Origin of the sequence: Nocardioides sp., assembly GCF_030019515.1 — a bacterium.
In the GTDB taxonomy this organism is placed as follows: Bacteria; Actinomycetota; Actinomycetes; order Propionibacteriales; family Nocardioidaceae; genus Nocardioides.
The window spans coordinates 1-46,082 of the sequence record NZ_JASEEQ010000021.1 but is presented as its reverse complement, the minus strand read 5'-3'; the positions used below and the strand labels follow the sequence as shown (position 1 = coordinate 46,082).

44 protein-coding genes and 2 pseudogenes are annotated in these 46,082 nt (G+C 69.1%); 11 read left to right on the top strand and 35 right to left on the bottom strand.

The annotated features are described in order from the left end of the window. Positions 1-56 precede the first annotated feature (56 nt). From QMC84_RS21195 to QMC84_RS21180, 4 genes are all read right to left on the bottom strand, one after another. Entirely contained in the window at positions 57-1,517 is a 1,461-nt protein-coding gene (locus QMC84_RS21195) for a fatty acid desaturase (RefSeq protein ID WP_300378431.1), read from the bottom strand. A gap of 217 nt (positions 1,518-1,734) precedes the next feature. Next, complete coding sequence (locus tag QMC84_RS21190; protein ID WP_300378429.1) at positions 1,735-2,496, bottom strand: ABC transporter permease; 762 nt, start codon at positions 2,494-2,496, stop codon at positions 1,735-1,737. Continuing rightward, a complete protein-coding gene (locus QMC84_RS21185) occupies positions 2,493-3,509 on the bottom strand; it encodes an ATP-binding cassette domain-containing protein (RefSeq protein WP_300378427.1) in 1,017 nt (338 codons plus the stop codon). The genes QMC84_RS21190 and QMC84_RS21185 overlap by 4 nt, the downstream gene beginning before the upstream one ends. A gap of 152 nt (positions 3,510-3,661) precedes the next feature. After that, positions 3,662-4,420 carry a maleylpyruvate isomerase family mycothiol-dependent enzyme gene (locus tag QMC84_RS21180; RefSeq protein WP_300378425.1) on the bottom strand — a complete coding sequence of 253 codons (759 nt, stop codon included), beginning with the start codon at positions 4,418-4,420 and terminating at the stop codon, positions 3,662-3,664. A 65-nt stretch (positions 4,421-4,485) separates the two neighbouring features. Between QMC84_RS21180 and QMC84_RS21175 the strand changes: the two genes are divergently transcribed. Beyond that, complete coding sequence (locus QMC84_RS21175) at positions 4,486-5,397, top strand: NYN domain-containing protein (RefSeq protein WP_300378423.1); 912 nt, start codon at positions 4,486-4,488, stop codon at positions 5,395-5,397. Here QMC84_RS21175 and QMC84_RS21170 read toward each other — a convergent pair. Then, the gene (locus QMC84_RS21170; protein ID WP_300378421.1) at positions 5,383-6,018 is read right to left on the bottom strand and encodes a PadR family transcriptional regulator; all 636 of its coding nucleotides are present in this window, start codon (positions 6,016-6,018) and stop codon (positions 5,383-5,385) included. The two genes, QMC84_RS21175 and QMC84_RS21170, sit on opposite strands and share 15 nt — an antisense overlap. 23 nt (positions 6,019-6,041) lie before the next feature. On the opposite strand from QMC84_RS21170, the gene ppgK reads away from it, so the two are divergent. Next, positions 6,042-6,800 (top strand): polyphosphate--glucose phosphotransferase, encoded by a 759-nt coding sequence (gene ppgK / locus QMC84_RS21165; protein WP_300378419.1) that lies wholly within the window; start codon positions 6,042-6,044, stop codon positions 6,798-6,800. Here the strand turns inward: ppgK and QMC84_RS21160 are convergent. Further along, entirely contained in the window at positions 6,776-7,285 is a 510-nt protein-coding gene (locus QMC84_RS21160; protein ID WP_300378417.1) for a MarR family transcriptional regulator, read from the bottom strand. The two genes, ppgK and QMC84_RS21160, sit on opposite strands and share 25 nt — an antisense overlap. A 70-nt stretch (positions 7,286-7,355) precedes the next feature. Here QMC84_RS21160 and QMC84_RS21155 point away from each other — a divergent pair, with 70 nt between their 5' ends. Continuing rightward, entirely contained in the window at positions 7,356-9,350 is a 1,995-nt protein-coding gene (locus QMC84_RS21155) for an MMPL family transporter (protein ID WP_300378416.1), read from the top strand. Positions 9,351-9,384: 34 nt separating this feature from the next. Here QMC84_RS21155 and QMC84_RS21150 read toward each other — a convergent pair whose 3' ends face one another. Then, positions 9,385-10,758, bottom strand: coding sequence for an NAD-dependent malic enzyme (locus QMC84_RS21150; RefSeq protein ID WP_300378415.1), 1,374 nt, complete (start codon positions 10,756-10,758; stop codon positions 9,385-9,387). Between the two features lie 223 nt (positions 10,759-10,981). Further along, positions 10,982-11,458: an SRPBCC family protein gene (locus QMC84_RS21145; protein ID WP_300378413.1), complete on the bottom strand. Its 477-nt coding sequence runs from the start codon at positions 11,456-11,458 to the stop codon at positions 10,982-10,984. Positions 11,459-11,602: 144 nt separating this feature from the next. Between QMC84_RS21145 and QMC84_RS21140 the strand changes: the two genes are divergently transcribed. Further along, on the top strand, positions 11,603-11,842 hold the full coding sequence (locus QMC84_RS21140) for a hypothetical protein (protein ID WP_300378411.1): 240 nt from the start codon (positions 11,603-11,605) through the stop codon (positions 11,840-11,842). Positions 11,843-11,852: 10 nt separating this feature from the next. Here the strand turns inward: QMC84_RS21140 and QMC84_RS21135 are convergent, their stop codons facing one another. Both QMC84_RS21135 and QMC84_RS21130 read right to left on the bottom strand, forming a co-directional pair. After that, the gene (locus tag QMC84_RS21135; protein WP_300378409.1) at positions 11,853-12,488 is read right to left on the bottom strand and encodes a hypothetical protein; all 636 of its coding nucleotides are present in this window, start codon (positions 12,486-12,488) and stop codon (positions 11,853-11,855) included. Positions 12,489-12,555: 67 nt separating this feature from the next. After that, a complete protein-coding gene (locus tag QMC84_RS21130) occupies positions 12,556-14,787 on the bottom strand; it encodes a DUF4185 domain-containing protein (RefSeq protein ID WP_300378407.1) in 2,232 nt (743 codons plus the stop codon). A 42-nt stretch (positions 14,788-14,829) separates the two neighbouring features. Here QMC84_RS21130 and QMC84_RS21125 point away from each other — a divergent pair, with 42 nt between their 5' ends. Beyond that, positions 14,830-15,840, top strand: a complete 1,011-nt coding sequence (locus QMC84_RS21125) for a zinc-binding dehydrogenase (protein WP_300378405.1) — start codon at positions 14,830-14,832, stop codon at positions 15,838-15,840. Positions 15,841-15,905: 65 nt separating this feature from the next. Here QMC84_RS21125 and QMC84_RS21120 read toward each other — a convergent pair whose 3' ends face one another. Further along, the gene (locus tag QMC84_RS21120; protein ID WP_300378403.1) at positions 15,906-16,790 is read right to left on the bottom strand and encodes an aldo/keto reductase; all 885 of its coding nucleotides are present in this window, start codon (positions 16,788-16,790) and stop codon (positions 15,906-15,908) included. A 101-nt stretch (positions 16,791-16,891) separates the two neighbouring features. Between QMC84_RS21120 and QMC84_RS21115 the strand changes: the two genes are divergently transcribed. The 4 genes from QMC84_RS21115 (at position 16,892) to QMC84_RS21100 (ending at position 20,455) form a co-directional block, all read left to right on the top strand. Then, positions 16,892-17,899, top strand: a complete 1,008-nt coding sequence (locus tag QMC84_RS21115) for an ABC transporter ATP-binding protein (RefSeq protein WP_300378401.1) — start codon at positions 16,892-16,894, stop codon at positions 17,897-17,899. Further along, on the top strand, positions 17,896-18,771 hold the full coding sequence (locus tag QMC84_RS21110; protein WP_300378399.1) for an ABC transporter permease: 876 nt from the start codon (positions 17,896-17,898) through the stop codon (positions 18,769-18,771). The genes QMC84_RS21115 and QMC84_RS21110 overlap by 4 nt, the downstream gene beginning before the upstream one ends. Positions 18,772-18,776: 5 nt before the next feature. Beyond that, on the top strand, positions 18,777-19,571 hold the full coding sequence (locus QMC84_RS21105; protein WP_300378397.1) for a hypothetical protein: 795 nt from the start codon (positions 18,777-18,779) through the stop codon (positions 19,569-19,571). A gap of 122 nt (positions 19,572-19,693) precedes the next feature. Further along, on the top strand, positions 19,694-20,455 hold the full coding sequence (locus tag QMC84_RS21100) for a lipoate--protein ligase family protein (RefSeq protein WP_300378395.1): 762 nt from the start codon (positions 19,694-19,696) through the stop codon (positions 20,453-20,455). A 635-nt stretch (positions 20,456-21,090) separates the two neighbouring features. On the opposite strand, the pseudogene QMC84_RS21095 reads toward QMC84_RS21100, so the two are convergent. The 14 genes and pseudogenes from QMC84_RS21095 to QMC84_RS21035 form a co-directional block, all read right to left on the bottom strand. Next, positions 21,091-22,079: pseudogene (locus tag QMC84_RS21095) on the bottom strand (CaiB/BaiF CoA-transferase family protein). Continuing rightward, positions 22,070-22,240 (bottom strand): CoA transferase, encoded by a 171-nt coding sequence (locus QMC84_RS22450; RefSeq protein ID WP_366145768.1) that lies wholly within the window; start codon positions 22,238-22,240, stop codon positions 22,070-22,072. Before QMC84_RS22450 ends, QMC84_RS21095 begins: the two are co-directional and overlap by 10 nt. Positions 22,241-22,255: 15 nt before the next feature. Then, positions 22,256-23,019: pseudogene (locus QMC84_RS21090) on the bottom strand (enoyl-CoA hydratase-related protein). A gap of 441 nt (positions 23,020-23,460) precedes the next feature. Beyond that, on the bottom strand, positions 23,461-23,718 hold the full coding sequence (locus QMC84_RS21085) for a TetR family transcriptional regulator (protein ID WP_300378393.1): 258 nt from the start codon (positions 23,716-23,718) through the stop codon (positions 23,461-23,463). A 319-nt stretch (positions 23,719-24,037) separates the two neighbouring features. Beyond that, positions 24,038-24,943, bottom strand: coding sequence for an SDR family oxidoreductase (locus QMC84_RS21080; RefSeq protein ID WP_300378435.1), 906 nt, complete (start codon positions 24,941-24,943; stop codon positions 24,038-24,040). Next, complete coding sequence (locus tag QMC84_RS21075) at positions 24,943-26,190, bottom strand: beta-ketoacyl-[acyl-carrier-protein] synthase family protein (protein ID WP_300378391.1); 1,248 nt, start codon at positions 26,188-26,190, stop codon at positions 24,943-24,945. Before QMC84_RS21075 ends, QMC84_RS21080 begins: the two co-directional genes overlap by 1 nt. Then, complete coding sequence (locus tag QMC84_RS21070; protein WP_300378389.1) at positions 26,187-27,662, bottom strand: carboxyl transferase domain-containing protein; 1,476 nt, start codon at positions 27,660-27,662, stop codon at positions 26,187-26,189. The genes QMC84_RS21075 and QMC84_RS21070 overlap by 4 nt, the downstream gene beginning before the upstream one ends. A 9-nt stretch (positions 27,663-27,671) precedes the next feature. Next, positions 27,672-29,273 (bottom strand): class I adenylate-forming enzyme family protein, encoded by a 1,602-nt coding sequence (locus QMC84_RS21065; RefSeq protein WP_300378387.1) that lies wholly within the window; start codon positions 29,271-29,273, stop codon positions 27,672-27,674. Continuing rightward, positions 29,273-29,737 (bottom strand): MaoC/PaaZ C-terminal domain-containing protein, encoded by a 465-nt coding sequence (locus QMC84_RS21060; protein ID WP_300378384.1) that lies wholly within the window; start codon positions 29,735-29,737, stop codon positions 29,273-29,275. Before QMC84_RS21060 ends, QMC84_RS21065 begins: the two co-directional genes overlap by 1 nt. A gap of 30 nt (positions 29,738-29,767) precedes the next feature. Next, the gene (locus QMC84_RS21055; RefSeq protein WP_300378382.1) at positions 29,768-30,571 is read right to left on the bottom strand and encodes an enoyl-CoA hydratase/isomerase family protein; all 804 of its coding nucleotides are present in this window, start codon (positions 30,569-30,571) and stop codon (positions 29,768-29,770) included. Positions 30,572-30,664: 93 nt separating this feature from the next. Further along, positions 30,665-31,456, bottom strand: a complete 792-nt coding sequence (locus QMC84_RS21050) for an enoyl-CoA hydratase-related protein (protein ID WP_300378380.1) — start codon at positions 31,454-31,456, stop codon at positions 30,665-30,667. Then, positions 31,453-32,454 (bottom strand): phosphotransferase family protein, encoded by a 1,002-nt coding sequence (locus tag QMC84_RS21045; protein ID WP_300378433.1) that lies wholly within the window; start codon positions 32,452-32,454, stop codon positions 31,453-31,455. The genes QMC84_RS21050 and QMC84_RS21045 overlap by 4 nt, the downstream gene beginning before the upstream one ends. After that, a complete protein-coding gene (locus tag QMC84_RS21040; RefSeq protein WP_300378378.1) occupies positions 32,454-33,221 on the bottom strand; it encodes an SDR family oxidoreductase in 768 nt (255 codons plus the stop codon). Before QMC84_RS21040 ends, QMC84_RS21045 begins: the two co-directional genes overlap by 1 nt. Continuing rightward, positions 33,218-34,441, bottom strand: a complete 1,224-nt coding sequence (locus QMC84_RS21035) for an acyl-CoA dehydrogenase family protein (protein WP_300378376.1) — start codon at positions 34,439-34,441, stop codon at positions 33,218-33,220. The genes QMC84_RS21040 and QMC84_RS21035 overlap by 4 nt, the downstream gene beginning before the upstream one ends. Positions 34,442-34,534: 93 nt before the next feature. Between QMC84_RS21035 and QMC84_RS21030 the strand changes: the two genes are divergently transcribed. Further along, on the top strand, positions 34,535-35,149 hold the full coding sequence (locus QMC84_RS21030) for a TetR/AcrR family transcriptional regulator (RefSeq protein ID WP_300378374.1): 615 nt from the start codon (positions 34,535-34,537) through the stop codon (positions 35,147-35,149). 135 nt (positions 35,150-35,284) lie between these two features. Here QMC84_RS21030 and QMC84_RS21025 read toward each other — a convergent pair whose 3' ends face one another. The 10 genes from QMC84_RS21025 to QMC84_RS20980 all read right to left on the bottom strand — a co-directional run bounded on the left by QMC84_RS21025 (position 35,285) and on the right by QMC84_RS20980 (position 45,445). Then, positions 35,285-36,397, bottom strand: coding sequence for an ABC transporter substrate-binding protein (locus QMC84_RS21025; RefSeq protein ID WP_300378372.1), 1,113 nt, complete (start codon positions 36,395-36,397; stop codon positions 35,285-35,287). A gap of 73 nt (positions 36,398-36,470) precedes the next feature. Next, the gene (locus QMC84_RS21020) at positions 36,471-37,187 is read right to left on the bottom strand and encodes an ABC transporter ATP-binding protein (protein ID WP_300378370.1); all 717 of its coding nucleotides are present in this window, start codon (positions 37,185-37,187) and stop codon (positions 36,471-36,473) included. After that, positions 37,184-37,885 carry an ATP-binding cassette domain-containing protein gene (locus QMC84_RS21015; protein ID WP_300378368.1) on the bottom strand — a complete coding sequence of 234 codons (702 nt, stop codon included), beginning with the start codon at positions 37,883-37,885 and terminating at the stop codon, positions 37,184-37,186. Before QMC84_RS21015 ends, QMC84_RS21020 begins: the two co-directional genes overlap by 4 nt. A gap of 46 nt (positions 37,886-37,931) precedes the next feature. Continuing rightward, positions 37,932-38,936, bottom strand: a complete 1,005-nt coding sequence (locus QMC84_RS21010; RefSeq protein WP_300378366.1) for a branched-chain amino acid ABC transporter permease — start codon at positions 38,934-38,936, stop codon at positions 37,932-37,934. Next, positions 38,933-39,790 (bottom strand): branched-chain amino acid ABC transporter permease, encoded by an 858-nt coding sequence (locus QMC84_RS21005; protein WP_300378364.1) that lies wholly within the window; start codon positions 39,788-39,790, stop codon positions 38,933-38,935. Before QMC84_RS21005 ends, QMC84_RS21010 begins: the two co-directional genes overlap by 4 nt. Positions 39,791-39,947: 157 nt before the next feature. Next, a complete protein-coding gene (locus tag QMC84_RS21000; protein WP_300378362.1) occupies positions 39,948-40,400 on the bottom strand; it encodes a MaoC family dehydratase in 453 nt (150 codons plus the stop codon). A 31-nt stretch (positions 40,401-40,431) separates the two neighbouring features. Next, positions 40,432-42,375 carry a dehydrogenase E1 component subunit alpha/beta gene (locus QMC84_RS20995; protein WP_300378360.1) on the bottom strand — a complete coding sequence of 648 codons (1,944 nt, stop codon included), beginning with the start codon at positions 42,373-42,375 and terminating at the stop codon, positions 40,432-40,434. Positions 42,376-42,512: 137 nt separating this feature from the next. After that, the gene (locus QMC84_RS20990) at positions 42,513-43,346 is read right to left on the bottom strand and encodes an SDR family NAD(P)-dependent oxidoreductase (protein WP_300378358.1); all 834 of its coding nucleotides are present in this window, start codon (positions 43,344-43,346) and stop codon (positions 42,513-42,515) included. Next, the gene (locus tag QMC84_RS20985) at positions 43,339-44,343 is read right to left on the bottom strand and encodes an alcohol dehydrogenase catalytic domain-containing protein (protein WP_300378356.1); all 1,005 of its coding nucleotides are present in this window, start codon (positions 44,341-44,343) and stop codon (positions 43,339-43,341) included. Before QMC84_RS20985 ends, QMC84_RS20990 begins: the two co-directional genes overlap by 8 nt. Before the next feature lie 118 nt (positions 44,344-44,461). Next, complete coding sequence (locus tag QMC84_RS20980; RefSeq protein WP_300378354.1) at positions 44,462-45,445, bottom strand: acryloyl-CoA reductase; 984 nt, start codon at positions 45,443-45,445, stop codon at positions 44,462-44,464. A gap of 156 nt (positions 45,446-45,601) precedes the next feature. On the opposite strand from QMC84_RS20980, the gene QMC84_RS20975 reads away from it, so the two are divergent. After that, on the top strand, positions 45,602-45,814 hold the full coding sequence (locus QMC84_RS20975) for an acetyl-CoA carboxylase biotin carboxyl carrier protein subunit (RefSeq protein ID WP_300378352.1): 213 nt from the start codon (positions 45,602-45,604) through the stop codon (positions 45,812-45,814). The last annotated feature ends 268 nt before the right edge of the window (positions 45,815-46,082 follow it).

Sequence of the window (46,082 nt, the reverse complement as noted above, 5' to 3'; positions counted from 1 at the left end):
GAGGTTCTCGTTCGTTCAACCAGGCTCGCCGCTACCAACGTCCTGGCCGGGTACAGCTAGGAGGCCGCGGCCTCGGTGAGCGGCACGAAGTCGACCTTCTCGCGTACGCCGCAGTCCGGGCAGCACCAGTCGTCGGGTACGTCGGCCCAGGCGGTGCCGGCCGCGAAGCCCTCGAGCTCGTTGCCCTCCTCGACCCGGTAGGTGTAGCCGCAGCCGGGGCAGCGAGCGGCCAGGGTCTCCTCGGCGCCGGTGGTCGAGGTGCGCGCGGAGCGAGCCTCGAGGCCACCGTCGGCGGGGGCGACCGCGGGCGGCGGGTACTGGGCGAGGATCTTGTCCCGCTTGCGGGGGGACAGGTTGGCCCGCGACAGGTCACCGTCGAAGTGCGCGCGCACCCGCGGGTCCATCACCCGGCGCCAGATCGCGGGGACGATGGCGAGCACGATCATCCCGGCGTACCCCGTCGGCAGCACCGGCGACTCCTCGAAGTCGCGCAGCGCCTGGTAGCGCCGGGTCGGGTTCGCGTGGTGGTCGCTGTGCCGCTGCAGGTGGTAGAGCAGCACGTTCGTGGCGATGTTGTTGGAGTTCCACGAGTGCGTGGGGTCGACGCGCTCGTAGCGCTGCCGCTCGCCGACGCCGACGCGCTGGCGCAGCATCCCGTAGTGCTCCATGTAGTTCACGACCTCGAGCAGCGAGAAGCCGACGACCGCCTGGATCAACAGGTACGGCAGCAGCCCGACGCCGAGCCAGGCGACCAGCGCGCCCCACAGGACCGCCGACATCAGCCACGCGTTCAAGACGTCGTTGCCGATCCGGAACGGGTGCTGCTTCTTGCGGGCGTAGCGGCGCTTCTCCAGGCGCCACGCGGACCTCAGCGAGCCCCAGACCGTGCGCGGCCAGAACTGGTAGAAGTTCTCGCCGACCCGGCTGCTGGCCGGGTCCTCCGGGGTGGCGACCCGCACGTGGTGGCCGCGGTTGTGCTCGATGTAGAAGTGCCCGTAGAAGCTCTGCGCCAGGGCGATCTTCGAGAGCCAGCGCTCGTTGGCCTCCCGCTTGTGGCCCAGCTCGTGTGCGGTGTTGATGCCGATGCCGCCGATGCAGCCGATGGAGACGGCCAGCCCGATCTTGTCGATGGTCGCGAGGTCCGCGCCACCTCCGATGAACTCCCCCGAGATCAACCACATCGCGCCGACGAAGCCGGCGTACTGGATCGGCAGGAACAGATAGGTGATCCACCGGTAGTAGCGATCCTGCTCCAGCGCCTCGATCACGTCGTCGGGCGGGTTGGAGCGGTCCAGGCCCGCGACCAGGTCGATGGCGGGGACCACCACCAGGATCACGAACGGCCCGATCCAGAACCACACCCCCCAGCCGGTGAGCGCCCACAGCCCGTAGCCGATGAACGCGAGCGAGGGCACCACCAGCCCGATCAGCCACAGGTAGCGCTTCTTGTCCCTCCAGGTCGCGGTAGACCCGGCCGGCACGGTGCTGTGCGGGACGGCGGGGGGGATCGCGGTCATGGGCTCGGCCTCCTGTGAATGACGGTGGTCACGTCCAGGCCTTTACAAAACCACAGGAAATGTCAACTGTCTAGACCTGCAGTGCACAAACGTCCACCGCGTGGCGCGCAAGGGACCCGCCGACCGCAACCACACCGTCTGGCGATCGACCGCAGGACCGATCCGCGGCCGCGCGCGGCGCCGAAGGCGACGCGCGAGCCGCGGGCTCGAGACGCGGTCAGGAGTTCTCGCGACGGAAGGTCGCGGTGCCCCACCAGCCGCCGAGGGCGGCCAGCGCGACCGACCAGACCAGGCCCCACAGCACCGCCGAGCTCGCGACGTCGCCGGCGAACCCGTCCCGGACGGCGTCGACGACGTACCGGAACGGCATCAGGTCGCTGGCCCGCTCCAGCCAGGCCGGGCCGAGGGTCATCGGCAGCAGGATGCCGCTGAGCAGGAGCACCGGCATCATCACGATGTTGATCACCGGCGCCATCACGTCCTCGCTCTTCGTGGTGAGCGCCAGCGCGTTGGAGGCGGCCGCGCAGGCGCCGCCGATCAGGAGGGTGATCAGGATGCCGAGCCCGATCCCGACGGCCGAGCCGCGCAACCCCATCGCCAGGCCGAGCCCGACCAGGATCAGCGCCTGCACGAGCAGCTGCAGCACGTCGCGCATCAGGCGCCCGACCAGCAGCGCGGACCGGTTGGCCGGGGTCACCCGCTCGGCCTCGATCACGCCCTCGCGCCACTCGCCGATCAGCGCGAAGCCCGCGAAGAACGCGCCGAACATGCCCAGCTGCACGAGCAGCCCGGGCACCAGGAACGTGTAGGCGTTGGCGGTCCCGGTGTCGAAGGAGCCCACCAGCGGCTTGAGCAGCGGACCGAACAGCAGCAGGTAGAGGACCGGCTGCATGATCCCGATCAGCACCCAGGCGGGGTTGCGCAGGTTCATCCGGATCTGGCGGCGGAAGACGATCGAGCTCTCGCGGAGGAACGTCACGCGAGCACCTCCTCGGGCTGGGTGGGGACGGCGCCGGGGTCGGTGGCGTCGGCGTCGCGCAGCGACCGGCCGGTGAGGGACAAGAACACGTCGTCGAGCGTGGGGCGGAGCACCTCGATGGAGTCCAGGGCCACCCCGGCGCCGTCGAGGTCACGCAGCAGCGCCGGTACGACGCGCCCGGCGCGCTGCACGCGGGCACGGACGTGGCGGTGGTCGGTCTCGACGCCGCCGGCGCCGTGGGCCAGCGCGCCCAGGCGGGCGGCGGCCACGGCGACCTGGCCGGGGTCGGCCACCTCGAGGTCGACGAGGTCGCCGGCGACCTGAGCCTTGAGGTTGTCGGCGGTGTCGGAGGCGACGATCCGGCCTTGGTCGATGATCACGATCCGGTCGGCGAGCGCGTCGGCCTCGTCGAGGTAGTGGGTGGTGAGGAAGACGGTGGCACCGAGCCGGGTGCGCAGCCCGCGGATGTGCTCCCACAGGTTCGCCCGAGCCTGCGGGTCGAGGCCGGTGGTCGGCTCGTCGAGGAACACCAGGCGGGGGTCGTGGATCAGGCCCATCGCCACGTCGAGGCGGCGCTTCTGCCCGCCGGACATGTTCTTCGGCATCCGCCTCCACAGCCCGTCCAGCTGGAGCCGGGCGAACAGCTCCTGCCCACGGCGTACGGCGTCGGCCCGCGACATCCCGTACAGCATCCCGTGGTCGACGACCTCGTCGCCGGCGAAGGCGCCGGAGAACGTCGAGCCCACCTGCGAGACGTAGCCGATGCTGCGCCGCACCTGAACCGACTCGGTGACCACGTCGTAGCCGGCCACCGTGGCGGATCCGGCCGTGGGCCTCAGCAGCGTGGTGAGCATCCGGAGCGTGGTGGTCTTGCCGGCGCCGTTCGGGCCGAGGAAGCCGACCACCTCGCCCTCGTGGACGTCGAGGTCCACGCCGTCGACGGCCCGGACCTCCTTGGCGGTCTTTCCCCGTCCGGTGTGGAACGTCTGCACGAGTCCTCGTGCCTGGATCATGGATTCCCCCTGTGGTCAAGTTTGAACACCAGTGTTCAACGTTGAACAGTCATCGGTCAAGTCCCGGCCGCGGGATGCAGACCGGTGCGGGCGTCGCGACTCATCGGCCCCGTTCACCGCCCCCGTTCACCGCCCCCGTTCACCGCCCAGGGTCAGCCCCAGGTCACGGCCGCGCGATCGCGCCAGCCGGCGTCCAGGCCGGGCCGCCGCGCCCGGTTCCACAGCGCCAGGTACAGCGAGGCCGCCGAGCCGTCGAGCCGCCAGTCCGCGTCGGCGAACACGGGACCGACCCGCCGCTCGGTGACGGCCGGCCCGGGGCCGAGGTGGACCAGCCAGCAGTCGGGGGCGTCGTCGGGCGCGACCACGAGGAGGGCCTCCTCCTCGCAGCGCAGCCGGGAGCGCGGCCGGGTCAGGAACCCGCCCAGCAGCTCGTCGATCCCGTCGACGGCCAGGTCCGGCTCGATCCAGGTCTCCTCCGCCGTCGGCCAGCGGCCGAGCGCCGCCGCGAGCGCGTCGACGGCGTGCACGGTGGTCTCGTGGCACTGCCGGCGCGCCCAGAACTCCCGCGGCGCGGGGGCGTCGTGGAGGAACACCAGCGCGCGCAGGTCCGCCGGCGCCCGGGTGAGCTCGTCGGCGAGCGCGACCGCTCCGTCGCGGAGCCACTCCAGCGGGTCCGGCTCGGCCCGGCCGACGGCCTCGAACGCGTCCGGGTCGATGTCGCGCTCGCCGCGCACCAGGGCCGCCGCCCAGCGGTGCACCATGCCCTGGTGGGCGACCAGGTCCCGGACGGTCCAGTCGGGGCAGGTCGGCACGGCGGCCGCGAGCCCGGCGCGGTCGGCGTACCGGACGAAGGCCACCATCGCGGAGCGGATCGCGTCGAGGTGACGCGCCATCGGCAGCTGGGTGGGCACGCCCCGAGCGTGACACCTGGCGCGCCGGTCGGCACCTCGTTTACGGGGGGTGGTAGGAGTGGGTGGTGACCGAACCCTCCGACGTACGCCTCGCGGTCCTGATCGACGCCGACAACGTCTCGGCCTCCCACGCCGCGGCGCTGCTCGCCGAGCTGGCGCGGTACGGCGTCCCCACCGTCAAGCGTGCCTACGGCGACTGGACGACCCAGCAGCTGACCGGCTGGAAGGGCGAGCTGGCGCGGCACGCCATCCGACCGATCCAGCAGTTCGCCAACACGATCGGCAAGAACTCCACGGACTCCGCGTTGATCATCGACGCGATGGACCTGCTCTACTCCGGCAATCTCGACGCGTTCGCGATCGTGTCGAGCGACAGCGACTTCACCCGGCTCGCGACCCGGGTGCGCGAATCCGGCAAGACCGTCTACGGCTTGGGGCGGCGGCGGACACCGGCCTCGCTCCAGGCGGCCTGCGACAAGTTCATCTTCCTCGAGGTGCTGCGCGACGAGGCCGACCAGGCGCAGGGGAAGGACGCCGGGGCCGACCGCCGAGCCGACCACGCGGCCGACCACGAGGACGATGCCGAGGCGGAGGCCGACTCGCTGCCGGACCTGCGCACGATCCTGGAGGCCGCGGTCCGCAGCACCGCACAGGACGACGGCTGGTCCGCGCTCGGGTCGGTCGGCAGCTACCTGGGCAAGACGCACGCCGCGTTCGACCCGCGCCACTACGGCTTCCCGCGGCTCAGCGCTCTCGCCGGCGCGCAGTCCTACCTGGATCTCGACCATCCCGACGGCGGCCAGCCGCGGGTCCGCCTGCGCTCGCAGCGACCGCCGCGCAAGCGGGCGGCCGCCAGCAAGGGCGCCCCGAAGCAGGCACCCGAGGAGGAGCCGGCCGAGAACGTGGCGAAGAAGACCGCGAAGAAGACCGCGCGGACGAGGAAGGGCGCGGCGGCGCCGGGCTCAGCGGCCGAGTAGCGAGCGGTACTTCTCCCGGTCGGTGGTCATCTGCCAGCCCGGGTCGCCGGCGGGCGGGGTCCAGCCCCAGTCGTCACCGATCTCGAAGGCGAGCGTGCCCGCGCGGATCTCCGCGATGGTCTCGCGCAGCCAGGCGAGCTCGGCGACCGCGAGGTCGAGCCAGAGCAGCATGCTCCGGGTCGCGTGCGGGGGTGCGACGCCCGGCTCGGTGGCCGCGAGCTCGGCCACCGTCCGCTCGAGCCCCACGCGCCGCCGGGTCAGGCTGCGCAGCACCCGGTCGCGGTCGAGGAGCGGCAGCATCGAGAACGCCACCGTGAACGCGCTGCGCTCGTAGGGGTTGACGGCCTCCAGCGCCTCCACCAGCAGCCGCTCCAGCTCGGTGCGACCGCTCTCGGTCAGCTCGTAGACCGCGACCTCGCGGCCGCCGTCGACCAGGTCGTGCCGGACCAGGTGGCCGAGCCCGGTCAGCGAGGTCAGGCCGTGATAGATCGAGCCCGGGTTGGTGTGCGCCCACCGGTCCACCTGCCAGGACAGCAGCTCGCGGCGGATCTGGTAGCCGTTGACCGGCTCGAAGAGCGCCACGGCACCCAGCAGCAGCATCCGGGTCTCGTGCGCCGACATACCCCGCAGTTTAGGGTTGGCGGATGGCCCAGACGGCACCGCAGTCCTTCGGCATCGACTTCGGGGGCACCGGCATCAAGGGCGCACCGGTCGACCTCGAGGCGGGCGACTTCGCCGCCGAGCGGGTCCGCATCCGGACCCCCGCCCCGTCCACGCCCGAGCGGGTGGCAGCGGTCTTCGTCGAGCTGCTGCACCAGTTCCCGGACTGCACCGGCGCCGTCGGCGTGACCGTCCCCGGGGTGGTCCGCCACGGCGTGGTCCGCTCGGCGGCCAACATCGACAAGGCCTGGATCGGGACCGACACCGACCGGCTCTTCACCCGCGCGACCGGGCGCGAGGTGCACGTGGTCAACGACGCGGACGGTGCCGGGCTGGCCGAGGTGAGGTACGGCGCGGCGAAGGGCCGCTCCGGACTGGTGATCGTGACCACGCTCGGCACCGGGATCGGCTCGGCGATGGTCTACGACGGCGTCCTGGTGCCGAACTCCGAGCTCGGCCACCTCGAGGTCGAGGGCCAGGATGCCGAGTCGCGGGCGGCCAACAGCGCCCGCGAGCGCGAGGAGCTGTCCTGGGCGGACTGGGCGGCCCGGCTGACGACGTACTACCGCACCCTGGAGCGGCTCTTCTCCCCCGAGCTGTTCGTGGTCGGCGGCGGGGTCAGCAAGTCCGCCGCGGAGTTCCTCCCGCTGGTCGACATCGACACCGAGATCATCCCCGCCGCGCTGCTCAACAAGGCCGGCGTGGTGGGTGCGGCGCTCTACGCCTCCGAGGGAGGCGGCTGAGCGGGCGCCGCCGGGCCGGCGACCCGCTCGAAGGCCTCCCGCACACCGCGCAGGTAGCGCTCGACGAGGGCGCGCTCAGCGTCGGTGAACGAGCGATCCCAGGTGTCCAGCGCCGTGAACATCGGCAGCAGGTGGGCGAGCACCTCCTCGCGCCCGGACGCGGTCACTCGCACGTCCGTGCGGCGGCGGTCCTCCGCGTGCGGGTGCCGCTCGACGTGCCCGCGCTCGGCGAGCCGGTCGACGACCCCGGTCGAGGCGGCGGTGCTGATGTCGAGGATCCGGGCCAGCTCGGCGGGGCCCAGCGCGGTGCGGACCAGGTGCTGGAGCGCGATCAGCTCGGAGTCGCTCAGCCCCGCGCGCCGGGCCACGACGTGGCGCACCCGGGCACCGGCCTCGATCGCCTCCCGCAGCGCCACCAGGCTGCCGGTCTGCCGCCAGGCGTCGGCGAACTCGCTCGCCGGTCCGGCCGGTCCGGGTCCCGCCATTTCTATTTCACCTACTTGATGTCTAATCTGATTAGCGATCATAGCCCGCTCGTTCGAACCGGAGGCCCGGATGACCTCGCTGATCATCGGTCGGCGCACCGCCTGGCTGCTCGCACTGGTGCCATTCTTGCTGGCCCTGGTGCTGATCGGTGCCGTCGGCGAGGGTGACCGCGAGTCGCGCAGCACCGATGCCCTGCCGGCCGGGCTGGACAGTACCGAGGGGACCGCGCTCCTCGACCGGCTCCCCGAGGACGCGTCGACGGCCGCGATCGTGCTGTTCACCGCCGACCGCGGGCGGCTCTCCCCCGACCAGCTGACCGCGCTCCGGGATGCGGGACCGGACCTGGCCGGCGGCGGCAGCCCGGTGGTGCCCGCCGAGGACGGCACCGCGGCCCTGCTGGCGGTGCCGATCCCGTCCGGGCCGGCCGGCGAGGTGGCCGACCGGGTGAGCGCGCTGCGCGCCGCCGCCGACGACGCCGCACCCGAGGGCGTGCAGGCGCAGGTGACCGGGTCGGCGGCCGTCCAGGCGGACCTCTCGGCCGTGTTCGACGGCGCCAACACCCGCCTTCTCGTCGTGACCGCGCTCGTCGTCGCCGTGCTGCTCGTCATCACCTACCGCAGCCCGGTGCTGTGGCTGGTCCCGCTGGCCGTGGTCGGCGTCGCGGACCGACTCGCGGGCGTCCTGGCGACCCGGCTGATGGCCGAGGTGGGCGTGGCCTGGGACGAGTCGACGGTCGGCATCCTCTCGGTGCTGGTCTTCGGCGCCGGCACCGACTACGCGCTGCTGCTGATCTCCCGCTACCGCGACGAGCTGCGCACCGAGCCGTCCCGGCACCGCGCGATGGCGCACGCGCTGCGGCGTACGGCGGAGGCGGTGCTGGCCAGCGCGACCACGGTGGTGCTCGGCCTGCTCACGCTGCTGCTCTCCCTGACGCCGACCACGCGCGGCCTCGGCCTCGCGTGCGCGGTCGGCGTCGTGGTCGCCGCGGCCTTCGCGCTGGTCGTGCTACCGGCGGTGCTGGTGCTGTTCGGGCGCTGGGTCTTCTGGCCCCGGGTCCCGCACGTCGGCGAGGCCGTGACCGTCGAGTCGGACACCGTGTGGCACCGGATCGGCGCGCGGGTCGCCCGGCGCCCGGCCGCGGTCGTCGGCGGGTCGGTCGTGCTGCTCGCGGTGATGGCCGTCGGTCTGCTGCGCGTCGACCTCGGCCTGGACCAGGCCGAGCAGTTCCTCGACGAGCCCGAGGCGATCAGCGCCGCCGCCCGGCTCGCCGACTCGTTCCCCGCCGGCACCGCCGACCCGACCCAGGTCGTCACCGAGGGATCCGGGGAAGCCGTGCTCGAGGCGGTGCGCTCGGTGGACGGCGTCAGCTCGGCGCGGGTCTCGGCCACCGGCGGCGGCGTGGTCGTGGTCGACGCGGTCCTGACCGGCCGCTCCGGGGAGAACGCACAGGTCGTGACAGCGCTGCGGGAGGCGGTCGCGCCGTACGACGCGCACGTGACCGGCGCCGAGGCGAAGGCCCTGGACGAGCGCGAGGGGTCCGACCGCGACCTGCGGCTGATCGTGCCGCTGATCCTGGCGCTGGTGCTCGGCGGCCTGGTGGCGCTGCTGCGCTCCGTCGTCGCGCCCGCGCTGCTCGTGGTGACCGTCGTGGCGACGTACGCGGCGGCGATGGGGGCGTCGTGGTGGCTGTTCACGGGGCTGCTCGGGTTCGGCGCCATGGACAGCGGCGTGCCGCTGTTCGCGTTCCTGTTCCTGGTCGCGCTCGGCGTGGACTACAACATCTTCCTCGTCACCCGGGCCCGGGAGGAGGCCGCCGGCCACGGGGCGCGCGCCGGCATGCTGCGGGCGCTGTCGGCGACCGGCGGAGTGATCACCAGCGCGGGCGTCCTGCTCGCGGCGGTGTTCGCGGTGCTGGGGGTGCTGCCGCTGGTGGTGCTCGCGCAGCTCGGCACGATCATCTGTCTGGGCGTGCTGCTCGACACCCTCCTGGTCCGCACGCTGCTGGTGCCGGCGCTCGCGCTGGTGCTCGGCGACCGGTTCTGGTGGCCGCGGCGGGTCGCCTGACCGGTCGGCCGCCGGGGTCGGCCGCCAGGGAGGTTCAGACGCCGCGGACCGCGGCGGCCACCTTGCGCTGGACGTCGGGGTGGAAGACGCTCGGGATGATGAACGCCGGGTTGAGCTCCTCGTCCTTGACGACGAGCGCGATCGCCTCGGCCGCACGCAGCAGCATGTCGATGGTGATCTCCCTGGCCCGGGCGTCGAGCAGCCCGCGGAACACCCCCGGGAAGGCGAGCACGTTGTTGATCTGGTTCGGGTAGTCGGACCGGCCGCTGGCCACGACCGCGGCGTACTTCTCCGCCTCCGCCGGGTCGACCTCGGGGTCGGGGTTGGCGAGCGCGAACACCACCGGGTCCGGGGCCATGTCCTTGATCCACTCCGCGTCGAGCAGGCCGGGGCCGCTGACCCCGATGAAGACATCGGCACCGTCGAGGCCCGCACGCAGGTCGCCGCGCACGAGGCGCGGGTTGGTGAACTCGGCGAGCTGGCGCTTGGCCGGCGGCAGGGTGTCGTCGTCGCGCGACAGGCACCCCTCGCGGTCCCACACCACGATGTCCGGCGCGCCCGCGGCGATCAGGAGGGTCACGATCGCGGTGCCCGCGGCGCCACCACCCGACACGACGATCCGCGCCGCCGCGAGGTCCTTCTTGACCACCCGCAGCGCGTTGGTCAGCGCGGCCAGCACCACGATCGCAGTCCCGTGCTGGTCGTCGTGGAAGACCGGGATGTCGAGGCTCGCGCGCAGCCGCCGCTCGATCTCGAAGCAGCGGGGCGCGGCGATGTCCTCCAGGTTGATGCCGCCGAAGCCGGGCGCGATCATCTCGACCGCGCGCACGATCTCGTCGGTGTCCTGGGAGGCCAGGCAGATCGGCCAGGCGTCGATGTCCGCGAACCGCTTGAACAGCGCGGCCTTGCCCTCCATCACCGGGAGGGCGGCGCCCGGGCCGATGTTCCCGAGGCCGAGCACGGCGGACCCGTCGGTGACGACCGCGACGGAGTTGCCCTTGACGGTCAGCCGGGACACGTCGCCCGGGTTCTCCGCCAGCGCCATGCTGACCCGTCCGACACCGGGCGTGTACGCCATCGAGAGGTCGTCGCGGTTGCGCAGCGGCACCTTCGAGGCGACCTCGATCTTGCCGCCGATGTGCAGCAGGAAGGTCCGATCGCTGACCCGGTGCACCGCCACGCCCTCGACCGACTCGGCGGCCGCCTCGAGCTGCTCGGCGTGCTCGGCGTCGCTGGCCGAGCAGGTCACGTCCACGACCAGCCGGACGTGGCTGGAGTCCGCGACGTCGATCGCGGTGACGATGCCGCCGGCAGCCGAGATCGCGGTGGCGACTGCGCCGATCACCCCGTGGTCGGGCGCCGTGTGCAGGCGCATGGTGATCGAGTACGACGAGGCGGTGGCGGCCATGCCCCGCACCCTTCTCCAGTCGCGGGGTTACCGGCAAGTCGGGCGCACCCGGGTGCAGCCGCGGCCATCAGGGGTCCGCCTCGGGGTCCGGCGGCTCGGGCCGGGGCCGAGCCGTGGTTTCCCCGGGTACCCGGGGAAACCTGCACTGTTCGGCCGAAACTTCGGCCCAGAAGTGCAGGCATTGCCCGACAAGTCCGCAGACGTACGCCGCGGCCTGGCCGGCTCAGGCCACCTGCCGGGCGTCCAGGTGGGCGAGCAGGTTCCGCGAGAACCGGTCGCCCATCTGGTCGATGACGCGGGTCATCGCGGCCCGCACCGCGGGCCCGGAGACCCGAGGCAGCGGCAGGTCCAGGGTGATCTCGAGTGCGGTCCCGAGGCGGGTGCCCGCCGGGTGCTCGGTCAGGGAGTACCACCCCTCGACCGACGAGCGCTCGGTCCTGCCGGGCGGCGGGTCGTGGCGGAACTCGATCCGCTCCGGCTCGTCGTACGTCATCCGCTCGGTGAAGGCCGGCGCGACTCCGACGGCGAGCACCTTCAGGCCGCTCAGCTCCCAGCACCAGTGCGGGCCGTCCTCACGGATGGACCGGACGAACGGCGTCAGCTCGGCGACCAGTCCGGGATCGGTGAGGGCCGACCAGATCCGGTCGCGTGGCGCGTCCACGACCGCCTCGGCACGGGTGTCGGCGGAGAACGAGGTCATGGGTGCCCACTACCCCGAATCGCAGCCTCCGATGTGCTCGCGGACGCCAGCCGGGGTGCGATGTCGGCCAGGCCACACGCCCCCGACGTTTCGGCAGCGGCCCGGCGGGAAACGAGACCTGCAGACCCGACCCCCGGAGGACCCATGACGATCACCGCGCTGCTGATGGCAGGCCTGCTGGCCTTCGTCCTGTTGGTGCCCACCTTGATGGTCGCGGTCCTCGTGTCCGGCATCGCCCGCCGCCCGCAGCTCGCGGAGGCCGACCCGGCCGCCGAGCCGGCGGTCGTCCCGGCTCCGCTGGCCGTCGCCCTGCCGGCCGTCGAGCGCCCGGCCATCGAGCGCCCGGCCGTCACGCGGCCGGCAATCGAGCTCCGGGCCTCCTGAGCGCGGCTCGTCAGCCGATCATCCGGGCCCGCACCTGGGCGGCCTGCTGGTGGCCGACCGGGTTCTGGTGCCCGTCGAGCAGCACCTCGATGGTCCGATTGCCGAGATCGAGCACGACCCGGTCCGGCCCCACCTCGAGCACCTCGCCACGGACCAGGTAGTCCTCGGCGTGCAGCCGCTCCAGCAGGATCTCCGGCTTGCACCGCTCCACGTCGCCCAGCGCGACCGCGCGCAGGCTGCTGCGCAGCCGACCCCCGAAGCGCCACATCAGCAGCACGAGCAGGAGCAGCAGTACGTCGGCCACCGCCGTCACCACCAGCGGCACCCGGCTCTCGACGGCGCCGTCGACCCGGTAGGCGGACGGGTCGGCGTCGAGCACCCGGACCTCGAGCCGCCCGGTGGCGACGGCCTCGTCGTACGTCGGGTCGTCGACCTCGACCGACCAGGTGCGCTGGTCGGGGTCGACGTCGGCCGGGAACCGGAACGACAGCCAGTCGGAGTCCCCGTGCTCCACGACGGTCGCGCTGACGTCCTCACCCGACCGCTCGACCTTCGCGTCCGTCCAGGTGCTGTGCGCGAGGGGGAGGTTGATCACGACGGCCAGCAGCAGGAGCACGAACGCCGACCGACGCCGTCCGCTGCTCACCTCGGATCACCCATGCGGGCCAGTATGGCTGGCTCGGCCGTCGCCGGGGACCCTGCCCAGCGGGATGCTACGGGAGGTCCACCCGCAGGAACCCCGGCCGGTAGCGGGTCGGGTCCTCGACCACCTCGTCGACGTCGGTGCGGTTGCGGCTGAAGGACACGACGACGGTGCCGGGCTCGGGCAGCAGCCCGGGGTGGGCGAGCGGCAGGTACCGCAGCCGGCCCTGCGCTGCATCGGAGGGCAGCGCGGTGACGGCGCGCCCGCCGTCGAACGGTCCCCACGGGTCGGGCGCGGTCCACACCACGACGTCGGTGCCGAGGAACTCGTCGCGCTTGCTGAGCGCGTACCACTGCTCGCCGTCGCGGAACACGGAGAGCGTCTGCGAGGTCCCGCCCTCGGCCGGGATCAGCTCCGCGCTCCGCGCGGGGTCCGCGACCCAGTCCGTGCCCGACCAGTACTCCCACGCCGCCGGCCGCAGCACGTCGTCCGGGTGCACCCGGGCGACCCGCAGGGAGAAGCCGAAGACGTAGGGCCGGTCGGGGTTCGCGGTGCCGTAGAGGTAGAGCCAGTCGCCCTCGACCACCGCCGCCGCGCCCCACTCGGGGCGGGTGATGTCGGCGGCGTCGGGTCCGACGTCGCGTACGGCGACCAGCTGCGGGGTCTCGCCCCGCGGGACCACGAAGACCGCGACCGCGGGTCCGAGGTTCTCGAAGCCGAACGCGTCGCCGGTACCGGTGCTCCACACCCGCTGCGCGGTCACCACGACCAGGTCGTAGCCGGGGTGGGTGACGGTGACGACGGACATCGGCCAATACCCGACCCGGCCGGTGGACCGGGCGCTCGGCCGGTCCGGGATCAGCGCCCCGTGGTCCTCGGGCAGGACGGCCTGGATGCAGTCGCCGCCGATGACCAGCATCGAGTTGCGCACGAACCGCTGGCCGTCGAACGCCGGGCTGCGCAGCGTGTCACCGAAGACCATCAGCCGGCGACCGTCCTGCAGTTCGGTGTCGGCGCCGACGTCGCCACCCTGGAACTCCGGTCCGCCGCGGACCGTGCGCACCACCCGGTTGAGGTCGGCGACGCTGCGGACCGTGCCGGTCGAGACGCACTGGGTCTCGCTGGCCCGGCTGGCGACCGGCGCGGCGTCCGCGACGTCGTCGCGCGGGACGAACGACACCAGGACGAACGCCGCGGCCGCGGCGGGCAGCACCACCACCCCGACCCGCCAGCGCCAGCGCACCAGCCGCCCGTGCCGCACCACGGGCGTCAGCGGCGGGTGCCGCAGCAGTGGCGCGTCCAGGCCCGCGTCGGGCGCGGTCTGCTCCCGGACCCGTTCCCGGCGCGAGACCAGCAGCCCGAGCACGGCGGCCAGCAGCCACACGCCGAGCACCAGCAGCGGCAGCCGGATCCCGGTACCGCCGTACAGCGCGATCGCGGCGAGTGCCGCGTCGCTCGCACCCGGCGGCAGCCAGTCCGAGAGGGCCGGCCACGGTGCCGGGAGCAGGTGCGGGTCGGTGCCGAGCAGCTGCGGGGTGGCGACGACCAGGTAGAAGGCGCCGCTGAGGCCCAGGCCGCCGAAGCCGGCCACCCCCTCCAGTGCGAGTGTGACCGTCGCGGCCACCGCCGCGGTCAGGGCCAGGACGCCGGCGAGGCGCAGCTGGGCGCCGGTGTCCAGCGAGCCCACCCCGGGCATCAGCACGGCTGCGGCGTACCCGCTCACCAGCGAGATCGCCGCGACCGCCAGGACCCGCCGGGTGCCGAGCCGGAGCGTGCTCGCGGTCGGCCCGAAGCGCAGCGAGAGCGCCAACGCCACCAGGAAGCCCAAGGCGCCGAAGCCCACCGCCAGGCGGCGCACGACGTCGCCCTCGACCTCGGACATCGTGACCCGGCGGACCGAGAGCGTCCGCCCGTGCGAGCGCTCGATCGCCTCGGCCTGCTGCCGCACGGCGCGGGCCAGCCGCTCGTCGGTCGAGCCGTTGAGCACCAGCTGGTCCCGGGTCCCGGTGAGGTCGATCAGCGCCGCGCCGACGGTGACGCCGTGCCGCACGTCGTCGACCGCCCGCTCGCGATCGGCGCCCGCGGTGACGTCGAGCGGCCGGCCCTCGAGCGCGTTGACCTGCTCGGCCAGGCCCTGGGCGACGACGGCCGGTCCGACCACGGCGACCGGCGCCTGGTGCGGGCGCGGCTCGCGGACGTCGCGGACCAGCAGCGCGAGCCCGACCCCCTGGACGACCAGCACCGCCGCGCACACGATCGCGACCCGGCGCGGGAACAGCCGGTGAAGGGTCGGACGGTCCACGCCCCACAGTGTGGCGGCCCGAGCGCCGAGTAGGTTGGCGGCGTGCCCGTCGCCGCCCGACTCCACGCCGTCGGCGACCTGCGCGTCGAGCAGATCGCCCCGCTACCCCCGCCCACCGAGGGCTGGTCGACCGTCGAGGTCACCTCGGTCGGGCTGTGCGGGTCCGACCTGCACTGGTTCACCGACGGGGGCACCGGCGAGGTGACCCTGGACCGGCCGGTGGTCCCCGGACACGAGCTCGCCGGGTGCGCGTTGGACGGGCCGTACGCCGGGCGCCGAGTCGCCGTCGACCCCGCGATCCCGTGCGGGGTCTGCGAGCAGTGCCGCGCCGGGCACGGCAACCTGTGCCCCGACGTCCGCTTCGCCGGACACGCCGGCCTGGACGGCGGCCTCCAGGAGCGGCTGCTGTGGCCCGACCACCTGCTGGTCCCGCTCCCGGACGGCCTCAGCGACGACGCCGGCGCGCTGCTCGAGCCGCTCGGCGTCGCGATCCACGCGGTGGGCGTGGCGCACCTGCGTCCGGGCGACGACGTGCTGGTGGTGGGCGGCGGACCGATCGGGGTGCTCGCTGCCGCGGTGGCTCGCCGTACCGGCGCCGCGCGCGTGCTCGTGAGCGAGCCGCTGCCGCACCGGCGCGACACGGCACGACGCTTCGGCGCCGACGCGGCCTGGGCTCCGGAGGACACGCCGTCGGCGGTCCACGCTCTGACCGACGGGCGCGGGGTCGACGTGGTCATCGAGATGGCGGGGGCGGACGACGGCATCGGCACGGCCGTCTCGTGCGCGCGGCCGGGCGCGCGGATCGCGCTCGGTGGCATCCCGTCCGTGCCGCTCTCGTCGTTCCCCGCCGCCCCCGCCCGGCGCAAGGCCCTGACGTTCGCGATGGTGCGCCGGATGCACGGCACCTACCCCCGCGCGATCGAGCTGGCCACCGGCGGGATCGACCTCGACGCGCTGGTCAGCCACCGGTTCCCGCTCGCCGACGCGCCGCAGGCCTTCGCCCACGCCGTCGCCCGCACCGGCGACAAGACCGTCATCACCGTCTCCGGCTAGCAGCCCCCGGTGGTTGAGGTGCGCAGGCGCCCTGACGTCTGAGCCGCGCAACCACCCGAGCCCGGTCAGTCGGCGTCGAGCGCCTGCAGCTCCTCGTCGGTGAGGTCGAGCTCGGCCGCGGCGGCGGAGTCCTGGATCGACTGGGGCCGCTTGGCGCCGGGGATCGCGATCACGACCGGCGACTGCGCCAGCTCCCACGCCAGCGCGACCTGCTGGGCGCTCACGCCGCGCTCCTCGGCGACCCGCGCGAACGCCGGGTGCTTGACGGCCAGCTCCTTGGCGTCGCCGAGACCGCCGAGCGGACTCCACGGCAGGAACGCCAGGCCGAGCTCGGCGCACACGTCGATCTCCGGACGGCTGCTGCGGAAGGCCGGTGAGAACTGGTTCTGCACGCTCACCAGCGAGTCGCCCAGGGCGGCGTGCGCGGCCCGGATCTGCTCGGGGTTGGCGTTGGAGATGCCGAGCATCCGGACCTTCCCGGACGCGGCGATCTCCTTCATCGTGCCGACGACCTCCTCGTAGGGGACCTTGCTGCTGGGCCGGTGGTGCTGCCACAGCGCGATCTGCTCGACCCCGAGGCGGCGCAGGCTGTCGTCGACGGCCTGCTTGAGGTGGGCGTCGGTGCTGTCGGTGCCCCAGGCGCCGCCCTCGGTGCGCACGTGGCCGCCCTTGGTGGCCAGCAGCACCCGGTCCCGTACGCCGAGCTCGTCGAGCAGCGAGGCGATCAGCAGCTCGTTCTCGCCCTGGGCGTCGGCGCCCTTCTCCTCGCCGGGCCCGTAGGCGTCGGCCGTGTCGAACAGCGTCACCCCCGCGTCGAGCGCCGCCCGCACGGTGGCCAGCAGCTGCTCGCGGGGCTGGGTGCCGGTCTGGTCGAAGGTCATCAGGCCGAGCCCGATGGCGCCGACCTCGGTGCGGCCGACGGTGTCGTTGCCGATGCTGCGAATCCTCATGCCCCTGTCCTACCAGCAGGCCGGTCGGCACCTGCGATCGGCCACGAGGCGGGCCGCCGACTTCATCCACCCTTCACGATCGGGTCCCTACGTTGCCGGCCATGCACCCAGACAGCAGCACCGAGCTGGCGGTCGACGCGGTCGACGTCACCAAGAGATACGGGCCCCTGGTGGCCGTCGACAACCTGAACCTCCAGGTCGCGCCCGGCGAGGTCTACGGGATCCTGGGCCCGAACGGCGCCGGGAAGACCACCTTCCTGCGGATGCTGTTCGGCCTGATCCGGCCCGACTCGGGAACCGTCCGGGTCTTCGGCCGGGCCTGGGCCGACGCGGGCGTCCAGGTGCTCGACGGCGTGGCGGGGTTCATCGAGAGTCCGCGGTTCTACCCCTACCTCACCGGCCGGCAGAACCTCGAGGGCCTCGCGCTCCTCGACGGCACCGACCCGACCCGGAGCGGCAGCCGGATCGACGAGGTGCTGGACGTCGTCGACCTCGCCGGCCGGGAGAACGACAAGGTGGCCGGCTACTCCTACGGCATGCGGCAGCGCCTGGGCGTCGCGGCGAGCCTCCTGCGCGACCCCCGGCTGCTCGTCCTCGACGAGCCGGCCAACGGCCTCGATCCCGGTGGCATCCGCGACATGCGGGCCCTGGTGAAGCGGCTGACCGAGGGCGGCCTCACCGTCCTGCTCTCCTCGCACCACATGGACGAGGTCGAGGAGATCTGCGACAACGTCACGATCATGTCCCGCGGCCGGGTCGCCTTCCACGGCTCGATCGGCGACCTGCGGGCGATGGCTCCCGACCCGGGCCACCTGCTCAGCACGAGCGACGACGCCCGCGCCGTGGTCCTCGCCCGCGAGCTCCACCCGGCCGTCGCGGTCGAGCCGGACGGCGGCGGCGGCCTGGTCGCCAGTGGGGCCAGCCACCTGCTCTCGGCGTACGTCGCCGACCTTGTGCGCGCCGACATCGAGCTTCGTGCGTTCACCCCGACCCGGACCCCCCTGGAGGCGCTGTTCTTCATGCTCACCGACACCGAGGCCGAGCCGGACGAGCCGAGCGAGCCGGGCGAACGCTTCGCGCACCGGCAGCAGGCCGGGGCAGCCCGATGACCACGACCGTCGCGCAGCCGCGCACCCCGACCAGCGAGCAGGTGACCGACCCGGGCCGGCCCCGGTTCGGTGCCGCGCTCCGCTGGGAGACCCGCAAGCTCCGCGCCCAGCTGCGCGCCAGGGCCCTGGTGATCGGGGCGATCCTGGCCCCGATCGCCGTCGTGCTGGTCGTGCACAGCCAGCCCCGACCGCCCAAGGACACCCTGTTCGGCCGGTTCGCGACCGAGAACGGCTTCGCGATGGCGCTGCTCGTCCTCGGTGTCGCCTCCCAGTGGGTGCTGCCGCTGCTCACCGCGATCGTTGCCGGCGACATCTTCGCCAGCGAGGACCAGCACGGCACCTGGAAGACCGTGCTCACGCGATCGATCAGTCGCTCGAGGCTGTTCTGGGCGAAGGCCGTGGTGGCCGTCGTGTTCGCACTCCTCACGCTGGTGCTCCTGGCCGCGTCCACGATCGCCTTCTCCGTGCTGATCGTCGGCGCGCACCCCCTCACCGGGCTGTCCGGTCAGACCATCCCGGCCTCCTCGGCCGTCGCGCTCGTCTCGACCGCCTGGGCCTCGATGGCGCTGCCGATGGTGGGGTTCACCTGCCTGGCCCTGCTGTTCTCGGTGTGGTCGCGCAACGCGGCGGTCGGCATCGCCGCACCGGTCGTCCTGGGCCTGGTCATGCAGCTCGTGGGCGCTCTCGGCGGCATCGAGACGCTGCGCCCGTTCCTGCTGACCACCCCCTTCGAGGCCTGGCACGGCCTCCTGGCGGCACCCCGGTTCACCGGGCCGCTCCTCGAGTCCGTCGTGACGAGCGCGGGATGGAGCGTAGCCTGCTTGACCGCCGCCTTCCTGATCCTGCGCCGCCGCGACATCACCGGAGGTTGATCATCGTGCGTCGTTTCATCATCTCGGTCGCGGCCGCCATGCTGGTCGTCCTCGCGGTCGGCGGCGCGGTCGTCGCCGGCGACGGGGGCGGCAGCTCGGTGACCCGGGCCCGCCTCGAACGGTCGCTGCCGGTCGCGTTCGCCAACCTGTACGCCGACCAGGCGAAGCTCCTCGGCCACCACGGCGTGACCCCGGCGTCGCTGCACGCCGAGGCCATGTGCGACAAGGGCGGCGCGGTCGAGGACGACATCGGCCCGGGCAGCAACTGGAACTGCCTGGTCAGCTGGACCGACCCCGCCAACCCGATGCCTCCGGAGGGCTACGGCAAGTTCGAGCTCGACGTCCACAGCAACGGCTGCTACACGGCCGGCGGCTCGAGCAAGCTCGTCGGGTACCAGACGATCACCGACACCAAGGGAGACGTCGTCACCAACCCGGTCTCGGAGTTCGACGGCTGCTTCGACCCGAACGGCGACAACACGCCGACCGGCAACCTGTTCCCCTCCCTCACCTCGGTGACGACGACCGCGCTGCTGCCCGATGCCGACCACCGGATCTCGCTGCAGCTCAGCTGCGGCACCGGCGCCACCGGGTGCCAAGGCATGCTCTCGGCGGTGGCCGGGAGCACGAAGCTGGGCTCGGTCTCGTTCGACATCCCCGAGGAGCAGACCGCGAAGCTGCGGATCCCCACCCCGGTGCCGGCTGGCACCGACGCGGTCGACTTCACCCTCACCGTGACGAGGGGGACCGGGCCGAAGGGGCCGGTCTCGGAGACGTCGCTGGACATGCCGGCGGGCTGAGGGCGCACCGGGTCCTGGGAGGGGCGCGTCGGCGGGAGCTGACGCGCCCCGCTCCGCCGCCACCGGGCATGATCGGGGGCCCGCCGCGGGCTCGGGCGCCACCGGCCGGGCATGATCGTCTCGTGCAGTTCCTCGATCCCGACGCCGTCGTCCACGTCGGGCCTGCCGGGACCGAGGAGGCCATGGAGCTCGCGGTGGCCCCGGCGATGCTGCGCCGCGCCGCGGACGGGGAGCTGCCCGAGGCGATCCACGTCTACAGCCCGACCACCCCGGCCGTGGTCTTCGGTCGGCGCGACACCCGCCTACCCGGCTTCCGCACGGCAGTCGCAGCCGCCCGGACGGCGGGCTTCGACGTCGCCGTACGCGCCTCCGGAGGGCGGGCCGTCGCCTACACCCAGAACACGCTCGTCATCGACCACGTCCGCCACGACCCGGACTCCGTGGGCCGGTTGCAGGAGCGCTTCCTGACCTACGGTCAGGCGCTGGCGGATGCGTTCGCCGCGCTCGGCATCGACGCACGCATGGGTGAGGTCCCGGGCGAGTACTGCCCGGGCGCCCACAGCGTCAACGCCCGCGGTGTGGTCAAGCTGGTCGGCACCGCGCAGCGCATCGTCAAGAACGCCTGGCTCTTCTCCTCCGTGGTCGTCGTCGACGACCGGCTGATGCTGCAGGACGTGCTCGGCAGGGTCTACGCCGCAATGGACCTCCCCTTCGACGCCGCCTCGGTCGGCGCAGTGCGCGAGGAGAACCCCCAGCTCACCAGGGCCGAGGTGCGCAGTGCCGTTGCCGGGGTCTGGGGGCTCGACGAGATCGCGCCCACTCCGGTCGCCGGCGAGACGCTGGATCTGGCACACCGGCTGGTCGCCGACCACCGCGTCGACTGAGGACGGCCCAGCGGCGGCCCGGGGCCACCCCTCAGGCCCGGTGACCGGAGCCCGGCCCGTCCGCTCGAGGCTCGGCCGTCCGCGCCTTCGCAACTCGGTACCCCAGGGACTGTGGACGACTCGCGACCGCCGCTGACGGCGAGAGGTCGCAGTCCACGAATGGACTCCGGAATGGATCAGGCCCCGGATCCGAGGACCCGGGGCCTGTCACGCGTGCGCGAGGGGGGAGTTGAACCGGAGGAACACCACGCATTGTCACCAGGAACCACAGTCCAGAGTGTGAATCGGGCGCCCCGTTGCCTCCGCTTATCTCCCGTTTCCTCGGGTCTGTGCACCCCAGGGGTGCACCAGCCAGTATTCAGTTGACCCAGCTCGCGAGCCGGGGCTGCCACCCTAGTCAAGGCAACCGCGAGCGAGAGCATCCGGCATGACCTCGGCACCGACCGACGCCCCGCCGTCGCCCGGCCACGATCGGGTCGCTGACACGCTCGCGTGCAGCACGCATCGAGCACCGACCAGTTGCCGGAACACGCTCTCGACGCGCTTACCGGCGCCCCGTCACTTCGTCCGAAGTGACTCAGGAGCCTGAGATGACTCGGCCTGAAGCTCGGGTCAGTCGTATGCGAGCGAGTCGACTACTCGTACTGCACTGCTGCGCCGATGGCGATGAACGTGTCGGCGTCGGCGATGCCCCATGCGGTCAGCGCTGTCCGTGTGTCCTGGCCGGGCGCGGCGGGAGGGGTGGTCAGAGTCGGCCGCGTTCGGGAGAAGCGGGGCGCGGGTGCGGGTTGGAGCAGGTCGTCCTTGGTTACGAGAATGCCGCGCGCCGTGATGTGCGGGTGCTCGGCGGCCTCGCTGACCGGGATGATGCCGGCCACGCAAGCATCGGTGCCCTCGAACACGTCGACCCACTCGGCCTGGGTGCGCTGGGCGAAGGTGGCGACGAAGAGCGCGCGCATTTCTTCCCAGCACTCCATCTCGAACTGGGACGGGCAGCGGTCCTCGACGCCGAGCAGCGAAACGAGCCGGGCGAAGAACTGCGGCTCCAGCGAGCCGACCGACATGTGGCGCCCGTCGGAGGTCTCGTAGACGTCGTAGAACGGCGCGCCGCCGTCGAGCAGGTTGACCGCTCGGTCCTCCTTGAACTGCCCGCCTGCGAGGAACGCCGCGGTCATCGCGTTGAGGCTGGACGTTCCGTCAACGATCGCGGCGTCGACGGTCTGCCCCTGGCCGCTGACCTTCATCTCCAGCAGTGCGGCGAGGATGCCGATGACGAGGTACGTCGACCCGCCGCCGAAGTCGCCGACCAGGTTGCTCGGGAAGTGCGGCTTGTCCCTGTCTTGACCCAGACCGAAGAGCGTGCCAGCAATCGCGATGTAGTTTATGTCGTGGCCCGCCGCCTGCGCCAGCGGACCGTCCTGGCCCCACCCGGTCATCCGGCCGTAGACCAGCCGCTCATTGACCGCCGCACAGTCCTCCGGCCCAGGCCGAGCCGTTCCATCACGCCGGGGCGCATGCCCTCGACCAGGACGTCGGCGCGCTTGACAAGCTCGAGCACGGTCTGCACGGCTTCAGGGCGCTTGAGATCGAGCGCCACGCTCGGCCGCCCACGGTTCAGCAGCATGGCAGGGCCCGTACCAAGCTGCTGTCCGCCTGGCCGCCCACCCGGATCACGTCGGCCCGCAGGTCGGCCAGCAGCATGCACGCGTGCGGTCCCGGCCCGATTCCGGCGATCTCCACAACCTTCACCCCACGCAGGGGGCCGCTTCCCTGTCCGAGTTTCATACCCCGGTCAACTCCTCATGAAGGTTGGCTGGAGGCGGTTCGTGCTCGTCGAGCGAGCCGCGCTTCCTCGCCCTGCACCACCTCGCGGATGACGCGCGCCTCTGCAGCGCCAACGGCCACGCGATCAACGTCCCAGTTGGCGCGCAGTAGCCTGCGTGTTCGGCCCAGCGCTTTCGCGGGTCCTGCAGCGATTACTCCGGCCAGCTTGCGCGACCGCACCATCACGTCATCAGCGATCTCCGTGACCAAGCCTGATGCCAGCGCCTCCTCAGCAGACAGTGCGCGGCCACCGAGGGCGAACGAGAGCGCCCGCTGTTGGCCCATTGCGCGCGGCAGTAGCCAGGACACGCCGCAGTCGGGTGTAGGCCCGATGTTGGGTACGCGAACGAGAACTTCGTGCCGGGCTCGGCAACGATCAGGTCGCAACTGAGCATGATCGCGAGACCCGCAACGGCCACCGCGCCGTGGACGCCGGCGACCACTGGCTTGGGGAGACCGGCCAACGCTCGGATTCCGGCGTTTGCCTCGGTCGCGAGCAAGTGGATGTACGCAGCGGGATCTGGTGCCGCGTCGAAGTAGCGGACGTCACCTCCCGCACAGAACCGCTCGCCCGCACCGGTGACGAGGACCACGCGGGCGCCCTCGTCGGCGGCTACCCGCCCCGCGGAGGCGCGCAGCGCCTGAGCCAGCTCGCGATCGAGGGCATTCGCCACGTCCGGACGGTTGAGGTCGATGTGCGCGACGCCGTCGGCGACGGCATAGTTCACCAACTGCGTCATGCCAGACCGTCTGAAGACCCGGCGAGCACTCGACCGCCACCCATGTCCATGGTGTGGAAGCCCGCCTCGAGGCGTCGTTCGGCCTCACGTTCGTCACGGTGCCGCGTCGACGAGTTTGCTGTAGGGGAATGCGAACACGCAACGCCACATCACCGTGCGCAACTCAGGCACTCGAGGATTGTCACGTTCGCCATGCCGCCGCCCTCGCACATCGTCTGCAGCAACTCCGTTGCACGGGGAGAGCAGGCTCTCGCGGTCTCGTGCGGATCTCCAGGACCAAAGTCGCCGAGTGTCTGTGCCGCGATCACCTCAGTGAGCAGCCGCTGGGAGCGGTCACGCAGTTCCACGTGCTTGGGTCGCGCGTGTCGTTCAAGGAGTCGATCTCCCGAGCCAGTTGAGCGAACCTCTGCATGTGCGTCAGGTGCATGAACATGCATCGGATCAGTGCCGCGAAGCGGGTGCGGGGTTCGGTCCGGCTGCTGCCAGTGCTGCCTCGGAGCGGCGGGTGAGCTCGTGGTTCGAGAGTGTGAACAGCTCGGTGAGGATTCCCCGCTTGTTCGCGAAGTTGTAGGAGAGGCCAGGCACGGTCATGCCGGCCTCGGCGGCGATAGCGCGGACGCTGATTCCGTGATAACCGAGACGCACGAAGAGGTCCAGCGCAACACTCAGGGGGGCCGCCTCATATCGTAAGCTCAGCACCCGTTCGTGGATGTCGGGTGAAGTCTGGCGGGGACAGTGGTGAGGCGAAGGAACGGTCGGCCGAGCTCGCTCTCTTAGCGCCGGGACCGGCCATCCAAACAGTGCGAGCACTGCCGGGAGATAGCGTTGCTGCGAGACGTAAGCGACAGGTCTCCCGTGCGTGATCAATCGTGAGACGAGTAGACGACGACCATGCAACGTCAAACGAGGGGGTAGCGCAGCCTCCGCCCAGCGGCGGACTTCTACAGCTTCACTGAACCGGAAGGTTTCGAAGGCCCGAGGTCGGCGGTGGAACTCCGTCGCGGACACTGGTCCCGCTTCAAGGATCGATCCTGTAACCGTCGCTGACGTCGTTGGTCATCGCGGCAAGAAGATGTTCGACTGCAGGACCGATCTCGGAGGCTTCCCAGCGAGCGCCCACATCGGTTTCAGGACCGGCCTGCCAGCCGATCGCCAGGCTGATCTTCCCGCCAACGATGTTGAACACGCGCCCAGTCACTGCGCCGGACTCCGAGCTGGCAAGCCAGGCGATGAGCGGCGCTACGTTGTCCGGGTTGTACACATCGAACTCGCCCTCCGCGGGCGAGAGGTCGATGCCGAGATCGTCGGTCATCCGGGTGCGAGCGATGGGTGCGATGGCGTTGACGGTGACGCCGTACCGCTGGAGCTCCATCGCGGAGATGACCGTGAACGCGGCGATCCCGGCCTTCGCCGCCCCATAGTTCGCCTGGCCGACGTTCCCGTACAAGCCAGAAGGGGACGAGGTGTTGATGATCCGCGCATCGGTCGGCTCGCCCGCCTTGGCTTGAGCCCGCCAATGGACCGCCGCGGCTTGAGAGACGGCGAAGGTGGACCGCAGGTGTCCACGAATCACCGCATCCCAGTCCTCCAGCAGGAGGTTGACCATCATGCGGTCCCTCAACACGCCAGCATTGTTCACGACGACGTCGAGACGTCCGAAGGTGTCGACCGCCGCGTCGATGATCGACCGGGCGCCCTCACCGTCGGCTGCATCCGCGACGACGGAGACGGCCTGGCCGCCGGCGGCGCGAATCTCCTCGACGACGGCCTCGGCCACGGCAGGATCCGGCGCCCCAGTGCCGTCCCGAGCGAAACCGAGGTCGTTGACCACCACGCGAGCACCCTGCCTGGCGAGCTCCAGCGCGTGGCCGCACCCGATGCCCCGACCAGCCCCGGTGACCACCGCCACCCGGCCTGCCAGCATCACTCCGCACCTTCTCCGACCGGACGAGTGAGCACCATGGAGGCATCCTGGCCGCCGAAGCCGAAGGAGTTCACCTGGAGAGTGCCGATCTCCACGTCCGCGGCAGCACCCGTGACGATCGGGAAGCGGGCAGCCGGGTCGACGCTCTTGCAACCGACCGTAGGCATGAATTTGCCCACCTCGGCCGATTCCAGAGCGGCGATGAGGGCCATGACACCGGCGGCGCCGGCCGTGTGCCCGATATGGCCCTTGATGGACGTGACCAGCGGTGGTGCTGATCCATCGGATGCGAAGACGTCGTTGATCGCGGAGATCTCGGCGCTGTCGCCTGCTTGAGTGCCCGTAGCGTGCGCGACGAGCGCATCCACTGAGCTCGCGCCCTCCGGGAGGTCTGCCTCTTCGATGGCACGCCGCATGGCAAGGGCCTCCCACTTGCCGGTGGGCTCCGGTGAGGAGGGGTGGTAGCTGTCGGCAAGTGAGGCATAGCCACGAACGCTGGCCCGGGGGGTCATACCACGCGAACGCGCACTCTTCCGGCTCTCGAGCACGACCACCCCGGCACCCTCTCCCTCGAGCAGTCCCACCCGGTCGACATCGAAGGGCCGACTGACCTGCTCAGGAATCGCGGTCGCAGAGGCCATCCCGTACGCCACCTGACTGTGGTAGAGGATGGGCAGCAGGCCCGTGTCGGCCCCTCCGGCGATCGCCACGTCCGCCATCCCGGACTCGATCATGCGCGCAGCGATCCCGATCGCGTCCAGCGACGAGGCGCATGCGGTGCACACGCTCAGCAGCGGGCCGTGGAGCTGCCAACGCATGGCGACCTGCCCGGCCGCCATGTTCGCCCAAGCCTGGATGTGAACCTTCCTAGGCACCGCCGACGGCCCCTCCTGCTCGAACTTGGCCTGGGCGCCCGTCAGTGTCTTGACTCCCGCCATGCTCGTTCCCATGACCACCGCCGTGCGCATCGGGTCGGGTTCCTCGATGCCGGCATCTGCCACCGCCTGGACGGCAGCGGCGATCAGGAACTGGGAGTAGAGGTCGGTTCCGTCCTCGACGTGGGGCTCCATCCAGTCACCCGCGTTGAAACCGTGGACTCGCGAGATCCACGCGGTGGGCGACTCTGGGTCAGCCCATGGCGCGGGATCGATGGCGAGCTTGCCGACCAGCATGTTGTCTCGGTATTCGCCCCGTTCCAGGCCCAGCGAGGAGACAATTCCTGTCCCCGAGATAACAACGTCCTTCATCGTGCCTCCTGATTTGCGGTGTGCATTCTCGCTGGGTTCATCAACATCTGCAGCCCGGCGATCAACCGCGTTCTCGTCTCGTGCGCATCGATAACGTCGTCAATGATTCCGTGGGCTGCAGCGAGGCATGGCCGGGTGACCTCGTGGCGGTAGCGTTCGGTCATCTCGGCACGCAGCTTCTCGGGATTCTCCGAGTCACGGAGCTGGCGCCGGTTCAGCAGGCCAACCGCAGCCGAGGGACCCATGACGGCGACCTCGGCTCCCCGCCAGGCCCACGTCAGGTCCGCACCGAGCGAGCGGGAGCCCAGCGCGATGTACGAGCCGCCGTAGGCCTTGCGCACGATGGTGGTCAGCTTCGGGACGTCGGCCCTGACATAGGCAGCGAGAACCTGCGCTCCAGCGGTGATTACGCCACGGCGTTCCTCGGTCGATCCAGGCATGAATCCCGGCACATCGACGAACGTCACGATGGGCAGTCCGAATCGGCCGCAGAAATTGACGAAGCGTGCCACCTTCTGCGACGAATCGAAGTCCAGGATCCCGCCCTTGTAGCGCGGCTGCGACGCCACGACTCCCACGGGCACTCCGTCAAGACGGCCGAACCCGCACAACGCGCTCCGTCCGTAGCGGGACATCAGGGGCTGCCACGAATCTGCATCCAGAATGCCCAGCAGGACGTCATTCATGTCGAAGGCGAGACCCGGCGCGGCGGGCACGACGCCCGGCAGGAGCGCCTCCGCATCAAGGGGCGGGTCGAGCGACGGGGCTCGCGGCAGCTCGCCTGCGCACGTGCTGGGCCAGTACCCCAGAAGCCTTCGCACCAGAGCGAAGGCCTCGCCCTCGTCGCCGACATCGAAATGGGCCACCCCGCTTTCGCGGGTGTGGAGGAGGGCGCCGCCGATCTCCTCCGAGGTGACGGTCTCGCCGGTGGCCGCCTTGACGATGTCCGGACCGGTCAAAAACATCTGACCTCGGCCGCGGAGCATGATCGTCCAGTCGGTGAGCGCGGGTGAGTAAGCCGCTGCGCCGGCGCACGGCCCCAAGATCACCGAGATCTGCGGCACTCGGTCCTGCGCGAGCACGTTGCGCGCGAAGATCTCACCGCATCCATGCAGGGCCTCGATGCCCTCCTGGATCCTGGCACCGCCCGAGTCGTTCAGGTAGACGATGGGATAGCCGGTGGAGATCGCCATCTCCTGCGCGCGAGCGATCTTCGAGGCGAACGTGGCGCCGATCGACCCGCCGAGATGCGCGAAGTCATGACTGATGATCATCGCCCGGCGACCCTGGATCATGCCGACCCCGACCACGACCCCATCGCCGTCGGCGCGACTCGCGCCGGGCGCGTAGTTGGGGCGCCTGCGGAGGGGGAACAACTCGTGAAACGCGCCAGGGTCACTCAGTTGCTCGGCTCTGCTCAGGGCCAGGCTTGTCTCTTCGGAAGCCAAGACAGCGACAGGTGAACCGCTCATGTGGGGAGCCTAACGTACGTTCGTACGGACGTCAAGTATGTCGGCCCCCACACTGGAACCCGTCTGGGGGACCCGTCCGAAGTCGAACGCTTCGGCCGCGGCTCTGCTCAGCGTGGCGCGGTCGGTCTTGCCAGTGGGGCTGACCGGTAGGGCGTCCCACAGGATCAACCCGCGCGGCTGCGCGTAGCGAGGGGCACGCGCACAGAAGAAGTCCCGGACCTCCTTGGGGTCCAGAACTGCGCCTGCCGCGGGCACGACGTGGGCGACCGGCACCTCGTTCTTCAAGGCGTGCGGACAGGACGTGACGACGACGTCGCGGATCTGGGGGTGCTGGAGCAGGACGGCCTCCACCTCCGCCGGGAAGGCGTGCTCACCGGCGACGTTCATGCGCTCGTCCGCGCGGCCGCAGTAGTACAAATAGCCATCTGAGTCCCTGCGCAACATGTCTCCGGTTCGCAGCCATCCGTCACGGAACCGCTCGGATGTCTCGGCTGGAAGGCCGTGGTAGCCCGCGGCAACACCTGGGTTGCGCGTCCACAGCTCGCCCGGAGTGTCAACGTCCACTTCCTGTCCGCTGGAGTCCAGGAGCTTGACCTCGACCTCCGGCATCGGCAGTCCGACACTGCCCATGCGGCGCGCGCCGAAACGCGGCAGGAAGCTGATCGAGGGTCCACCCTCGGTCAACCCGTAGCCCTCGACGAGGGTGACTCCCGGAAATGCGGCGTCCAGGTCCGCCAACAAGCCCTTCGTCATGGGAGCCGACCCACAGATCAGAAACCTCATCGACCTCGTGCCGCTCGGTTTCAGCCCGGGCTGGTCGACGAGCATGCGGTACATGGTCGGCACGCCAGTCATGAACGTGCAGCCCCACTTCTCGATCGCTCGAACCACGTCGGTGGGGTCGAACCTCGGGAGGACGACGGCGGATCCACCGGCCAACAGCGACGGGAAGATGCCGAGCGACAGGGCATTGGCGTGGAACAGGGGATTGGCACAGAGGGCGCGGTCATCCGGGCGAAGCATCATGACGCGCCGCATGAGGTCGGTGTTCCACAGCCAGTTCCGGTGCCGGATCATCACGCCCTTGGGGCGACCGGTCGATCCAGACGTGTAGGGGAGCATACAGAGGTCGTCGCCCGTGACGGAGACCTGGGGGCGGGCCGAGGAGGACGCTGCCATCCACGCGTTCAGGTCCTCACCCTCGTCCTCAGCACCGATGGCGAACACGCTCTCGCAGGCCAGACGTGGACGCAGCTCGGCCACCTTCGCGGCAAAGGAAGGGCCGGCCAGCAAGACCTTCGAACCTGAGTCGCTGACCATGTCAACGATCCGCTCGTCCGACTGCTTGTTGTTCGCGGGCACCGCGACGGCGCCGATGCGCATGACTCCCAGGATTGCTTCGACGAAGCGCACATCGTTGTCGTAGAGAAGAAAGACAGCATCACCTTTCCTCACACCGCGATCCAGGAGGCCGTTGGCGATCTGGTTCGACCGCTCGTCGAGCGCGCCGTAGCTCAGCTCGAGGTCCTCCTGGATCAGGGCCACGCGGTCCGGGAACAGGCGCATCCCGAAGTCAGTGGCATAGCCGGTGTTCTCGGTGAACGTGATCATCAACGCCCCGAGGGATCGTACGGAAGCACCTTCAGCAGGTGGTGCCCCACCATCACGACCGTGCCCTCTTGGTTCGCCAGCTCCAGCGCCATGTACGCCCTCGACTTGGGAACATCCAGGCGATCCAGCGTGTAGGACACTCGGATGGTGTCACCGATGAAGACGGGCGCGATGAACCGGAGGCGGTCGTATCCCAGCGAAACGGCATGCATCCGGTACTTGGCGCTGAAGACCGCTCCGGCACCAGACGTCAGACCGACCATGAGCGCCGCTTGTGCCAGCCGGTGCCCGTAGTGGGTCGCCTGCATGTACCGCTCATTGATGTGGTTGGCGGAGAAGTCACCAGTGATCCCCGAGAAAAGATAGACGTCACTCTCACCTATGGTCTTTTCCGTGACCACGCTCATGCCGATCTCCAGATCTTCGATCAAGATACCGGGGTGCTCGGTGTATTCACTGTCCACGACTGCTCCTCAAGCATTGTTGGCTCACGATCATCTCCCACGAAAGACTGGGTTTCGCCTGTCATGGAATGCAGCGATACCCTCGATGGCATCCTCGCTGTCGTTGGTCAGATTCACGGCCATCTGGGCGTCGCGGAGGGAGGAGGCAAAATCTCCGGTCAATCCACGCCTCATGAGATCCTTGGTGACCCGAACCGCTAGCGGCGCACGCTCGGCCAGGCTGTGAGCCAAGGCGAGAGACCGGGTCTGGAGGTTCTCGTCGGACGTCACCTCACCGACCAGACCGAGGGCATGGGCAGTGCGAGCGTCATAGATCTCGCCCAGGAGAGACATGCGCATGGCGGCCTCGAGACCCATAGCGCGAGGAAAGAGCCAGGCACCGCCCTCATCGGGCAGAAGGCCGGCGGTGCCGCTGGGATCTCCCAGCCGGGCGCTCTCCCCCGCGATGCGGAAGTCGCAAGCCAGACACAGAGCCAGTCCCCCTGCAACGGCGGGCCCGTTGATGGCGGCGATGACCGGCTTGTCACATGCCCAGAGGGCTTGCATGGCTGCATGCATCCCCTCGCGCATCACGACTGCGTGCCGCAGCTGTCGGTCGCGTCCCTTCTGGACATCCTCGGTGTCGGTCAGGTCGCCGCCGGCGCAGAACGCCCGGCCGGCACCCGTGACGATCAGGACCCGGAGGGCGTCCTCACGAAGGAAACGCTCCAGCGCAACGACGATCTCGTCGCACATCTGGGTCGTGTAGGCATTCAGGCGCTCGGGTCGATTCAAGGTCAGCCGGGCGATGCTTTGCCCATGGAGGTCGAAGCCGATCGTTGCGAACTCGCTCAAGGCACCCCTTAGGATAGGATCGCTACCAGTGGACGACCGAGGTGCAATGCACGGAGCCTGCTCTCGGTGACTTCTTGCTCCAGGACATCTGCGTCACTTGCCGACGAATATCGGCCGACGCTTGGCGACGAAGGCGAGGGCCGCTTCAGCTGCGTCCTGAGACTGGGCGGTGGCGATGTGTCTCTCACCCTCGAGGACCAATGCCTCTTCGAGGGGCACCGAGAGCGCCTCGTTGAGGCTGGTCTTAATCGATGCGAGCGCCAAGGGCGGGCCCTGAGCGATCTGCTCGGCGATCTCGGTCACTCGCTCGGACAATTCTGACTCGGCGATCACCTCGGAAACCAGACCCATCTCCAGGGCGCGCCGTGCGTCGATCTTCTGGTTGAGGAAGAAGAGGCTGCGAGCATGGGCCCCTCCGATGATCCTGGGCAACGACCAGGTGCCGCCGAAGTCTCCGGCCATTGCGGCGGACGCGAACGCGGTCCTGAACACGGCCCGCTCACTCGCCACTCGCACGTCGGCTGCGCAGGCAAGGGACAGGCCGGCGCCAGCGCATGCGCCGTTGACCGCCGCGATGGTGACCTTGGGCATCCGATGAAGCAGTTCGGTGCTGCGTGTGTGATGTCGAAGCTTGGCAACCAAGGTGTCCTTCTCGGCCGCACCGAGGTCCGACCCGGACAGGTCATGCATGTCCCCGCCGGCACAGAACGCCCGCCCCGCGCCGGTGAGGACGACGACCCGGACCGCGTCGTCGTTTGCCGCCGCGTCCAGGCGCTCGACCAGCGAGTCGAGCAGCTCGTCGACCATCGCGTTGAAGCGCTCGGGCCGATTGAGCGTGACGGTGGCGACGCCATCGACAACCTGGTAGAGGACCGCGGTACTCATACTTCCTCCAATGCAGCCAGCGCGGCTTCCGCGCGGAGCGTCGACTGTGCTCCGAGCACGTCGAGCGAATAGGGCGAGCCGCCCATGCGGTTGTCGCGGAATCGCGCGTAGACGCCCTCAGCGATGCAACCCAGGCGCCAGTGCGCGAAGGCGATGTACCAGTAGACCTGGTGCAGGTCCAGACCGGACTCGTCGCCGTAGCGAGCAATGACCTCGTCCGCGTTGGGGAAGCCCTCGACGGACGTGGCGGGAGGGGCTCCCGCTCCGATGTCGTCCCAGTACGCGATCATCGTCGCGAAGTCAGCGAGCGGGTCTCCCAGCGTGGAGAGCTCCCAGTCGAGCACAGCCTTGACGTCGTGGCGCGCGTCCAGCATGACGTTGTCCAGCCGGAAGTCGCCGTGGATGACGGCCGTTCGCTGCTGATCGGGGACCGTGGCGGCGAGCCGGGACTGCAGCTCGTCGAAGACCGGAATCGATCGGCCTCCCACCGCCTGCCACTGGAGGGGCCAACGCCTGAGTTGGCGCCGGACATACCCCTCCGGCCGTCCAAAATCACCCAGACCGACAGACTCCGGCTCGACACGGTGTAGACGCGCCAGGGTGTCCACCAACCCGAGCCCGATCTCCTGACGGGTCTCAGGTGACAGCACCAGCGCATCCTGCGGAGTGCGGATGACGACCCCGTCGACACGCTCCATCACGTAGAAGGGCACATCGAGCACGTCCAGCGCCAGCCCGACCATCCTCGGGACCGGGATGATGGCCTGCACCGAGCGCTGGACCCGGAACTCGCGCGCCATGTCATGTGCTGTCTCGGCGGCCTGTCCCAGCGGTGGGCGCCTCAGCACCCAGCTCGTCCCATGCGCGTCTCGCACAAGAAATGTCAGGTTCGAATGTCCGCCCAGGATGGGTCGAATCGTGAGCGGCAAGCGCGCGCTCGGGCACTCCCGCGCCCACCAGCCCTCGATGCTGGCCTGATCGATCGCCTCGGCCTGCATCACGTAGCCGTCGGAGTGATGACTGCGCCGCCGTCCACCACGATGGTCTGGCCGGTCATCCACGACGACTCGTCACTGGCCAGGAAGAGCGCCGCCGAGGCAATATCGTCGGGCTCACCGATGCGGCGCAGGGGGAGGACCTTCGCGAACGCCTCACCCCGGGTCTCCCAGATCGTCCGGGCGAAATCGGTCTTCACAAGTCCCGGTGCGATGGCGTTGACCCGCACGTGCGGACCCAGCTCGAAGGCCAGCTGCCGCGTGAGGTGGATGAGCGCAGCCTTGGTCCCGTTGTAGAAGCCGATACCTGGATCGATCCGGAGACCACCGTTGGAGGAGATGTTCACGATCGAACCTGGCCGGTCCCTCCCCAAGCCCGCCTCCAGCGCTGCCCCGGCCCACAGCACTGGCCCCAGCTGATTGACCTGGAACGTCTTCTCGGCGCGGCTGGGGTCGATTCCCGCCAGCGGCCCGATGTAGGGATTGGCGGCGGCATTGTTCACAAGGACGTCGGGAGGTCCGAAGAGCTGGACGGTCCGTTCCATCAGGAGGCGCGCTTGCTCGCCATCTCCAGCATGGGCTTGGAACGACGCGACCCCACCGGCGAGGTCGGCGCTGCGAATTTCGTCCGCCACCAGGTCCACTGCTTCTTGCTTTCGTGAGCTGAGCACCACGTTTGCGCCCGCGCGCGCAAACCTGATGGCGATCGCACGTCCGATCCCTCGCGACGCACCGTTCACGATGGCCGTCCTGCCCGTGAGGTCCATCATGAAGCTTCTTCCCGCGAGGCCGACCTCTGCAGCTCATGACGCGCCAGGGTGCGGCGATGCACCTCGTCCGGTCCGTCCGCGATGCGCAAACCGCGCAGAATCGCATACGAGTACGCGAGGACGGTGTCACCGGTCACCCCGGCCGCACCATGTGCCTGGATCGCCCGGTCGACCACTCTCGCTGCCATCGCGGGTGCGACCACCTTGATGGCTGAGATCTCCGTGTGCGCACCCTTCGCGCCGACGCGGTCCATCAGCCATGCTGCCTTGAGCGTGAGCAGCCGAGCTTGTTCGATCTCGATACGGGAGTCGGCGATCCACTGCTGCACGACCCCGAGGTCTGCGAGGGGCGCGCCGAAGGCCACACGGTTGCGGACGCGGCTGCACATGAGCTCCAGGGCGCGTTCAGCGATGCCGATGGCGCGCATGCAGTGGTGGATGCGACCCGGCCCCAGACGCGCCTGCGCGATCGCGAACCCCTCGCCCGCGCCCACGAGGATGTTCTTGGCCGGGATCCGCACCTCCGAGAAGCTGATCTCCATGTGACCCGGCTGATCGTGATAGCCGAAGATCGACAGAGAACGTTCGAGTTTCACTCCGGGCGTGTTCCGGGGCACGAGCACCATGGATTGCTGGCGGTGCCGCGAAGCAAGGGGATCCGACTTTCCCATCACGATGAGCAGTTCGCAGCGTTCGTCACCAGCGCCGCCGGTGAACCATTTGCGTCCGTTGATGACGTACTCGTCGCCGACACGCTCAATCCGGGTTTGGACGTTCTGCGCGTCACTCGACGCGACTGCCGGCTCGGTCATGCAGAAGCCGGAGCGGATTTCGCCGGCCAGCAGCGGACGTAACCATTGCTTCTGTTGCTCGGGAGTGCCGAACATGGCAAGAATTTCCATGTTCCCGGTATCGGGGGCGGAACAGTTGAATGGCTCCGATCCGATCCAGGACCGACCCATGAGCTCGGCCAGCGGGGCGTAGTCCAAGTTGGAGAAGCCAGTGGTCCACTCAGTCTCGTGAGGCAGGAACAGGTTCCATAGCCCGCGCTTGCGTGCTTCGGCCTTGAGTGTCTCCATGACGGGCGGGTAGAAGTGTGGATCTCCCGCAGCCTGGATCTGTTCGTGATAGGTAGCCTCGGCCGGCAGGATGAGGTCCTCCAGGAATGCCCGCACACGCCGCTGGTAGTCCAGCGACCGTTCGCTGTACTCGAAGTCCACGTGGGTTCGTCCTCTCGCGACGCCGTCTAACGTACGTTCGTCAGTGACGAACATGTTAGTCTCGTCCCTCAGAACAAGTCAAGGAGCACAACTATGGAGGCCACGCCTTCCCAGCGCGACATCGTTCGACCGCCGGCCCCAGGAAGCGGGGAACGGATCGTCGAGACGGCGCTCGACCAGTTCGCCGTCCACGGTTACGCCGCGACGTCGATGCGTGACCTGGCCGACGCGGTGGGGATGCGGGCCGCAAGCCTCTACAACCACTTCTCCTCGAAGGAGATGCTCCTGTGGCACATCTGCCAGTGGACCATTGATTCTCTGTCCGAGATTCAGCAGGACACGCTGGGCCAAGAAGGTTCGCCCTCGGAGAGGTTGAGTGCTTTCACGCGTTCCTTCGCGCAGTTTCATGCAACGCATAGCCGCGAGGCCCTCACGGTCGAACATAACTGGCGCACGCTGGAAGGCGCCCACCTCGACACCTTGAGGGCTTATCGTCGAAAGTTCTACCGGGCTCTGGTGGACATCATCGAAGAAGGTCGGGCTGCTGGAGAGTTCGGAGTGCGAGACTCTGAGCTGACCGCCTTGAACATTCTCGACCTCGTGATCGGGATAGCGAACTGGTACCGCTCAGCCAACATCGAGCCCGAAGCCTTGGGCGAGCACTATGCACGTTTGGCCCTGCTCCTGGTCGAGCAGCGTCCGCAGTAGCAAGGCCGGCGATCGGAGGAGAGTGTCCCCGCCACGCGCAGGTCGCTTTCATACCTGCGTCGGGCGGGGACACTCCTTCGCGACTGGGCGTGGCCCGCTGCGCGGGGAGTGCCAGAAGGCCACGGGTCCTCTGGATCAGTCCACGCTGTCCAACGGCACGTACTTGCCATCCCGGACCGTAACCCAGAAGAAGGAGTCGGCCTTGAAGCCGTTGTGGTTGTCGGGGGTGTACACCATCGGCTTCGCCCCGTAGCCGTTCTTCAGGGTGAGGTCGTCCATCGCATCCCGCAGCTCCGCTCCCGTGTCAGCGCCCGTCTGCAACCCCTCCACGATCGACTGCATCCCGTCCGCGCCCAGGAGCTCGGCGAAGCTGGTGACGCCACCGTGGTCCTCCATCAGGTCGTGCAGGCGAGTCAGTTCAGTCGAGTCATTGGGATTCAGCATGGCGGGAGCCACGAAGAGCTCGGCCCCGTCCTCGGCACCCTCGATGGTCGTGGGCTGGACAGCGCCCTCCACTCCATACACATCGCCCTCGAACCCGCGCTGGGCGGCCGTCCGCAGCACCGCGCTGACCAGCGGGGGAGGCGACGAGATCGCCCAGATGGCGTCCGCACCGCTGTTGATCAGCTTGGACACCTGGGCCGTCACGTCGGACGCGTCAGGCGCAGCCGATACGACCTCGGTGACGTTCACCCCACCTTCCGCAGCCAAGTCCTCCATCTGCGCCGTCCCAGAGACGCCGTAGGCGTCGTCCTGGTAGAAGATTCCGAGGTTCTTCACTCCCCGCTCCTGGATCTTCTTGAAAATCGCCGGAGCGTCCTCGCAGCCACATGGCGCCGACCGGAAGACCCAGTCCGTGTACTCCTCATCCGCCTCGGTCACCTCCGTCGTCGCCACCGGGGCCACGACGGGAACCTCTGCGCGCATCGCCGCGTTTACGAAGCTCAAGACCTCGGATCCCGTGGCGGACCCGAAGATCGCGATGACGCCGTCGTCCTTGATGAGCTTGTTCGCGAGGCGAACCGCCTGGGTCGGGTCGGACTTCGTGTCCTCCACGATCACCTCGATCTGGCGACCGTTCACCCCGCCAGCCTCGTTCACCGCCTCTGCCACGGCCTCGGCGGCAGCAGCCTCGCGGCTGCCGAACGCGGCAGCGGGACCGGTGATGGCCTGGAGGATACCGATCTTGATGGGATCGTCCGAGTCACTTCCGTCGCCTGACGATCCGCAAGCGGCGAGGCTCAGCATTGATGCCACCGTGAGGGCGGACAAAGTGCGTTTCAACATTGCGCTCCTAGAGGTTGGTCTTGTGCTGTTTGCCTTATCCGAGAAACTGTTGTGCCAAGTGGCCGCGGTCGAGTTTTTCCATGACGTTTCGTCCGACGACGCGACCGTCGCTCAGAACTGCAAATGAATCAGCGACCCGGTCCACCATGTCGACGTTCTGCTCCGCGATGAGAACCGCCAGGTTCTCGTCGCGCAACGACATAAGCGCCTCACTGAGTGTCTTGATCACCGACGGCGCAAGCCCTTGGGACGGTTCATCCAGCAGCAGGACCTTGGGACGGGCGACCAGTGCCTTGGTCAAGGCCACCATCTGCTGCTCTCCCCCGCTCAGCAGACCGACTTTGGTGCCACCTCGCTCAGCCAGAGCGGGAAACCGCCTGACGAGTTCGGGCATGGGATCCCGGACCCCGCCGAGCGATGCCCCCAACCGTAGATTTTCACGCACCGTGAGCTCGGGGAAGAGAGCACGATCATCCGACACCGTGACCAAGCCGGCCCTGGCACGCTGGTGCACACTTCGTCCGGAGAGCTGCCGGTCGCCCAGCAATATGCTCCCCTGTGAGGGGAGCAGACCCGACAGAGCGCGCATGAAGGTGCTCTTGCCAGCGCCGTTGGAGCCAAGCAGGGCCACGATCGAACCCGCCGGGATCTCCAGGTCGATGCCCTGACAGATCTTGAGAGCGCCATATCCAGCGGTGAGATTCCTGATCGACAACCCGACCGCCGCGTCACTGCTCGAAGAATTCTTCATGGCGTCCCCTGCCCGAGGTATACACGAACGATTTCAGGATGCTCTCGGATATGCTCGGGCGTCCCCTGCGCGACGACCTTGCCGCTCGCGAGCACCGTGACCTCGTCACACAAGGACAGGACGAATCCGAAGTTGTGCTCCACGAGCACGATGCCGATGCCTCTGTCAGCGACCTGGCGCAGGACCTTCGACAAGATCTGTCGGTCGAGGCTGTCCATGCCGGCCGCAGGCTCGTCGAGCAACAAGTACTTGGCGTCGCCGGCCAAGGTGCGTGCGACCTCCAGGAGCCGCCGGTGAGGGGCGGGGAGCTCACCGACAAGCGCGTCAGGATTTCCGAGGTCGAAGGTATCGACGAGCGCAAGGGCTCGAGCCTTGAATTGCTTCTCCTCAGCACGCACGCCGGGGCTGGAGAGGAAGGCGCCGAGCATGCACTGCCTGGTCGAGACCGTGAAGCCCGTCATGATCGCATCACACACCGTCGAGTTCGGATCGGCACGAGCGGTCTGGAAGGTTCGGCCGATGCCGACCCGCGCACGGCGCTCGGTGGGCCAGCGCGTGATGTCCTTCCCGTCCAGCTCCACGGTGCCGGCGTCAGGTGAGACCACTCCGGTCAGGCAGTTGAAGAGCGTGCTCTTCCCGGCACCGTTGGGTCCGACCATTCCGACGATCGAACCTGGCCCGACCTCGACGTCGACCACGTCCAGGGCTTTGACACCCCCGAAGGCCACCGCGATTCCACGAGCGCTAAGCATGAGCTCTCTCTCTCTTGGCCGGGGCCGGGTCGCGAGGAGCAGCCGACCCGCTCCCGGGTGGACGACGCCGCACCCTTCTCACGATGCCGCCCAAGGAGGCGAGACCATCGGGCAGCAGCAGCAGGACCGCCACGAGCATGGCGCCGAACACGACGCCCTGGGCGACACCTCCAGGCAGGAGGTCCCCAGCCAGGATGTAGACCGTGGATCCGATGAGAGGACCGATGCTCGACCGGCGACCGCCGATCACCACCATGAACAGGACGGCGAACGACTGGGTGAAGCTGAGCGAGTCGGGTGACAGGAACCCGACATACAAGGAGAAGTACCATCCGGCGAGTCCGGCGACTCCGGCTGCGACACCGAAGACCAAGGCTCGTTCACGGGCAACGTCCGCGCCCACCGATCGCGCAAGAATGGGATCGATGCGGATGGCGTTCAGGGCACGGCCGCGTGCCGAGCGCACGTAGTTCTCGAAGGCCCAGATCGCCGCTGCCACGAGGACTGCGATACCGAGGAACCCACCCAGCTGCTCGTCACCGAAGGGGAGTGCCGGCATACCGTAGAGCCCGACGTGGCCACCAGTGCGGTCGCCACCGAGCGCGACGAGACCGTACCATAGCTGGGCGAGGGCGATCGTCGTCAACGCCAGGGACAGTTCCGGCAGCCGCAGGATGGGCCGCGAGATCAGATAGGCGATGACGCCAGGGACGAGGATCGAAGGCGCGAGCGCCTCCCAGGCGGACCATCCGTGCGACACCGTCAAGATCGACGTGGCATACCCACCAAGCGCTGCAAACGATGCCTGGCACAGCGAGATGATTCCCCCGTGTCCGTACATCAGAGCGAGCGGGATACCCATCAACCCGAAGACCAGGATGCTGACCCCGACGTCGTAGATCGACTCTCGACCCTGGGCGACGCTGATCACTATGCCGATCACGACGGCGTACGCCAGGAGGTTCCGGTGCCGGCCGAGCACGGTGAAGGTCCTCATGCCCGCACCGCGTGAACAGAGATGGTGTGCGAACGGCCCGAAGCCAGCACGAGCAGAATGAGGGCCGGGGGTAGCAGCTGTGACCAGCCGCTCGGCAAGTACGCGACACCCATCTGCTCGAAGATCCCCAGCAGGATCCCCCCCAAGAAGACGGTGGCGGGTCCGCGGAGGCCGAGGAGGATCACGGCAGTCACTGCGTACACCGAGAACTGCAGACCCCGAGAATATGAGACGCCGGTGGTCATGGCGGCCAGGATCCCCACGATCCCCGCCATCCCGGAACCGACCAGGAACGCCATGAACTGCATCCGCCGGACCGCGATTCCGACCAAGGCCGCCGATGCGGCAGAGGCCGCGGCGGCCCTCATCCGGAGCCCCGAGGCGCTGCCGTTCAGGACGATGAACAAGATGAGCAGGAAGGCCGAGGCGAGCAGGAGATTGAACATGCCTTGCGTGGAGAGCCGAAACCCCAGCAGGTGGACCGACCCGGACAGTCCGGACAGGTAGAGGTTGTCGGTGCCCACCAGGGCCTGGACGGCTGAAGCCGTGATGAGGAGTAGGCCGAAGGTTGCTAGGACGATGCGCATCATGTCCTTCATGTCCCACAGCCAGTGGAAGGCCAGGAAGAGCAGGCCCGTCACTGCGCCCATCCCCAGGGCTGCCATCACGCCGAGCAACCAGCCCGTCACGCCGCCCACAGACGCTGAGACGACCCCCGCGACGATCACGTAACCACCGATGTTGATGTCCACCACGTCGGTGGTGGACCAGATCAGGAACATGGGCAGTGCCAGCAGGGCGTAGAGCGCACCGAAGAAGGCACCATTGGCCAGATACTCCATGAAAGCCGCCATGATGCTCCTTCTAACGTACGTTCGTGAGCGGAAGGTTGCTTGACGCTAGTGTGACTGGCCCCACACGTCAAGGGTCGGCATGAGATCGGTCCTCCGGCGTCGGTTCGCGCCGATTCCTCGACGCGCTGTCTCGCTCGAGGGTGCCAGCGGCTCGTCCTCAGTCCACCAGCAGCGTGACGACTTCGGCCACGCACACGGGCTTGTCTCCCTCTTCACGTTCCATAGTCACCCTGATGACCGCGTGGGCACCGCTGGGCTTCCTGGTCAGCGAGAGGAGTTCGGCTCCAGCCCGGATCCTCGAGTCGACCGCGACGGGTGACGGGAACCGCACCGTGTTGGCACCGTAGTTGACTCCGAGCTTCAGCCCGTCGACGTGGTAAATCTGATTCAGCAGTCTCGGCACCAGTGACAGTGTCAGGTAACCGTGCGCGATCGTCGTCCCGAACGGACCGGATGCCGATCGATCCGTGTCGACATGGATCCACTGGTGATCACCAGTGGCGTCCGCGAACAGGTTGACCTGTTCCTGTGTGATCAGCTGCCAGTCGCTGACACCCAGGTGAGTGCCGACTGCACTCTCGAGTTCGTCAAGCCCAGTGAAGGTCTTCACACCTTCTCCTTCCATTGTCCGATCCACCGGGTCACGCGTTGGCCACCTTGCGGATGGCCTCGGCGATCCGCTCCCGGTCGGGAAGCCACGCCTGCTCGAGATTCGGTGCATACGGCGCGGGCGTGAACGCGCTCCCCACTCGAACCATGGGCGCGTCGAGGCTCCAGAATCCCTCGTCCGCCATGCGCGCGACGATCTCCGCTCCGATCCCGAAGTCACGAACCGCTTCGTGGACGACCACCAGACGGTTGGTCTTGACCAGCGAGGCGTGGATCGTGTCCCAGTCGAGGGGTGCGATCGTCCGGAGATCGATGAGCTCCACATCGATGCCCTCCTCGACCAGCTCGTCGACCACCGTTGCGCACGTGTTGAACATGCGTGAGTACGACACCACCGTCACGCCAGAGCCCTCGCGGGCGATGCGCGCCCGCCCGATGGGTATGCACGTGTCGCGCGGTGGCTTCGGGCCCTTCCGTCCGTATTCCATCCTGTTCTCGATGAAGACCACGGGGTTGGGGTCTTGGATCGCCGAGCGCAGGAGGCCATACGCGTCCCAGGGATTCGAGGGCATGACCACGGTGATTCCGGGAATGTGTGCCAAGAGCGCCTCGAGACTCTGGGAGTGCTGACTGCCCGAAGAACGGCCGGCGCCGAACTGGGTCCTTATCGTCAGGTTCATCTGCGCCTTGCCGCCGGTCATGAACGACAGCTTCGCCGCCTGGTTGACCACTTGGTCGAAGCAGACCGTGATGAAGTCCATGTACATGACTTCCAGCACCGGCTTCATCCCGGCCATCGCCGCCCCGACCCCGAGGCCCAGCATGGCGTTCTCCGATATCGGGGTGTCGAGCACTCGCGCTGGCCAGCGCTCATGGAGACCGCGGGTGATGCCGAAGACATTCCCCCCCGCCGCGATGTCGATACCGGCCATGAAGACTTCTGGATCGTCCTCCATCTCGGCCTCCAGTGCGAGACGGACCGCGTCCATCATGCGGAAGTCCTCGCTGCCCACTCGGTCCTGGGGTTCGGGGTGGGATGCATGCGCTCGAACAACGTGCTCGTGCAGACTCGACCCAGCGGGAGCTGGTGCTCTCCGTGCGTGCTCAATGGCTGCCGTGACCTCCCGCTCCTGCTCGGCGGCGATCGCGTCCAGCTCCTCAGCGGAGCAGCCGGCCTCCCTGAGGGTCCTGCGCGCCCTTTCGAGGGGATCTCGCTCCCGCCATTCGGCTCCCTCTTCCTTCGACCGGTAGCGCTCCGGGTCCCCTTCGTAATGCCCGTGCCACCGGTAGGTCTCGGCCTCGACCAAGACCGGTCCGGCGCCCCCGCGAACCATGTCGACGATGCCTCGCATCCCGTCATGGACGGCAGTCACATCGTTACCGTCCAGGGAGAAGAACGGGATGCCGTACGCGCCCGCTCGTGCCGAAAGACCGACCGGGTGCTGGTCTGCGGCAGCCGAGAACTCCGCGTAGTGGTTGTTCTCGCAGTAGAAGATGACGGGCAGCTTCCACAGTGCCGCGATGTTTACCGCCTCGTGGAAGCTCCCCTGAGCGACGGCGCCGTCACCGAAGAAGACCAGGGTAATGTTGTCCTCCCCTCTCAGCCGCGCCGCCACCGCAGGTCCGTTCGCGATGGCGATGCCAGCCCCCACGATCCCGTTCGCTCCGTAGATCCCGAGTGTCGGATCGGCGATGTGCATCGACCCGCCCCGCCCCGCACACGCTCCCTCGTCGCGGGCCATCAGCTCGAGGAACATGGACTCGACGGAGAGGCCCTTGGCAATGCAGTGACCGTGACCGCGATGATTGGAGACGATCCCGTCGGTCGGGCGAAGGGCCGTACATGCCCCGACTGCGGAGGCTTCCTGGCCGATCGAGAGGTGGACGAACCCCGGGATCTCGCCCGCCTTGTAGAGACGCGCACAATTCTCCTCGAAGATGCGGATCTGGCACATCAGCCGGAACTGCTCCAGCAACTGGTCCTTAATTTTGGCCCACCTCCAGGCGCTGTACGGCTGATTCACTCCAGCCCCGGGAATGCTTGGAACGTCCTGCGCCACGACCGCGTCCGTGGACCTGGGCACTAGCTGATCGACGGCGCCAGCCGCTGCTGTCAATGCATCTCTTGACCGCCGGTGACATTGATCGCCTCCCCCGTGACATATGACGCCGCATCGGATGCGAGGAAACCGACCACGTCTGCGATCTCATCGGGATGGGCGAACCGGCCGAGAGGGATCTGCCTTCGCAAACGACGCTTGTACTGTTCTTCGTCGAGCCCGGTGGCCCGGGTGTAGGAGTCCAGGACACCGCCCTTCACGGACAGGAGGTCCGTGTCCACCACACCAGGACAGACTGCATTCACGGTGATGCCCTCGGGACCGAGTTCGTGGGCCAATGATTGCGTGAAGCCCAGAGCGGCGAACTTCGCTGCGGAATAGGCGGCGAGCATCGGCATTCCGGACTTTGCGGACTGCGAGGCGATGGTGATGATCCGGCCGCCCTCCCCCTGGGAGATCATGCGGCGGGCTGCCGCCCGCGAGCACAGGAACACCCCTGTCGCCATGACGTCCAGGTTCAGGCGCCAGTCCTCCTCGCGGAGCTCGGTCACCGGCCCGACACCCACGGTCAGCCCGGCGTTGTTGACCAGCACGTCGACGCGACCGTACCGAGCGACCGTGCCGTCGAGGAGGTCGTCGACCTGTTCTGCGTCCCGGACGTCACAGGGGAGGGCATTGACTTCGCCCACATTCGACAGCTCGTCACAGGCCGTCTCCAGGTCGGTCGAGGGCGCCACCTCGTAGTCCGGATGGCTGTCCAGTGCTGCGCCGAGATCTGATAGGACGACCGTCAGGCCGTCGAGGAGCAGGCGCCGGGCGACAGCCTGACCGATCGACCCTTTTCGCCCGGCCCCGGTGACGATCGCGACCCTCTCAGGCTTACTCATCCTCGTACCTCTCGACAAGCAGCGGCGTCACTCGGACAAGCACCTTGATGTCGTCACCAGGGTCGTCGGCGAGCCGGGCGAAGTGCTCGACCGTCTCCTTCAGGTCGATGATCGTGGTGATCAGACGTCCAGCCCGAACTGTCCCGTTGGCGATCATCGTGGCGACCCTCGCTGGCTCGTCGCGATACGCGAGCGCGGCGATGATGGACCGCTCTGTGAGGACCAGCCGCCCAGCGTCGATCGAAGCCGGGCCATGGGGAAGTCCGACCAGCACGACCACCCCTCCCCTGCGCAACAGCTCCGGCGCTGATCCCAGCACGGCGGGGCTTCCCGTGCAGTCCACCACGATGTCTGCGCCTCCCCCTGTGAGGCGTCGGACGGCCCGCTGGGTCGAGCGGGGACCCTCGTCGGGTTGCAGCGTGTCGAACCCCATCGACGACGCGTGCGAGCGCCGCCCCGCGTGAGGCTCGAGCACTGTCACCTGGAGGGCGCCGGCTCGGGCGATCTCCGCGCAGGCAGCCCCGATGGGGCCGAAGCCCAGGATGACCACCTGGTCACCAGGACGGGCATTGCCCCGCTCCAGCGCGTGCAGCGCGACAGCCAACGGCTCGATGAGAGCGCCCTCCTCGTAGGAGACGGCGTCAGGCAGTGGCACGGCGCAATAGGATGGAAAACGGACGTGGGAGGCGAGGGCGCCGTCGGAGATGAGCCCGATCGCGCCGCCCGAGGAGCAGCGGTTGTAGTCACCCGAGAGGCAGTCCCGACATCGGCCACACCTCCAGCTGGCATTCGCTGCGACACGATCCCCCACGGCGAGCTCGGTGACCCCCGCCCCCACTGCCGACACCCGCCCGGAGAATTCGTGACCGAGCACGATCGGCGGAGCCCCCTGCCGGCTCAGTGGATGGTCGCTGGACCGAATCATCACCGGACCGTCGCGGAACTCGCCGACGTCGCTGCCGCAGATCCCGCAGAACGCCACCTCGACCTCGATCATGCCTGGTCCGAGCTCCCGGTCGACAGGGAGGTCCTCAAGCCTCACGTCGCGGCGACCGTGCCAACGTAGAGCCAACATGGGTCGATGGTACCATGCTAACGAACGTCAGTAAGTCCGATCAGCCGATCCGAACGACTGTCCGTCCGACGTGCGAGGAGCCAAGCAGGGCCGTCAACGCCTCGGGAATCCGCTCGAGGTCGATCTCGTTGACGATGCTCTCGAGGCCGGAGGGTGCTAGGTCCTCGGCCAGTCGTTGCCAGACGGCGGCGCGTCGCGCGAGCGGAGTGTCGACAGAGTTGACGCCCAGGACGGAGACCGCTCGGATGATGAAGGGCAGCACGGTGGCCTTGACCCCGAAGCCGCCCGCCATGCCGCAGACAGCCACTCCGCCGCCGTACCTGACTGCAGGGAGGAGCGAGGCGAGGAGCTCGCCCCCGACCGTGTCGATCACACCGCTCCAGCGCTCACGCACCAGTGGACGACCCCGTGGGTCGAGGTCAGAGGGAGACACCACCTCCGACGCACCAAGGGCGCGCAACATCGGCTCCTGTTCGGGCTTCCGCGAACACGCCACGATTTCCTCGTACCCCAGTGTCTTGAGGATCGCCATGGCCACCGCCCCTACTCCTCCACTGGCTCCCGTCACCAGGACGGGGCCGGCCGAGAGGTGCATCCCGTGCTGCATCAGCTGCAGGATCGCGTCGGCTGCAGTCCAGCCTGCGGTGCCCAGGGCCATGGCGTCGCGCGCAGACATGCCTGCCGGCAGGGGGAGCGCCCAGCTCGAGGGGACCCGCGCATACTCGGCGTGACCTCCGTGTTGCTTCGTGCCGAGCCCGTACCCATGCACGATGACGCTGTCGCCTGCTGCGAACCGGCCGGAGCCCTCGACAACCTCACCCGCGAGATCGATGCCGGTGACGAGGCACGGGATCTCAGCCACCTGGCCGTCCGCGGTGGCTGCCAGAGCGTCCTTGTAGTTCACGCTCGACCAGGTCACTCGGATCAGCAGGTCCTCGTCGGGAAGGTCGGACGCTTGCAGCGTCCGGATCTCGAGGTTGTCGGCTCCATCCCTCGGCTCGGATACCAGAGCGCGGAACTCCACGGTGAACTCCTTCTCTTGACGATGCGTACGGACGCTCGTTAGTTTAACAGTGCCTGAGCCGAGTCGGAAGCGTGGTTGGACGGTCGTCGAGCACCTCAACGATGAGCCGTCCGGAGCGATGACACACGGCGGTACTCATGAAGGAGGCCTAGCCGGATGCCCACCATTGCGGCGCACGTAACGGGAGTCGTCACGAAGATCGAGGTCGGCCGAGGAAGTCACGTCACCGAAGGAGACACGGTCGCCGTGCTCGAGTCCATGAAGATGGAGATGTTTGTCGAGGCAGAATGCGCCGGCACCGTGACTGAGGTGCTGTGCGAGGTCGGTCAGTCCGTGAAAGAGGGCGAGCTGCTCGTGGAGTTGGCCTGAGGTCCTCGGATCGGCACGAGACCAGCGGCAGGCAGCGGCATGCAGCGACTGGCACGCACCTCACCAGCATGACGTCGAGCTGACTGCCACCCCGTACCAGGAGGCAACGTGAGCTCACATCCGGGTGCGGGCACCGATGTCCCTCAGGACATCGATATCCACACGACTGCTGGCAAGCTGCTGGACCTGGATCGACGGCTCGACGAGGCGGTACACGCGGGCTCGGCGAAGGCGGTCGAGAAGCAGCACGCCAAGGGCCGCAAGACCG

What these genes read in the sequence shown, in the direction of transcription:
- QMC84_RS21195 (WP_300378431.1), bottom strand. Translation starts at nt 1,517, where the DNA reads ATGACCGCGATCCCCCCCGCCGTCCCGCACAGCACCGTGCCGGCCGGG.
- QMC84_RS21185 (WP_300378427.1), bottom strand. Translation starts at nt 3,509, where the DNA reads ATGATCCAGGCACGAGGACTCGTGCAGACGTTCCACACCGGACGGGGA.
- QMC84_RS21170 (WP_300378421.1), bottom strand. Translation starts at nt 6,018, where the DNA reads ATGTCGGCGCACGAGACCCGGATGCTGCTGCTGGGTGCCGTGGCGCTC.
- ppgK (WP_300378419.1), top strand. Translation starts at nt 6,042, where the DNA reads ATGGCCCAGACGGCACCGCAGTCCTTCGGCATCGACTTCGGGGGCACC.
- QMC84_RS21160 (WP_300378417.1), bottom strand. Translation starts at nt 7,285, where the DNA reads ATGGCGGGACCCGGACCGGCCGGACCGGCGAGCGAGTTCGCCGACGCC.
- QMC84_RS21155 (WP_300378416.1), top strand. Translation starts at nt 7,356, where the DNA reads ATGACCTCGCTGATCATCGGTCGGCGCACCGCCTGGCTGCTCGCACTG.
- QMC84_RS21150 (WP_300378415.1), bottom strand. Translation starts at nt 10,758, where the DNA reads ATGGCCGCCACCGCCTCGTCGTACTCGATCACCATGCGCCTGCACACG.
- QMC84_RS21145 (WP_300378413.1), bottom strand. Translation starts at nt 11,458, where the DNA reads ATGACCTCGTTCTCCGCCGACACCCGTGCCGAGGCGGTCGTGGACGCG.
- QMC84_RS21140 (WP_300378411.1), top strand. Translation starts at nt 11,603, where the DNA reads ATGACGATCACCGCGCTGCTGATGGCAGGCCTGCTGGCCTTCGTCCTG.
- QMC84_RS21120 (WP_300378403.1), bottom strand. Translation starts at nt 16,790, where the DNA reads ATGAGGATTCGCAGCATCGGCAACGACACCGTCGGCCGCACCGAGGTC.
- QMC84_RS21115 (WP_300378401.1), top strand. Translation starts at nt 16,892, where the DNA reads ATGCACCCAGACAGCAGCACCGAGCTGGCGGTCGACGCGGTCGACGTC.
- QMC84_RS21110 (WP_300378399.1), top strand. Translation starts at nt 17,896, where the DNA reads ATGACCACGACCGTCGCGCAGCCGCGCACCCCGACCAGCGAGCAGGTG.
- QMC84_RS22450 (WP_366145768.1), bottom strand. Translation starts at nt 22,240, where the DNA reads ATGAAACTCGGACAGGGAAGCGGCCCCCTGCGTGGGGTGAAGGTTGTG.
- QMC84_RS21080 (WP_300378435.1), bottom strand. Translation starts at nt 24,943, where the DNA reads ATGCTGGCAGGCCGGGTGGCGGTGGTCACCGGGGCTGGTCGGGGCATC.
- QMC84_RS21075 (WP_300378391.1), bottom strand. Translation starts at nt 26,190, where the DNA reads ATGAAGGACGTTGTTATCTCGGGGACAGGAATTGTCTCCTCGCTGGGC.
- QMC84_RS21070 (WP_300378389.1), bottom strand. Translation starts at nt 27,662, where the DNA reads ATGAGCGGTTCACCTGTCGCTGTCTTGGCTTCCGAAGAGACAAGCCTG.
- QMC84_RS21065 (WP_300378387.1), bottom strand. Translation starts at nt 29,273, where the DNA reads ATGATCACGTTCACCGAGAACACCGGCTATGCCACTGACTTCGGGATG.
- QMC84_RS21050 (WP_300378380.1), bottom strand. Translation starts at nt 31,456, where the DNA reads ATGAGTACCGCGGTCCTCTACCAGGTTGTCGATGGCGTCGCCACCGTC.
- QMC84_RS21045 (WP_300378433.1), bottom strand. Translation starts at nt 32,454, where the DNA reads ATGCAGGCCGAGGCGATCGATCAGGCCAGCATCGAGGGCTGGTGGGCG.
- QMC84_RS21040 (WP_300378378.1), bottom strand. Translation starts at nt 33,221, where the DNA reads ATGATGGACCTCACGGGCAGGACGGCCATCGTGAACGGTGCGTCGCGA.
- QMC84_RS21030 (WP_300378374.1), top strand. Translation starts at nt 34,535, where the DNA reads ATGGAGGCCACGCCTTCCCAGCGCGACATCGTTCGACCGCCGGCCCCA.
- QMC84_RS21025 (WP_300378372.1), bottom strand. Translation starts at nt 36,397, where the DNA reads ATGCTGAGCCTCGCCGCTTGCGGATCGTCAGGCGACGGAAGTGACTCG.
- QMC84_RS21020 (WP_300378370.1), bottom strand. Translation starts at nt 37,187, where the DNA reads ATGAAGAATTCTTCGAGCAGTGACGCGGCGGTCGGGTTGTCGATCAGG.
- QMC84_RS21010 (WP_300378366.1), bottom strand. Translation starts at nt 38,936, where the DNA reads ATGAGGACCTTCACCGTGCTCGGCCGGCACCGGAACCTCCTGGCGTAC.
- QMC84_RS21005 (WP_300378364.1), bottom strand. Translation starts at nt 39,790, where the DNA reads ATGGCGGCTTTCATGGAGTATCTGGCCAATGGTGCCTTCTTCGGTGCG.
- QMC84_RS20990 (WP_300378358.1), bottom strand. Translation starts at nt 43,346, where the DNA reads ATGAGTAAGCCTGAGAGGGTCGCGATCGTCACCGGGGCCGGGCGAAAA.
- QMC84_RS20985 (WP_300378356.1), bottom strand. Translation starts at nt 44,343, where the DNA reads ATGATCGAGGTCGAGGTGGCGTTCTGCGGGATCTGCGGCAGCGACGTC.
- QMC84_RS20975 (WP_300378352.1), top strand. Translation starts at nt 45,602, where the DNA reads ATGCCCACCATTGCGGCGCACGTAACGGGAGTCGTCACGAAGATCGAG.